This is a genomic window from Bacteroides sp. DH3716P (assembly GCF_025914115.1).
In the GTDB taxonomy this organism is placed as follows: Bacteria; Bacteroidota; Bacteroidia; order Bacteroidales; family Bacteroidaceae; genus Bacteroides; species Bacteroides ovatus.
On record NZ_CP083673.1, the window covers coordinates 4,683,079 to 4,740,749 of the forward strand.

The 57,671-nt window shown below is 42.3% G+C and carries 47 protein-coding genes and 1 pseudogene (1 of these 48 running past the window's edge); 24 read left to right on the forward strand and 24 right to left on the reverse strand.

What is annotated here, in order from left to right:
• The first annotated feature begins 287 nt into the window (after positions 1-287).
• Genes KQP79_RS17580 through KQP79_RS17590 form a run of 3 tightly spaced genes read left to right on the forward strand, consistent with a single transcriptional unit; the run spans position 288 to position 2,450 of the window.
• The gene (locus tag KQP79_RS17580) at positions 288-896 is read left to right on the forward strand and encodes a TetR/AcrR family transcriptional regulator (RefSeq protein WP_004310582.1); all 609 of its coding nucleotides are present in this window, start codon (positions 288-290) and stop codon (positions 894-896) included.
• Positions 893-1,582, forward strand: coding sequence for a hypothetical protein (locus KQP79_RS17585; protein ID WP_080558409.1), 690 nt, complete (start codon positions 893-895; stop codon positions 1,580-1,582). Before KQP79_RS17580 ends, KQP79_RS17585 begins: the two co-directional genes overlap by 4 nt.
• 49 nt (positions 1,583-1,631) lie before the next feature.
• Positions 1,632-2,450, forward strand: coding sequence for a 4Fe-4S dicluster domain-containing protein (locus tag KQP79_RS17590; RefSeq protein WP_004310580.1), 819 nt, complete (start codon positions 1,632-1,634; stop codon positions 2,448-2,450).
• Positions 2,451-2,588: 138 nt separating this feature from the next.
• Here the strand turns inward: KQP79_RS17590 and KQP79_RS17595 are convergent, their stop codons facing one another.
• Positions 2,589-3,296: a TIGR02757 family protein gene (locus KQP79_RS17595; protein WP_032856055.1), complete on the reverse strand. Its 708-nt coding sequence runs from the start codon at positions 3,294-3,296 to the stop codon at positions 2,589-2,591.
• A gap of 42 nt (positions 3,297-3,338) precedes the next feature.
• Complete coding sequence (locus KQP79_RS17600; protein ID WP_061448183.1) at positions 3,339-4,631, reverse strand: MATE family efflux transporter; 1,293 nt, start codon at positions 4,629-4,631, stop codon at positions 3,339-3,341.
• Positions 4,632-5,070: 439 nt separating this feature from the next.
• Here KQP79_RS17600 and KQP79_RS17605 point away from each other — a divergent pair, with 439 nt between their 5' ends.
• Both KQP79_RS17605 and proC read left to right on the forward strand, forming a co-directional pair.
• Positions 5,071-6,384, forward strand: a complete 1,314-nt coding sequence (locus tag KQP79_RS17605; RefSeq protein WP_055235825.1) for an aspartokinase — start codon at positions 5,071-5,073, stop codon at positions 6,382-6,384.
• Positions 6,385-6,437: 53 nt separating this feature from the next.
• Complete coding sequence (gene proC / locus KQP79_RS17610; protein ID WP_055235824.1) at positions 6,438-7,253, forward strand: pyrroline-5-carboxylate reductase; 816 nt, start codon at positions 6,438-6,440, stop codon at positions 7,251-7,253.
• A 92-nt stretch (positions 7,254-7,345) separates the two neighbouring features.
• On the opposite strand, the gene KQP79_RS17615 is transcribed toward proC, so the two are convergent.
• On the reverse strand, positions 7,346-8,686 hold the full coding sequence (locus KQP79_RS17615; RefSeq protein WP_055235823.1) for a sigma-54-dependent transcriptional regulator: 1,341 nt from the start codon (positions 8,684-8,686) through the stop codon (positions 7,346-7,348).
• A gap of 130 nt (positions 8,687-8,816) precedes the next feature.
• On the opposite strand from KQP79_RS17615, the gene KQP79_RS17620 reads away from it, so the two are divergent.
• The 4 genes from KQP79_RS17620 to KQP79_RS17635 all read left to right on the forward strand — a co-directional run bounded on the left by KQP79_RS17620 (position 8,817) and on the right by KQP79_RS17635 (position 13,229).
• Positions 8,817-11,342 carry an FAD-dependent oxidoreductase gene (locus KQP79_RS17620; RefSeq protein ID WP_009040192.1) on the forward strand — a complete coding sequence of 842 codons (2,526 nt, stop codon included), beginning with the start codon at positions 8,817-8,819 and terminating at the stop codon, positions 11,340-11,342.
• Between the two features lie 31 nt (positions 11,343-11,373).
• Positions 11,374-11,724: a winged helix DNA-binding protein gene (locus tag KQP79_RS17625; protein WP_004314299.1), complete on the forward strand. Its 351-nt coding sequence runs from the start codon at positions 11,374-11,376 to the stop codon at positions 11,722-11,724.
• A gap of 227 nt (positions 11,725-11,951) precedes the next feature.
• A complete protein-coding gene (locus KQP79_RS17630) occupies positions 11,952-12,587 on the forward strand; it encodes a DUF4136 domain-containing protein (protein WP_004314298.1) in 636 nt (211 codons plus the stop codon).
• Positions 12,588-12,602: 15 nt separating this feature from the next.
• Complete coding sequence (locus tag KQP79_RS17635) at positions 12,603-13,229, forward strand: outer membrane beta-barrel protein (RefSeq protein WP_008019936.1); 627 nt, start codon at positions 12,603-12,605, stop codon at positions 13,227-13,229.
• An 88-nt stretch (positions 13,230-13,317) separates the two neighbouring features.
• Here KQP79_RS17635 and KQP79_RS17640 read toward each other — a convergent pair whose 3' ends face one another.
• From KQP79_RS17640 to KQP79_RS17650, 3 genes are read right to left on the reverse strand one after another with little or no spacing between them, the layout of a single operon-like run.
• The gene (locus KQP79_RS17640) at positions 13,318-16,329 is read right to left on the reverse strand and encodes a glycoside hydrolase family 3 N-terminal domain-containing protein (protein ID WP_008774582.1); all 3,012 of its coding nucleotides are present in this window, start codon (positions 16,327-16,329) and stop codon (positions 13,318-13,320) included.
• A complete protein-coding gene (locus KQP79_RS17645; protein ID WP_004315010.1) occupies positions 16,326-17,165 on the reverse strand; it encodes a bifunctional metallophosphatase/5'-nucleotidase in 840 nt (279 codons plus the stop codon). Before KQP79_RS17645 ends, KQP79_RS17640 begins: the two co-directional genes overlap by 4 nt.
• Positions 17,166-17,190: 25 nt before the next feature.
• Entirely contained in the window at positions 17,191-17,976 is a 786-nt protein-coding gene (locus KQP79_RS17650; protein ID WP_004315009.1) for a 5'-nucleotidase C-terminal domain-containing protein, read from the reverse strand.
• A gap of 155 nt (positions 17,977-18,131) precedes the next feature.
• On the opposite strand from KQP79_RS17650, the gene rplS reads away from it, so the two are divergent.
• Positions 18,132-18,485, forward strand: a complete 354-nt coding sequence (gene rplS / locus KQP79_RS17655) for a 50S ribosomal protein L19 (protein ID WP_004315008.1) — start codon at positions 18,132-18,134, stop codon at positions 18,483-18,485.
• Positions 18,486-18,801: 316 nt separating this feature from the next.
• On the opposite strand, the gene KQP79_RS17660 is transcribed toward rplS, so the two are convergent.
• Positions 18,802-19,782: an ROK family protein gene (locus tag KQP79_RS17660; protein WP_004315007.1), complete on the reverse strand. Its 981-nt coding sequence runs from the start codon at positions 19,780-19,782 to the stop codon at positions 18,802-18,804.
• A 179-nt stretch (positions 19,783-19,961) separates the two neighbouring features.
• On the opposite strand from KQP79_RS17660, the gene KQP79_RS17665 reads away from it, so the two are divergent.
• The 6 genes from KQP79_RS17665 to msrB all read left to right on the forward strand — a co-directional run bounded on the left by KQP79_RS17665 (position 19,962) and on the right by msrB (position 26,855).
• Positions 19,962-20,678, forward strand: coding sequence for an ABC transporter ATP-binding protein (locus KQP79_RS17665; protein ID WP_049701174.1), 717 nt, complete (start codon positions 19,962-19,964; stop codon positions 20,676-20,678).
• A gap of 30 nt (positions 20,679-20,708) precedes the next feature.
• Positions 20,709-21,968 (forward strand): ABC transporter permease, encoded by a 1,260-nt coding sequence (locus KQP79_RS17670; protein ID WP_004311966.1) that lies wholly within the window; start codon positions 20,709-20,711, stop codon positions 21,966-21,968.
• A 4-nt stretch (positions 21,969-21,972) separates the two neighbouring features.
• Positions 21,973-23,214 (forward strand): ABC transporter permease, encoded by a 1,242-nt coding sequence (locus KQP79_RS17675; protein WP_004296204.1) that lies wholly within the window; start codon positions 21,973-21,975, stop codon positions 23,212-23,214.
• Positions 23,215-23,294: 80 nt separating this feature from the next.
• Positions 23,295-24,395 (forward strand): efflux RND transporter periplasmic adaptor subunit, encoded by a 1,101-nt coding sequence (locus KQP79_RS17680; protein ID WP_004296205.1) that lies wholly within the window; start codon positions 23,295-23,297, stop codon positions 24,393-24,395.
• Positions 24,396-24,404: 9 nt separating this feature from the next.
• Positions 24,405-25,742, forward strand: a complete 1,338-nt coding sequence (locus tag KQP79_RS17685; protein ID WP_004296206.1) for a TolC family protein — start codon at positions 24,405-24,407, stop codon at positions 25,740-25,742.
• A gap of 84 nt (positions 25,743-25,826) precedes the next feature.
• Positions 25,827-26,855, forward strand: coding sequence for a peptide-methionine (R)-S-oxide reductase MsrB (gene msrB, locus KQP79_RS17690; protein WP_008649821.1), 1,029 nt, complete (start codon positions 25,827-25,829; stop codon positions 26,853-26,855).
• A gap of 138 nt (positions 26,856-26,993) precedes the next feature.
• On the opposite strand, the gene KQP79_RS17695 is transcribed toward msrB, so the two are convergent.
• Entirely contained in the window at positions 26,994-27,509 is a 516-nt protein-coding gene (locus KQP79_RS17695) for a DUF3836 domain-containing protein (RefSeq protein ID WP_008774587.1), read from the reverse strand.
• Positions 27,510-27,869: 360 nt separating this feature from the next.
• Here KQP79_RS17695 and KQP79_RS17700 point away from each other — a divergent pair, with 360 nt between their 5' ends.
• A complete protein-coding gene (locus tag KQP79_RS17700; protein ID WP_061448184.1) occupies positions 27,870-29,819 on the forward strand; it encodes a transglycosylase domain-containing protein in 1,950 nt (649 codons plus the stop codon).
• A gap of 30 nt (positions 29,820-29,849) precedes the next feature.
• Here KQP79_RS17700 and KQP79_RS17705 read toward each other — a convergent pair whose 3' ends face one another.
• The 4 genes from KQP79_RS17705 to KQP79_RS17720 all read right to left on the reverse strand — a co-directional run bounded on the left by KQP79_RS17705 (position 29,850) and on the right by KQP79_RS17720 (position 33,547).
• Positions 29,850-31,196: a hypothetical protein gene (locus KQP79_RS17705; protein ID WP_032849257.1), complete on the reverse strand. Its 1,347-nt coding sequence runs from the start codon at positions 31,194-31,196 to the stop codon at positions 29,850-29,852.
• 14 nt (positions 31,197-31,210) lie between these two features.
• Positions 31,211-31,894 carry a DUF4476 domain-containing protein gene (locus KQP79_RS17710; RefSeq protein WP_004306992.1) on the reverse strand — a complete coding sequence of 228 codons (684 nt, stop codon included), beginning with the start codon at positions 31,892-31,894 and terminating at the stop codon, positions 31,211-31,213.
• Positions 31,895-31,920: 26 nt separating this feature from the next.
• Positions 31,921-32,592 carry a DUF4476 domain-containing protein gene (locus tag KQP79_RS17715; protein ID WP_008774592.1) on the reverse strand — a complete coding sequence of 224 codons (672 nt, stop codon included), beginning with the start codon at positions 32,590-32,592 and terminating at the stop codon, positions 31,921-31,923.
• 115 nt (positions 32,593-32,707) lie between these two features.
• A complete protein-coding gene (locus tag KQP79_RS17720) occupies positions 32,708-33,547 on the reverse strand; it encodes a S1 RNA-binding domain-containing protein (protein ID WP_004311957.1) in 840 nt (279 codons plus the stop codon).
• 185 nt (positions 33,548-33,732) lie between these two features.
• Here KQP79_RS17720 and KQP79_RS17725 point away from each other — a divergent pair, with 185 nt between their 5' ends.
• A complete protein-coding gene (locus KQP79_RS17725) occupies positions 33,733-34,734 on the forward strand; it encodes a malate dehydrogenase (RefSeq protein ID WP_004296217.1) in 1,002 nt (333 codons plus the stop codon).
• Between the two features lie 289 nt (positions 34,735-35,023).
• Here KQP79_RS17725 and KQP79_RS17730 read toward each other — a convergent pair whose 3' ends face one another.
• The 8 genes from KQP79_RS17730 to rpoN form a co-directional block, all read right to left on the reverse strand.
• Positions 35,024-35,446 carry a Fur family transcriptional regulator gene (locus KQP79_RS17730; RefSeq protein WP_004296218.1) on the reverse strand — a complete coding sequence of 141 codons (423 nt, stop codon included), beginning with the start codon at positions 35,444-35,446 and terminating at the stop codon, positions 35,024-35,026.
• 7 nt (positions 35,447-35,453) lie between these two features.
• Positions 35,454-37,400: a heavy metal translocating P-type ATPase gene (locus KQP79_RS17735; protein WP_004311956.1), complete on the reverse strand. Its 1,947-nt coding sequence runs from the start codon at positions 37,398-37,400 to the stop codon at positions 35,454-35,456.
• A 66-nt stretch (positions 37,401-37,466) separates the two neighbouring features.
• The gene (locus KQP79_RS17740) at positions 37,467-38,102 is read right to left on the reverse strand and encodes a porin family protein (protein WP_004306987.1); all 636 of its coding nucleotides are present in this window, start codon (positions 38,100-38,102) and stop codon (positions 37,467-37,469) included.
• A gap of 1,780 nt (positions 38,103-39,882) precedes the next feature.
• Positions 39,883-41,724: a 4-hydroxy-3-methylbut-2-en-1-yl diphosphate synthase gene (locus KQP79_RS17745; protein WP_008774594.1), complete on the reverse strand. Its 1,842-nt coding sequence runs from the start codon at positions 41,722-41,724 to the stop codon at positions 39,883-39,885.
• Positions 41,724-42,233, reverse strand: coding sequence for a 5-(carboxyamino)imidazole ribonucleotide mutase (purE, locus tag KQP79_RS17750; protein WP_061448185.1), 510 nt, complete (start codon positions 42,231-42,233; stop codon positions 41,724-41,726). Before purE ends, KQP79_RS17745 begins: the two co-directional genes overlap by 1 nt.
• Before the next feature lie 91 nt (positions 42,234-42,324).
• Positions 42,325-42,705: a glycine cleavage system protein GcvH gene (gene gcvH / locus KQP79_RS17755; RefSeq protein ID WP_061448186.1), complete on the reverse strand. Its 381-nt coding sequence runs from the start codon at positions 42,703-42,705 to the stop codon at positions 42,325-42,327.
• Between the two features lie 29 nt (positions 42,706-42,734).
• Positions 42,735-43,406 carry a phosphatase PAP2 family protein gene (locus tag KQP79_RS17760; RefSeq protein WP_004296233.1) on the reverse strand — a complete coding sequence of 224 codons (672 nt, stop codon included), beginning with the start codon at positions 43,404-43,406 and terminating at the stop codon, positions 42,735-42,737.
• Between the two features lie 64 nt (positions 43,407-43,470).
• Entirely contained in the window at positions 43,471-44,958 is a 1,488-nt protein-coding gene (gene rpoN, locus KQP79_RS17765; RefSeq protein ID WP_004296234.1) for an RNA polymerase factor sigma-54, read from the reverse strand.
• Positions 44,959-45,097: 139 nt separating this feature from the next.
• Here rpoN and KQP79_RS17770 point away from each other — a divergent pair, with 139 nt between their 5' ends.
• Together KQP79_RS17770 and KQP79_RS17775 are read left to right on the forward strand one after the other, a co-directional pair.
• Complete coding sequence (locus tag KQP79_RS17770; protein ID WP_004311953.1) at positions 45,098-46,471, forward strand: aminopeptidase P family protein; 1,374 nt, start codon at positions 45,098-45,100, stop codon at positions 46,469-46,471.
• Between the two features lie 218 nt (positions 46,472-46,689).
• On the forward strand, positions 46,690-48,000 hold the full coding sequence (locus KQP79_RS17775; RefSeq protein ID WP_061448190.1) for an acetylxylan esterase: 1,311 nt from the start codon (positions 46,690-46,692) through the stop codon (positions 47,998-48,000).
• A gap of 4 nt (positions 48,001-48,004) precedes the next feature.
• Here KQP79_RS17775 and KQP79_RS17780 read toward each other — a convergent pair whose 3' ends face one another.
• Together KQP79_RS17780 and KQP79_RS17785 are read right to left on the reverse strand one after the other, a co-directional pair.
• A complete protein-coding gene (locus KQP79_RS17780) occupies positions 48,005-48,406 on the reverse strand; it encodes a hypothetical protein (RefSeq protein ID WP_004306977.1) in 402 nt (133 codons plus the stop codon).
• 217 nt (positions 48,407-48,623) lie between these two features.
• Positions 48,624-50,297 (reverse strand): nucleoside kinase, encoded by a 1,674-nt coding sequence (locus KQP79_RS17785; protein ID WP_004296239.1) that lies wholly within the window; start codon positions 50,295-50,297, stop codon positions 48,624-48,626.
• An 82-nt stretch (positions 50,298-50,379) separates the two neighbouring features.
• On the opposite strand from KQP79_RS17785, the gene KQP79_RS17790 reads away from it, so the two are divergent.
• Complete coding sequence (locus KQP79_RS17790) at positions 50,380-52,077, forward strand: Na/Pi cotransporter family protein (protein WP_004296240.1); 1,698 nt, start codon at positions 50,380-50,382, stop codon at positions 52,075-52,077.
• Between the two features lie 89 nt (positions 52,078-52,166).
• Here the strand turns inward: KQP79_RS17790 and KQP79_RS17795 are convergent, their stop codons facing one another.
• Positions 52,167-52,889 carry a hypothetical protein gene (locus KQP79_RS17795; protein WP_022200092.1) on the reverse strand — a complete coding sequence of 241 codons (723 nt, stop codon included), beginning with the start codon at positions 52,887-52,889 and terminating at the stop codon, positions 52,167-52,169.
• A 115-nt stretch (positions 52,890-53,004) separates the two neighbouring features.
• Positions 53,005-53,169 carry a rubredoxin gene (gene rd, locus KQP79_RS17800; RefSeq protein ID WP_004306971.1) on the reverse strand — a complete coding sequence of 55 codons (165 nt, stop codon included), beginning with the start codon at positions 53,167-53,169 and terminating at the stop codon, positions 53,005-53,007.
• Positions 53,170-53,391: 222 nt separating this feature from the next.
• On the opposite strand from rd, the pseudogene KQP79_RS17805 reads away from it, so the two are divergent.
• The 3 genes and pseudogenes from KQP79_RS17805 to KQP79_RS17815 all read left to right on the forward strand — a co-directional run.
• Positions 53,392-54,568: pseudogene (locus KQP79_RS17805) on the forward strand (sensor histidine kinase).
• Between the two features lie 90 nt (positions 54,569-54,658).
• Entirely contained in the window at positions 54,659-57,364 is a 2,706-nt protein-coding gene (locus KQP79_RS17810; protein WP_004311947.1) for a calcium-translocating P-type ATPase, PMCA-type, read from the forward strand.
• Positions 57,354-57,671: the 5' portion of an HAD family hydrolase gene (locus KQP79_RS17815; protein WP_004296245.1), read on the forward strand. 306 nt of this gene lie beyond the right edge of the window; only the first 318 of its 624 coding nucleotides appear in the window; the start codon lies at positions 57,354-57,356; its stop codon lies off the right edge, out of view. The genes KQP79_RS17810 and KQP79_RS17815 overlap by 11 nt, the downstream gene beginning before the upstream one ends.

Here is a 57,671-nt window from a genome sequence, read left to right on the forward strand (position 1 = left end):
CCTGACAGATGGGAAAAGGCTAATGACTAAAAAGGGATCATTAGCCTTTTTATTTTAATACACTATATAGAATCGCGGAGACGCTTACTACGTTTTGTTCGTGAATTGGAACAAGGCAAACAGACTCTTCGAGTAGATAAAGTAAACCAAATACTAAATCAGTTTGGAAGTGAAGTAGGCGTAGTGCAAATAAATATCACTTAAATTTCCTACATTTTTTCCTAATGAAGAATATGTCACCACTTTGAAGTCTACCTTTGTCATCGAACAGTGACAATATTTATATTATGAAATTAAGAAATGCAGAAAAACGGCTGCTAATTGCCGTTAGCCAAATTATTGAAAACGAAGGATTCAGTAAAATCGGAGTCAATAAGATCGCCAAGCAGGCAAAATGCGATAAAGTGTTAATCTACCGTTATTTTGGTGGACTGGAAGGTTTATTAGCTGCTTGGGCTAAAGATAATGATTTCTATACTTTAGCTTATCAGGCTTATTCGGAAAGAGTGACAAAAGCGGAAAGTTCTGAAGATATTATTAAATTGACCCAAACCGTCTTATTGAAACAACTGAACTTCTTACGGACAAACAAGCTAATGCAGGAATTGTTAGCATGGGAGTTATCGGGAAATTCTACATTCAGAAGTATTCAGGATGAACGGGAAAGAAATGGTTTCAAACTTCAGGAGGAACTGGAAAAGAAATTGGGAAAAGAATCGAAAGATGTACGTATGTTCATCACTATATTAATTGCTTCTATAAATTACATTGTCTTAGCCACAAGACAATATCGTATATTCAACGGTATCGATTTTAGTAATCCAGAAGCTTGGGAGTTATGCAAGCAAACTATTTATAAATACATTCGTGCACTTTTTGAAAATATCCTGAAATGAAACGATTTTATCATTTAACGACTATGCCACACAATATTATTGAATGTAATACAATATTATCCTGCTTAGTGATATGCTGTTCTATATTGTATAGCATTTCTTGTAATGCACAGGCCCGGCAGAGACATTTTGAATCTGTTTGTGGAAAAGAAAAGAACATAATAATATGGAATGAGAAAACAGAAAACAACATTATTTTTCTGACTACTTCCCAAAATTCAGAAGTTCATCATTATCGCCTCTCGCCTTTATGCACAACTCTATCCTGGCAGTTGACTGATTCAATAAAACATACGAATCTGACTATTGTCTTATATAATAATAACTACTATTTTAAAGGTACACTCAACAACCAGCCCTATAATAAAACGGTTAAAAGCAAAGGCTATCCGTGGTATCAAAATATAGCTTATTCTGCCGGACAAACAATCAATAAGAATAGTATAAAATACGAGTGTTTTCGTCCTGACAATCTGGAATTATATGTCATGCAGGCAGAACGAAAAGCTACCACTGTATTATTCAACAATCAAAAAACCTATGAAATAAAGGTGAGGCTTACAGGCATCTTATCTCACTTTTGGAGTTGCCTCTACTATTTCAATGCGGCAAATCACCAATTCATAGGTTACAAAGGAGTAAACGGCGGTCCCGGTACTCCTGAAACAATTATCAAAGCTAAATAAATAATACTCAATGATATATTCACGATTTAAATTTAAAAAAAATAGAACAATGAAAGCAATTATTATCTATGTTTCTACTTACCAAAGTAATACGCTCAAAGTTGCCCAAAGAATGGCAAACGAACTATCTGCTTTTTTAGCCACTACCCGGGAAGCAGAAAATATCGACTTATCAGATTATGACTTAATCGGACTCGGTTCAGGAATAAACTTTGCCCAACATCACTGTAAACTTCTCTCATTTGCGAAGTCACATGAATTCAGAAATCGCAACGTCTTCATCTTCTCCACCCGCTGCCGTCCATTCCTTGGAAAGTATCATCAAGCACTCAAAAGGATATTGTCAGATAAAGGTGGAAATCTTATCGGTGAATTTTCCTGTAAAGGTTTTGATAGGACTGGTCCATGGGTAGCAATAAACGGATACAACAAGGCACGCCCTAACGAGAAAGATTTATTTAAAGCGAAATTATTTGCCGATAGTATGAAAAGACGCATACATCCATTAGCCAAATTCTCCAAAATGAAGAAATTTATGATTGATAAGATAGACTATTCCCCTATCTACAAGCATCCCTCTAACGCTAATAAGATTGCCGGCAAAACGACATTATTAAATATTACGACTTGTATTCATTGTATGAAATGCATCAATCTATGTCCAATGCATGTGTTTGAGATAAAGGAATATGATAATTCAAGGATTATTCTTCCCACGGGAGAAAGCAACTGTATCCAATGTCAGACATGTAGCAGGAATTGTCCTACGAATAGTATTTTTATTAATGAGTCGTTCATCAACGGGATACGGATTGCTATTCGGGAAGCAGGCAGTGATAAACTACAGCAGGCATATAGATATTATTAGGATTTACCCCCAGTTCGGAGATCAGTTTTGAAGCTATCTGTCTAAGAATATAGCTTTTTTCAATTATAATCGAAAAAGCCAGAGTAAAAACACGTTTTCTCGATTATAATCGAAAATTTCATTTTATAGGATTATGTATTAAATCTCCCCATTCACCCCTAATCCGAACAAGGCAAAATCGCCCAAACATGGATCATCCGGGAAGACCTCAGCCAATGCTACCGTTATCTGGCGGGCATTTTTCAAAGAAAAGGTTTCTGCATCCGTCAACTTGAAATAATGGGCTACCCGGCAGACATGTGTATCCAAGGGAACAATCAAATCCCTGCGATCAAAACTCTCCCAAATGCCCAAATCGACCGCCGAGTCCCGGCGAATCATCCAACGCAAAAACATATTCAGTTTCTTTTGAGGACTTTTGGCAGAGACTTCAAGAAATGCACATAGCTTTTCCATCGGTATTCCGGGGTATGTCTTCAAGGCTTCTTCCAAACTTTCAAACTGTGTATAAGCAATGTATAATCGCTGGAAATATCCATAGAAATCAGCATGTGACAGCATCCGATAAAAACTACCGGTTGCCCCCGGTGGGAAATCCCCCTCCCACTGACGGGACAATACATACTGATAAGGTGAATCTCCCATTAGCCCGTGCAGCTCTTCCGCCTTCTTCAATATCTGTTTGCGATTGCCAAAACTCATAATTGCTGTCAGCAAACCGCTGACTTCGATATCCTGTTTCAGCGTATAACGATGGGGAAACTGCACCGGATCGCTTTGTATAAAGTCTGCGCGATGATACATCTCCGCACACATTAAAAGTTTATTCTTTATATCTTCAGTCATTTCGAGGAAGTATCAAGTATTGAAAGTACAAAAATACATATTCTAGTCGGATTTCCTCTTTAAGTAAATGATAGATTGTATCCCTAATAAAATAACAAACAAATATTCTGCCGTCATATACACAGTCAGAGAAGCATGAAAACATTCACTTAACAGATACAGATAAATCAAATATACAAGAATGGTGATTAACTGGAAGATAAAGGCGAGCTTCGTCTTTCCTGTACCGGTAACAGCATTGATATAAACATATCCGGGCAGTGCAAAAGCATAATTCAACAGCATAACTATAAAAGGATAGAAAGCTAGTCTCACCAGATTATCGTTATTCGTATAAAATCCGATAACCCATTGGTTACCCCAAAGAGCCATAACTATCAATGGAACCCCCACGGCATAACCCAACCTAAGAACTTTATGGCAAACGGGAAAAAGTTCCTTCCCCTGCCCCGCCCCAATTAGATTGCTGACTAATGAACCAGTAGTGGATGCAAAAGAGTTGACAATCACAAAAAAGACGGTAGAAACACTACGAGTAATATTGGAAATAGCAAGCTCTGTCCTTCCCAGATGCTCGATAGCAACGAAGAACAGAAACCAGGGAGCAACGCTGATAAAAGAGTGAAGCATACTCCATACAGATATCCTCAACAACTTTATTAACACTTTCCCATCATAAACGACCTTCAGCCCATATTTCACTTTATCTACCCTCACCCACATATATAATAGGAGTACGATAAAAGCTCCGAACTCTGCCAAAGAAGAAGCCATCGCCGCCCCGGATATACCCAGATTCAGTTTGAATATCAGCAGATAGTTAAAAGGAATATTGATACAGATAGCCATGATAGCTGCCACGGACAATGCTTTGGTCGTTGTTATCCCTACCAGAAAAGACCGGAAAGCTAAAAAAGGAAATGAGAATAACAAACCGAAGCTACGCCAATCCAGATAATGAATCACTGCCTGATAAATTTCATCCGAAGTTATCAACCGGCGCAAGATCAAGGGAGAAGCCAAATGGAGCAATAGGCAAAGAATGACTGCCATCCCCGACAGGAAATATACTCCCTGAAAAAATGTACGTCCCGTCTCTTTATAATGTTGTTCCCCATTTCTCCGGGCAATCATTACCTGCAGCCCGATGCTGAATCCGAAGCCCAACATATAAACAGCTAAATAATAGATTCCGGCAAGCGCAGAAGCTCCCAGTTCGACTTCTCCCACATGCCCCAGGAAAATAGCGTCGGTAATATTGATTAATTGTTCCATCAGAATGCTCATCATCACAGGAAAGTTGATGAGCCATATTTGCTTATATGTATAATTCATTGCTCAACTTAAAAATAACACGATACGGTATACCACATCATAGCAGCACACAGTTCCGTAAATTTATAAAAATGGATATAAAACTCTTTGCCAGGCGAGTAGTTGCCTGTCGGATAGCTGAATAGCCCTGTTAGAAATGATGCTATTCGTTGAGCGTAGCTATATGCAGAGTTTCATAAATGGATGAATATTGCTGGTTTATCAATCAATTACGCAACAAAGATAAGAAATCTTATTTTCATATCCCAATGTGGTATGGTATTAGCAGATTACTTATAGTAAAGAAATGTATTAAAAACATTGATTGCAACATTAACAGATTGATTTATACAGATATACCATATTCTAAAGCTAAGGAATAATTCTTAAATATCTTTCTCTTTTGAAAAAAGGCATATCATTTTGAAAAGAGTAGTAACCAATAAATAACCAGATAACAATGAAAGTTTGTAAATTCGAGAAAATTAAAGATGAGGATGAAATGAAGCAAGTAATCAATTGTATTCAGAAAGAACATCCTTATGTAGCTGTAGTCCCTATATTGGCACAATTACAGGAGTGGTTACAGGCTATTTCCATCAGTTGGTTTCACGAAGAAGATGAAGCTTCTCATACCACAGTCAATGCCATCGAAGCATATTGCTGTACCCTTGCCAATCATCTCATTACAGATTCGCACTTAAATCAGGAAATTAAAAACCGGATTCTGGAGTGTATAAAGAAAATACATATACTTGTAGAAGACAAAGCAGATTTACTGATTGATAAAATGATAAAAGCGGAAATATACGGATTATCCAGCGATTTATTCACTTATTGCTTACGTCAACAGGGTCTTCGTGCCCAAACATTAGATACCGGCAAACTTATACAGATCAACCTGGAAAGAAAGCCGGATATCCCATATATTCAGGAATCTATCCAACAATACATTGACGAGAACCGGAATGTGGATATTTTTATCGCCCCACTTTCCATTTGCAGGAATGTGTATGGTGAAATAGACTTTATGAGCGAACAACGCAATGATTACTATGCAACAGTGCTTGCCACCTTATTCAAAGCGGACGAAATACTGTTATCCACCCCTATCAACCATATCTACGCAAACCGGAATTGCCTGCGAGAACAACATTCACTAACTTACATAGAAGCCGAACAACTGATTAACAGCGGAGTACACCTGCTCTACGCAGATTGTATCACCCTTGCGGCACGCTCCAATATAGTTATCCGCCTAACCGATATACACGATCTGTCAACAGAACGACTCTATATATCTTCCCATGACACAGGCAACAGTGTCAAGGCCATCCTCTCACAGGATTCGGCTACCTTTGTACGTTTTACCTCATTGAATGTATTGCCCGGATATTTGTTTATGGGTAAGATATTGGAAGTTATCAACAAATATCAAATCAATGTCATCTCAATGGCCTCATCCAATGTATCCATCTCGATGATGCTGACAGCCAGCCGGGACACCCTGCGAATCATTCAAAGGGAACTACATAAATATGCCGAAATGGTTATGGACGAAAATATGTCTGTAATACATATCATCGGCTCCCTTCATTGGGAACGCACACAAGTAGAAAGTCATATTATGGATACTATCAAAGATATCCCCGTATCTCTCATTTCTTATGGAGGAAGCGATCATTGTTTCACACTATCTGTACATACCACAGATAAAAACAGACTGATTAGTTCGCTATCCAGACAATTTTTCGAGAGTCAGTGCGCAGCCTGATTCAAAGCCGGATAAAAAGAGACATCTGAAAGCCAAATAAAAAAAATAAAGAGATGAAAATAGCTATTATAGGAGCCGGACACATAGGGAGTGCAATCGTCACTTGTCTGGCGCAAGGACATCTTTACAATGAGAAAGACATTATTGTCTCCAATCCAAATATCGATAAACTGGAGAGACTGCAAGAACATTTCCCTGCAATACACATAACGACCGATAACCAACAAGCCATATCGGAAGCTGAAGTAATCGTCCTCGCCATCAATCCCTGGAAAGTAGATGAAGTATTGTCCCCTCTACGTTTCTCGCGTACACAAATCCTCGTATCTCTTGTGTCCGGAGTATGTATCTCCCACCTGGCTCATTTAACAGAAGCCGAGATGCCTATCTTTCGGGCAGTTCCCAATATGGCCATTACAGAACGTTCCAGCCTCACTTTGATAGCTTCCCGCGGAACTGATAAAGAATATCAGCAATTAATAAAACAGATATTTGAAGAAGGAGGAAAATGCCTGTTCCTGCAAGAGAAACAACTAGATACCACTTCCGCATTAACCTCCAGCGGAATAGCTTTCGCCTTAAAATATATGCAAGCGGTTATGCAGGCAGGGATTGAGCTAGGAATTCCCGGCAAGGATGCCATGCAAATGGCAGCGTATAGCATGGAAGGAGCGACAGAACTGATTCTGAATCATAACACTCATCCATTGCTGGAAATAGAGAAAGTAACCACTCCGGGCGGAACCACTATAAAAGGATTGAACGAACTGGAGCACAAAGGCTTCACTTCTTCTATTATTCAAGCCATCAAAAGCAGTGCCACAACTTTGATTGACAAAGAGGAAGAAGATGCAGAAAATTTCCGATAGTCCTTATGGTATGGTTTCTCAAGTCCTTTTTGCCTATTTTGAAATGCTATATATCCCAAAGCCAGCATAAAAGGACTTAAGAAAATGTATGCTTAGATTTTATATTCCTCTATCTTCCGGTACAGGGTGGTAAGTCCGATTTTCAACAAGCGGGCAGCTTCCGTTTTATTCCCTTTCGTATATTCCAACACACGCGCAATATGCCTGCGCTCCATTGCAGCCAGTTCAAAACTACCTGTACTATCGTCCGAACATTCATAATGAGTGTTCTGGATTTCCAAAGGAAGGTCGCAGATATCCAGCCGTCCACCTTCGCAAACAATCAGGCTACGCTCAATCACATTTCTCAACTCACGGATATTCCCTTTCCACGGCTGTTGTTCCAGCGCTTCCAAAAAAGCAGGAGTCATCTCATTGATGGCATACGAAAGTTTTTCGGAGAAACTTTTGGCAAAAGCAGTTGCAAGAATTCTGATATCACCGGTACGTTCACGAAGCGAAGGAAGATGCACCTGAAAAACCGAAAGACGATAAAACAAGTCCTCACGGAAATGCCCGGCTTTGATCTCCTCCTGCAAATTCCGGTTGGTAGCAGCGATGATACGCACATTGACTCTTGTCGGCTTGGTATCACCGATCTTTATATATTCTCCTGTTTCAAGGATACGCAGTAACTTTGCCTGCAATTCGAAAGCCATCTCTCCGATTTCATCCAGAAAGATCGTTCCGTTATTGGCCTCTTCAAAAAGCCCTTTCTTATCTTTCAACGCACCGGTAAACGAACCTGCCTTATGTCCGAACATCTCGCTTTCGAGCAGTTCTTTGCTGAAAGACGAACAGTTGACCGCCACAAAATTCTGTTTGCTCCGCTTGCTGTTATAATGTATAGCCTGCGCAAAGACCTCCTTTCCTGTTCCGGTTTCTCCCGTCAGCAATACGGGAACATCTGTCACAGACACCTTCTGCGCCAAAGACACCGACTCTTTCAGCACTTTTGACTCCCCCAGGATAGAATCGAACGAGTACATTTGCCCGACCTTCTTTTCCAGTTTTTCGAGACGGACATTCATTTTTGCTTTCTCTACGGCACGACTAATGAGAGGGATAATCTTGTTATTATCATCTCCTTTCGTTATATAATCAAACGCACCGTTTTTGATAGCCTGCACCCCGTCGGGAATATTGCCGTGAGCAGTAAGAAGAATCACTTCCACATTGGGAGCTATTTTTTTGATATTCAAAACCAGATCCACTCCGTTTCCATCAGGAAGAAAAACATCACATAAAGCTACGTCGGGCGATTGAATTTCCAGTTGTTTGATGGCAGTTTTGCAATCACCTGCCTGACACACTTCATAGCCCTCAAGTTCCAGCATACGAGCTAAAAGGCTGCGAATCTGGACTTCATCGTCAATAATAAGAATTTTATTCATACAAATTGTCTACATTAATATAGAAGAATGAAAAACAGGGTGCGCAAATATAGTTTTTTTATCTGAATCCATGAACATTTCTTCGCCCCTGTTTGTTATTTCCACAGGAAACTATTTACACTATAAACAGATGAAAATAATTATTATTGGGGGAGTTGCAGGAGGAGCCACCACTGCTGCCCGAATCAGACGAGTAGATGAAACAGCAGAAATTATCCTTTTGGAAAAAGGAAAGTATATATCATACGCCAATTGCGGCCTTCCTTATTATATAGGAGGAGTGATAGAGGAACGGGATAAATTGTTCGTGCAAACGCCCGAAGCCTTCTCTACACGCTTCCGTGTAGATGTACGTACAGAAAACGAAGCGATTTTTATTGACCGGAAAAGAAAGACAGTGACCATCCGGCAAAGCAGTGAAGACACTTATGAGGAGAGCTACGATAAATTAGTCATCTCCACCGGAGCTTCCCCGGTGCGTCCTCCTCTTCCGGGAATCGACCTTAGCGGAATCTTCACGTTAAGGAATGTCACCGACACGGATCGGATCAAAGAATATATCAAGAGCCACGCTCCGCGAAAAGCCGTTATCGTAGGAGCCGGATTTATCGGTCTGGAAATGGCGGAAAACTTACATACACAGGGAGCGAAAGTGTCGATTGTGGAAATGGGCAATCAAGTGATGGCTCCTATCGACTTCTCGATGGCATCGCTCGTCCACCAGCACTTGATGGATAAAGGAGTCAATCTTTATCTGGAACAAGCTGTCGCCTCTTTTAGCCGGGAGGGAAAAGGATTGAAAGTAACGTTCAAAAATGGTCAGTCCATTTCTGCCGATATCGTTATCCTGTCGATCGGAGTACGCCCGGAAACCAGTCTGGCACGAGCTGCCGAACTGACTATCGGCCCCGCAGGAGGTATTGCCGTGAATGATTACCTGCAAACGTCTGATGAATCGATTTATGCCATCGGTGACGCAATCGAGTTCCGCCATCCGATCACCGGAAAACCCTGGCTCAACTATCTTGCCGGACCTGCCAACCGTCAGGGACGCATCGTTGCAGACAACGTTCTCGGGGCAAAAATACCTTACGAAGGTTCTATCGGCACTTCAATCGCAAAAGTTTTCGACATGACCGTTGCTTCAACCGGTTTACCCGGCAAGCGCCTGCGCCAGGAAGAGATAGATTATATGTCATCTACCATCCATCCCGCCTCTCATGCCGGCTACTATCCGGATGCCATGCCGATGAGTATCAAAATCACTTTCGACAAAAAGACGGGAAGATTGTACGGCGGGCAAATCGTCGGTTACGACGGAGTGGACAAACGGATTGACGAACTCGCGCTTGTCATCAAACACGAGGGAACGATCTACGACCTGATGAAAGTGGAACAAGCGTATGCTCCTCCGTTCTCTTCGGCCAAAGATCCGGTAGCACTGGCAGGATATGTAGCGGAAGACATCATTACCGGCAAAACCAATCCGGTATATTGGAGAGAGTTGCGGGACATTGAAATGGAAAATAAGTTCCTGCTGGATGTCCGCACCCCGGACGAATATTCTTTAGGCAGCTTACCGGGTGCCGTGAATATTCCGCTGGATGAGCTTCGTGACCGGCTGGCCGAACTGCCGAAAGATAAAATGATTTATACCTTCTGCGCTGTCGGACTACGGGGCTATCTTGCCTACCGGATATTGACTCAACATGAATTTGACAAGGTGCGTAATCTCTCGGGAGGACTGAAGACTTATCGAGCCGCCACTGCTCCGATTATCATACGCGAAGAAAATGGAAATGAAATAGACGAATCACCCGAACAACAGGGAGGTAGTCCCCAAGTTGGGCAACCTGCGGTTGCTAAGGTTTCGGATACCACGGTTACTGCCACGGCTGCCGTCACCGCCGATGCCCTTGCAACCCCCGCTAAAACAGTTCGGGTAGACGCCTGCGGGTTACAATGTCCCGGCCCGATTTTGAAAATGAAAAAAACAATGGATACACTGGCTTCAGGCGAACGGGTGGAAATCACCTCAACCGATCCGGGATTTCCGCGTGACGCCGCCGCATGGTGCAGTTCAACGGGCAATCAACTGATTTCGAAAGACAGCTCCGGAGGAAAATCTGTTGTTGTCATAGAAAAAGGAGAACCAAAATCGTGCAATATTGTTACTTCATGTGAGGGCAAAGGAAAAACCTTTATCATGTTTAGTGATGATTTGGATAAAGCTTTGGCCACTTTTGTACTAGCAAACGGCGCAGCAGCTACGGGGCAGAAAGTCACCATCTTCTTTACGTTCTGGGGACTGAACGTCATCAAGAAGTTGCACAAACCGGAAACCGAAAAGGATATTTTCGGAAAAATGTTTGGCATGATGCTGCCTTCCAGCTCTAAAAAGCTGAAACTTTCTAAGATGAGTATGGGCGGAATAGGCGGAAAAATGATGCGGTATATCATGAACAAAAAAGGGATTGATTCACTGGAATCCCTGCGCCAGCAAGCGCTGGAAAACGGTGTGGAATTTATTGCTTGCCAGATGTCAATGGACGTGATGGGAGTCAAACAAGAAGAACTCCTGGACGAGGTGACCATTGGCGGCGTAGCAACGTATATGGAACGGGCGGATAACGCAAACGTTAATCTATTTATTTAAAAAATGAACAAATGAAATATTTAAATAAGGTATGAAAACAATATGTGCAATGCGTGATGTATTCAAAGCAATGGGAAACTTTGAAACAGCATTTGAAAAAATGTACCAGATAACGCTTAATGAAGCAATGATATTGTGTGCCCTTAAAGAGGCTTCGGACAAAGTGACGGCTACCAACCTGTCTAAACAAACCGAACTAAGCCCCTCACACACATCCAAAATGCTGCGGATACTGGAAGAAAAAGGACTAATCGTCCGATCACTCGGAAGTGAAGACCGGAGACAGATGTATTTCCATCTGACTCAATTGGGTAAACAACGGGTAACTGAACTGGAACTTGATAAGGTAGAAATACCGGATCTACTAAAACCTCTGTTTTAATAAACGGATTTTTCAAATAAATATCTGTAAATAATAAACGGTGAGCAAACTCCCTGATAATAGGGCAGAGCGCTCACCGTTTTTCTTTCCGCCGGGCCAAAGAAATATGTTAATTTTCCGGCAAAAGAAATTTCCACGCGAACCTTTTTCCACCTTTCTTGTTGTTTGTATCAAAAGCCCAAGGTACCTGGGCGTGATTTTTATATAACCTAAACATTATAAAAGATATGAAGAAATTAATTCCTATTTTATTGGCGGTCTTTGCACTCGCTTCATGTGAAAAAGACCCGGACATGGGTAAACTGGATGACAATTATCTGGTATACACTAACTACGACAAGAAAGCCGATTTCAAAGTTCCTACATTCTATCTGGCACCACAGATTCTGGTCATCAGTGATAGTAAAGAACCGGAATATCTCGAAGGTGAAGGCGCAGAACAAATTCTGGCAGCTTATACAGACAATATGGAAGCTAGAGGTTACGAAGCAGCAGCTGACCAGGAAAGCGCAGATCTTGGTATCCAAGTGAGCTACATCGCAAGTACTTATTATTTCACCAGCTACACACAACCTGAATGGTGGTGGGGTTATCCCGGATATTGGGGCCCTGGCTACTGGGGTGGCAACTGGGGTGGTGGATGGTACTACCCGTATGCAGTAACTTATAGTTATAGCACCAACTCCTTCCTGACAGAAATGGTGAACTTGAAAGCCGAACAGGGAGACAGTAAAAAACTGCCTGTTGTATGGACAAGTTATCTGACCGGATTTGAAACTGGTTCCAAAGCTATCAACCGTACTCTTGCAGTAGAAGCTGTCAACCAGTCATTTACACAGTCACCTTATCTTACTAACAAATAAACAACTACAACTGTTATGAAAACAAGAAAAAATATATACTTCAAGGTAGTAGCCTTGGCGGCTATTGCCATCGCCTTCGCCATGCCGGCTAAGGCACAGCTATCGGACAATGGATATGCAAATATCGACTGGCAGTTCAACGCTCCGCTAAGTAACAATTTTGCTGATAAAGCAAGCGGTTGGGGTATGAACTTCGAAGGTGGTTATTTCGTGACTCCTAACATCGGTTTGGGTCTTTTCCTCAACTATCACAGCAACCACGAATATGTAGGTCGCGAAACCTTCCAAATGGGCGCCGGTGAAGTGACTACCGATCAGCAACATACCATTTTCCAATTGCCTTTCGGTGCTGCTGCACGTTACCAGTGGAATCGCGGTGGAGCCTTTCAACCATACGTCAGTGCTAAATTAGGTGCTGAATATGCTAAAATCCGCTCTAATTTCAGCATGCTGGAAGCAAGAGAAAACAGTTGGGGATTCTATGCTTCTCCTGAAGTAGGTATCAATGTATTCCCATGGGTTTACGGACCGGGTTTGCACTTTGCTTTGTACTACAGCTATGGTACCAACAAGGCTGACGTACTGCATTACAGTGTAGATGGATTGAGCAACTTCGGCTTCCGCCTGGGTGTATCCTTCTAAGACTGGCTGACAACTATCAGAATATTACGTTAATAATAAAAAAGGTAAAAGGTAGCTTTTAATATAGGCACCTTTTACCTTTCTTTTTTTATTTTTTCTTCATCGCATCATAAATAGCTCCCTGTATTCGCTCACGAATGTGCAGTTGGTTCAGTTTGCGATTTGTTACATCCGGATAAATCCGGTTGCTAAGGAATACATAAACCAGTTCATTGACCGGATCTACCCATGCACATGTACCGGTAAAGCCGGTATGACCGTACACTTCGGCAGGTGCAGCAGGAGCACAATTTCCTTTCTTCGGATCATCAGCATCCGGTTTGTCAAAGCCCAAGCCACGCCGGCTGATCTTTGAAGTTTCCGTAGTAAACAACTGACAGGTTTCTTTGCTTAGATAGCGTTGACCATCTATTTCTCCTCCATTCAGCAACATCTGATAAACGCGGGCTACATCACGGGCAGTAGAGAAAAGTCCGGCATTTCCGGCCAATCCGCCAAAGAAAGCGGAAGCCTCATCATGCACAAATCCCTGCAAAGTCTCTTTACGCAAGAAACGGTCTTTGTTGGAAGGGACAATTTCCGATTTGGCAAAACGGCGTAAAGGCAGGTAACCTGTATGTTCCAACCCCATCGGCTCATAAAACTCACGTTGCAAATAGGCTTCCATAGGCATACCGGCCAGTTGTTCCACCAACATTCCCAAGAGTATAAATCCGACATCACTATATACATAGCGCTTCTGCTTTAACGGAGCTTCTGCAATTTTCTCTTCTATCACCTTTCGGAAAGAACGGTTTAACCACAAACTGTCACAGATCTGAACAGTATAATCACCGGTCTTGACCGGAGAAATATATTCACTCTTGAATTTGAATTTCGGATTCGCCCACGTAGTCGTACCAATCTGTACCGGATGGTGGATATCTTTACGTGCGCTGAACAATCTTCCATCATAGCTATCCTTGTCAATAGCTTCCTGATAAAAAGGAATCCAGGAAGGTAAACCGGACTGATGATACAGAATTTCCTGAATCGTTATATCTTTCTTATCAGTACGTTGCAAAAACGGCAAATGATCCGAAATTTTATCTGTCAGATTAAAACGTCCCTTATCGTAGAGTTTCATAATGGCAAGCAAGGTGCCCGTCGTTTTTGAAAGGGAAGCCAGATCGTAGATATTCGTAGATTCGACACGAGGACTTCCTTTACCCGTATAAGTACCGAAAGCCTTGTCGAACATAATATGACCGTTTTTCAGCACCACCACCTGGCAACCGGGATAGGCTCCCTGATGAATACCATCCAATGCAATGGAATCAATCCGTTTTAGATGAGCAGAGGAAAGCCCGTATTCTTCCGGAACGAAATGCAACGGCGTTTTAGGGGTAATAGTCACTCCTGCTCCCGTTGGAAACAGTTCTCCCAGACTTGCCGACAACTGTCCGTCTGCAGATGCCTTGGCAAATAGCACATCTGCCACCTGGCGCTGCACGTCACTACTATAGCTATGTCCCAGCACCACCGCCGAAGCATGAGCCACCGCGCGCTGAATCTGCAACATCATCTTCCCGGGAGTAAAAAACAGATAAATGGCCGGGCTTTCGGGAACAAACTTAGCAAAGAAAGGCTGATAAGGAGCCAGCCGCTGTTCACTGACGGCTACAATAATCCGTTTATAGGTAGACAAAGAATCACGCAACCGCTGATTTTCCTCTTTCGTCTGATTGGCACGAAGGGAAAAACGAGCCAAAGACGTATAGCGGGAAAGTTGTTTCGCCAACGCATCAGTTTCTCCGGGATCTCCTACCTCGAGCAATGCAATCGTCTGCTCTTTGTCTGTATGCAAGGGGAGAATATGATTCTTGTTGTTCAGAACTGTTATTGCCGCTAAATTCAACCGGCGAACCAAATCACGCGTTTGCGGACTGTTAATCCGTTGTTCCAGACCGGATAATTGTACATACGACTTTTTCTTCAGTCCCAACACATATTTATAAGTCAAGACCTTACGACATTTGCTTTCAATATCTTCGCGGGTCAACTCTCCTTTTTCAATGGCTTCCAGTACGGCCGGTATCTCTTCCTTCAAGTTTCGGGGAGACAATACCATGTCATTACCAGCTTTCAAAGCCTGCAAACTGACATTTCCATTTCCCGCCACTCCTTTCATGGCAAGCGCATCTGTAAATATGAGTCCTTTGAACGCCAGTTCATCTGTCAGCAAATCGTATACGACATTGCGGGACAAGGAAGACGGAAGTCCACCAATCGGTTCTATCACCGGAACTTGCAAATGTCCTACCATCATACCGCCCAATCCGGCACGGATGGCTTCTTTAAAAGGATAAAGTTCCACACTGTCCAGACGCTCACGAGTGAAAGGAAGTACCGGAAGCGCCTTATGCGAATCAACATCGGTATCTCCATGTCCGGGAAAATGTTTACACACAGATAAAACCCCTCCACTTTCCAAACCGGAAGCATAAGCGATAACCTTATCAGCCACCTGTATCGGATCTTCTCCAAAAGAACGGGTATTGATTACGGGATTTTCAGGATTTATATTCACGTCCGCCACCGGAGCAAAGTTGACCTGTACTCCAATCTGTCGGCATTGACGAGCAACTTCACGCCCGTATTCATAGAGCAGCTTGTTGTCACGGATACATCCCAATACCATATTCCGTGGAAAAACAGGCATACCACGCAAACGCATGGCCAGTCCCCATTCTCCATCAAAGGTAATCATCAAAGGGACTTTTGCCTGCCGTTGCGCCCGGTTTGTCAGTTCAACCTGATTTTGCATCTTCCCACCGGAAAAGAGAAGTCCGCCCACTTTATAGGTGTCGATTACTTCGCGCAACAGTTCCAGATTTCGTTTGGTATCTACCGGGGCAATGGTATAGATGAACAACTGCCCTACCTTTTCTTTAAAGGAAAGCTTATCCATAACCGAATCAACCCAGTGCCGGCAGTCTTTGTCCTGAAGGGCTTTATACACCAGCAGAGGTTCAACGGTTGTAGCATTCTGCGCCGGACTTGAAACCGTGCCGGCCGCAATAAGGAATAAAAGCGTTACTATTGAGGGGATTATCTTCATTTATGTTTCAAAGTCAAATCGAGACGGCCTACACGAACACCATTTTTTCCCGTGTGCATAACAGGCACCTCTTTTCCGTCCATATTCAAGTATGTTTTGGGGCCTTTCATAAATGTATGAGAGTGCCCGCCCAGAATCACGTCGATATTGCGTGTTCCGGCAACCAGATGTTCATCCATTTGAATGCCCAGATGAGACAGGCATACTACCAAATCACAACCTTCTTCGTCTTTCAACAAAGCAGCTATTTCGTTGGATACGCGGACAGGATCTTCATAAACGACTCCTTCGCATTTATTAGCCTGAATCATCCCTTCCGGTTGGGTTCCAAGACCAAACACACCAATTCTCAAACCATATTTCTCAAGAACGACGTAGGGTTTAACTATATCTTTCAATACCGTAGCATCCAGATTATAGTTGGCACAAACGACCGGGAAATTAGCCATCTTGAAAATACGTTCCATATTATCCACATCAAAATCAAACTCATGGTTACCGATAGTCATAGCGTCATAACCCATTTCATTCATTAGTTTAACTTCCACTTCTCCGCGGAACATATTATAATAAGGTGTCCCTTGAGAAATATCTCCGCAGTCGAAAAGCAGCACATTCTTATGCTCCTTGCGGAACTGTTCGAGAAAAGCAGCCCGGCGAAGAAAACCACCTTTATTATAGTATTCGTCCCCCTTCTGATTGACAGGTTCGATACGACTATGCACATCGCTTGTTTGTAAAATAATCACTTCTTTGGTATCCTTATCCTGCGCAAAGATTGAGAAAGTAAAGCTCAATGCAAGACATAACAGGAATAATATCTGAAATCTTTTCATATTCAATATTTTTAGATTCTCCTTTTTATTTTATGGTAATACGTCCATCCAGTTTAGAGGTAATCGCTTTGCCTTCGGCAGTCTGTTTGCGTACATAATCAAGAAATAGTCCGCGTAAGGTTGCGTCTTCGGGGCATACTCTCTTTTCCGCCTGCAGGAAAGCATCCATCCGTCCGTTTCCATCTGCCAGATAGTCGATAGTAGCCACCGTGTAGAGCTGGTCATCCTTTAGTGGTTTTTCACCGACAAAGGCGTTCAGCAACTTTCCATCTTTGGTGATTTCAAGACGGATACCGCTCACTCCTTCTCCGTGTAGAGATGCAATCGCTTCAAAAAGACGTCTCAAGTCTGTTCCTTTCATAGTCAGTACGCAAAGAGAATTCTCAAAAGGAAGAATTTCAAACACATCGCCTACCGTAATATCTCCTTCGGGCAAGATATTACGCAAGCCGCCCATATTTACCAATCCCATATCAGCAGGTTTCCCCAACACCTGAACAGCCGCTTGCTGCAAAACACCTGCAACAAGGTTGGAAAGTAAACTTTCGGGACCTCCTTTGTCCATTTTCATCGCACTGGTGCCGATGACTTCATACATCATCGCATCCACCTTTTCCTTATAAGGCTTTAAGATTTCGGCAGCTTTCGCGTTGGGATGGGTATCCCAAACAGAATCAATCGTTATCATGCTGCCCTCTACTTTAGTTACTTCGTACTGAGCCGTAGTCTCGCGTGCGGTCCGGCAGGAAGTAAACAGGAAGCCTCCTGCCAACGCTGCCACCATCAGATACTTTGCATAAGTCTGTTTCATGTTCGCTATTTTTAGATATGCTACAAATATACAAAAACATTTGGCTATCTGGCAAATAATTCGTTACTTTGCACCGCTTTCGCGCAATCGCTGTCAAGAGAAGAGATACTTGGTATGTTGCGTTGTAACGATGAAACAATTTAATAATAACAACAATGGATTTAATTAAAATTGCAGAAGAAGCATTCGCTACCGGAAAACAGCACCCGAGCTTCAAAGCAGGAGACACTGTAACAGTAGCATATCGTATTATCGAGGGTAACAAAGAACGTGTACAGCTGTACCGTGGTGTTGTTATCAAAATCGCCGGTCACGGAGACAAAAAACGTTTTACTGTACGTAAAATGTCAGGAACTATAGGCGTAGAAAGAATTTTCCCAATCGAATCACCGGCTATCGATAGCATCGAAGTGAACAAGGTAGGTAAAGTTCGTCGCGCTAAATTGTACTACCTGCGCGCTCTTACTGGTAAGAAAGCTAGAATCAAAGAAAAAAGAGCTAACGGCTAAGCCGAACTTTTCGATTCGAAATAAAAAAGGGAACTTCATAATGAATGAAGTTCCCTTTTTTATTGCTACCATTCTCGCAAAGCTATTATCTGGGAAGTACATTTTCTCAACTATACTCACACCTGTGAGAAAAAATACTCATACCTATGAGAATATATTCCCATTAGTATGAGTATTATTTCTCATACTAGTGAGAATAAACCCTTTTCTGAATAGGCTGTAGATGCCTTGTAGATGGCGGAAAGGAATAATAAAACAAAGCCCCGAAAGTCATAGACTCCCGAGGCTTCATCACCTTTATTATAATAATGATATATTATTCTTTCAAATCTTTCAGTTCCCAAGCCAATGCACTGGCACCCAGTACAGCAGCATCAGAATCCTTCAATTCGGAAACGAGCAATTTCGTCTTACCTTTATAGATATTCAGGATATTATCATCAATGGCCTTCTGAATCGGTTTCATGATATAGTCACCGGACTTAGCCAAGCCACCGAACAATACAATGGCTTCAGGGCTGGAGAATGCAATAGCATCCGCCAAAGCTTCACCCAAGATATTACCTGTAAATTCGAAGATCTCCTGTGCCAATTTATCTCCTTGTACAGCTGCGTCATATACATCTTTTGAAGTAATGTTTTCTGCAGGAATGTTACGAAGCAAGCTGGCATCCGTACGAGCGGCAAGGAATTCGCGAGCTGTGCGAGCTACACCGGTAGCCGAACAGTAAGTTTCCAGACATCCCTTACGTCCACAACCGCAAAGACGACCATCGCGACGAGCGATCACGTGTCCTAATTCGCCTGCAAAACCGTCATGTCCATATACCATCTGGCCGTTGATAACAATACCACTACCCACACCGGTACCCAGTGTAATCATGATAAAGTCTTTCATACCACGGGCAGCGCCATAAGTCATTTCACCGATAGCAGCAGCATTTGCATCGTTTGTCAAAGCAGTGGGGATACCCAGTCTTTCTTCAAACATGGCAGCCAACGGAAGAATTCCTTTCCAAGGCAAGTTTGGAGCAAATTCAATCGTTCCCGTGTAATAGTTACCATTCGGAGCACCGATACCGATACCTCTGATTTTATCAACGCCACCATTAGCAATAATCAATGGAAGCAGGCTTTTACACACTTCATCAGCGTATTCTTCTACTGTAGGATAACCAGATGTTTTGATTGAACTGCTGGCAATAATAGTTCCGCGTGCGTCTACAATTCCAAAGACGGTATTCGTTCCGCCTATGTCAATACCTACTACGTAGGGCTTTTCCATGTTTGAATTCATGATACTTTTATTTAAAAGGGTTAGTTAATCATTAAGTTTACTGCACACAAATTACGTAAAGAAGATTGAGTCTACAAAATGTTTTTCAAAAAAAGTTCAACCTCTTTGCAACTTTTCGTATCTTGCAGCCGTCTAATAGTAGAAAATTATTAGAAAACAGAATCTAAATAAAGAAAATTGTGATACAACTAACAAACGTCAACAAGACCTACAACAACGGAGCGCCTCTCCATGTACTTAAAGGTATCAATCTCAATATCGAACAGGGAGAATTTGTTTCCATCATGGGAGCATCCGGGTCTGGGAAATCAACTTTACTCAATATATTGGGAATTCTCGACAACTACGACACCGGAGAGTATTATCTGAATAACGTACTCATCAAGAACTTAAGCGAAACCAAAGCTGCCGAATACCGGAATCGCATGATCGGATTTATCTTCCAGTCATTTAACCTGATTTCCTTTAAAGATGCCGTAGAGAATGTAGCACTTCCTTTATTTTATCAAGGGATAAGCCGCAAGAAGCGAAATGCACTTGCCTTGGAATATCTCGACCGTCTGGGTTTAAAAGACTGGGCACATCACATGCCCAACGAAATGAGTGGCGGTCAGAAACAACGTGTGGCAATCGCACGGGCTTTAATCACCCAACCGCAAATCATTCTGGCAGATGAGCCTACAGGAGCTTTGGACAGTAAAACTTCCGTGGAAGTGATGCAAATTCTGAAAGATCTTCATAAGCTGGGAATGACGATTGTAGTTGTCACCCACGAAAGCGGAGTTGCCAACCAAACAGACAAGATTATACACATCAAGGACGGGGTTATCGAACGCATTGAAGATAATATCGACCACGATGCCTCTCCGTTCGGCAAAGACGGTATCATGAAATAATCTAAAATCCACCACTATACAAACATTATCATGATTGACATCTGGCAAGAAATATATAGTACCATCAAACGCAACAAGCTAAGGACTTTTCTCACAGGATTTGCCGTGGCATGGGGAATCTTTATGCTTATCGTCCTACTAGGTGCAGGCAACGGACTGATCCACGCATTCGAGCAATCGGCTTCCGAACGTGCCATGAACTCCATCAAGATTTTTCCGGGATGGACCAGTAAATCATACGACGGACTGAAAGAAGGAAGACGGGTGCAACTGGACAATAAAGACATGGATGCTACCAGTCATTATTTCCCGAATCATGTCATCAAGGCCGGAGCAACCGTGTGGCAGGGAGGCGTTAATCTTAGTTTCGGACAAGAATACGTCAGCCTGAACCTTTCCGGCGTATATCCCAATCATACAGAGGTAGAAGTCGTGAAGCTTTTCGAAGGACGTTTTATCAATGAAATCGATATCAAGGAACGCCGGAAAGTTATTGTGCTTCATAAGAAAACAGCAGAAATCCTTTTTAACAAGACTCATACCGAGCCAATCGGACAGTTTGTCAACGCCGGAAATGTGGTTTATCAGGTAGTAGGTCTTTATAATGATAAAGGAAATAGCGGAGACAGCGATGCCTACATTCCTTTTACCACTCTGCAAACGATTTATAATAAAGGAGACAAACTGAATAACCTGGTCATGACTACCAAAAATCTGGAAACAGTAGAGGCCAATGAGGCTTTTGAAGCCCATTACCGCAAAGTATTGGGAGCCAACCATCGGTTTGACCCAACGGACCACAGTGCTATCTGGATATGGAACCGGTTTACCAACTATCTGCAACAGCAGAAAGGTTCGGGCATGCTGCGTATCGCCATCTGGGTAATCGGCATCTTTACGTTACTTAGCGGAATCGTTGGAGTTTCCAACATCATGCTGATTACCGTCAAAGAACGTACCCGCGAGTTTGGTATTCGTAAGGCTTTGGGAGCCAAACCGCTTTCCATTCTCTGGTTGATTATCGTAGAGAGCGTCACCATCACCACCATATTCGGATATATCGGCATGGTAGCCGGTATCGGAGTGACCGAATGGATGAACAGCGCTTTCGGCAATCAGACCATGGACACCGGAATGTGGACGGAAACCGTTTTCCTGAATCCGACAGTAGATATAAGAATCGCCATACAGGCTACACTCACATTAATAATAGCTGGTACGTTAGCCGGATTATTCCCTGCCCGAAAAGCAGTTAGCATCCGACCGATCGAAGCACTTAGAGCAGATTAAGACTATGAGAATAGACATGGATACCTGTGAGGAAATCCTCATTACCATTACAAGAAATAAAACGAGAAGCCTGCTGACTGCATTCGGTGTTTTCTGGGGAATCTTTATGCTCGTAGCCCTTATCGGCGGCGGGCAAGGATTGGAGGACATGATGAAAAAGAACTTTGAAGGATTTGCCACCAATTCTGGTTTCCTTGTCTCGCAAAGAACGGGCGAGGCTTACAAAGGCTTCCGCAAAGGGAGATGGTGGAATCTGGAATCTACCGACATTGACCGTCTTCGCTCCCAAGTGAAAGAGGTGGAGATCATTACTCCGTCCGTAGCCCGTTGGGGTTCCAAAGCCGTATACGAAGATAAGAAATATGATTGTAGCGTGAAAGGATTGTATCCGGATTATCTCCACATTGAATCACAGGAAATGGCATACGGCAGGTTCATCAATGAGGTGGATATAAAGGAAGCACGCAAAGTATGTGTCATCGGAAAACGAATTTATGAAAGTCTTTTCAAACCGGGAGAAGACCCGTGTGGCAAATATGTAAGAGTAGATGGCATTTATTATCAAGTGATTGGCATGTCTTCTTCCGAAGGGGACATGAATATACAGGGACGGGCTTCGGAGGCCGTCACTCTTCCTTTCACTACGATGCAGCAAACATATAATCTGGGAGGACGAATTGATGTGATCTGTTTCACTGCGAAGCATGGAGTCAAAGTGTCTGAAATACAACCCAAAATGGAACAGGTCATTAAAGCCGCACATTATATCTCCCCGGATGACAAACAGGCTGTTATGTGCCTGAATGCCGAAGCTATGTTCTCTATGGTCGATAACCTGTTTACCGGTATCAACATACTTGTTTGGATGGTAGGATTGGGAACTTTGCTGGCAGGTGCCATCGGAGTATCCAATATTATGATGGTGACCGTTAAAGAACGTACCACTGAAATCGGTATCCGCCGGGCGATCGGTGCACGACCGAAAGATATTCTGCAACAAATTCTATCAGAGAGTATGGTACTTACCACCATTGCAGGAATGTGTGGAATATCCTTTGCCGTCATGGTGTTGCAACTTGTAGAGATGGGAGCCAACGCTGACGGAGGGGACACCCGTTTTCAAGTTACTTTCGGACTGGCAATCGGTACTTGTGCCCTTCTAATCGCACTGGGAATGTTGGCAGGTCTGGCACCTGCTTACCGGGCCATGGCTATCAAACCGATTGAGGCGATTCGGGATGAATAAGGAAGTGGAACAGTTATCTGGATATGTGAGGAGTTTAGTTTCAATCATCAATCGTAAATAATAAAATTATAAATAAAATCATGAAAAAGTATCTGAAAATCACATTATTGGTAGTCATTGCTATCATTCTTGTCGGAACATTCGTATTCCTTTATCAGAAATCCAAGCCTAAGGTAATCACTTACGAAACAGTTAGACCGGAAATGACTGACCTCCAAAAAACTACAGTAGCTACCGGAAAGGTGGAACCGAGAGACGAAATTTTAATCAAACCGCAAATTTCGGGTATTATCGACGAAGTATATAAAGAAGCCGGACAAGCTGTAAGAAAAGGGGAAGTTATTGCCAAAGTAAAAGTAATCCCTGAACTCGGACAACTGAATTCTGCAGAAAGCCGTGTGCGCCTGGCAGAAATTAATGCAACCCAGGCAGAAACGGATTTCGCCCGTGTGAAGAAGTTGTATGACGGTCAGTTAATTAGCCGGGAGGAATACGAGAAAAGTGAAGTGGCTTTGAAACAGGCTCGCGAAGAGAGACAGACGGCCAAAGACAATCTGGAAATCGTAAAAGAAGGAATTACCAAAAACAGTGCCTCTTTCAGTAGCACGATGATTCGCTCTACCATTGACGGGTTAATCCTGGACGTACCTGTAAAAGCTGGTAATTCGGTGATTATGAGTAATACGTTCAATGATGGAACCACGATTGCTACGGTAGCCAACATGAACGATATGATTTTCCGCGGTAATATTGATGAAACAGAAGTGGGACGTATCCACGAACAAATGCCAATCAAGCTGACCATCGGAGCTTTACAAAATCTGACTTTCAATGCCATTCTGGAATATATCTCTCCGAAAGGGGTGGAAACCAATGGAGCCAACCAGTTTGAAATCAAGGCTGCGATTACCATTCCGGATTCTGTTCAGATTCGTTCCGGATATTCGGCTAATGCGGAAATCGTATTACAAAAAGCCAATCAGGTATTGGCAGTGCCCGAAAGCACTGTTGAATTTAGTGGTGACTCTACATTTGTGTACATCATGACAGATTCAGTGCCCGAACAAAAGTTCCAGCGTACACAGGTGACTGCCGGTATGAGTGATGGAATCAAGATAGAAATCAAGAAAGGGGTAACCGTTCAGGACAAAATACGTGGTGCAGAGAAAAAAGATAAATAATTGAATCCGATGAAAATAATTCGTAAAACCATATCAGCCCTTCTGCTTGCCGGAGTCGGAATCACCTCCATTCAGGCACAGAACAACTCTTCGCAAGCGTGGACGCTGCGGCAATGTATCGACTATGCCATTGAACATAATATAGAAATCCGTCAATCGGCCAATAATGTCGAAGCAGGCAAAGTGAGTGTAAACACTACTAAATGGGCACGCCTTCCGAATCTGAGCGGTAGTGCCAGCCAAAACTGGAGTTGGGGTCGTACCGCTTCTCCGATAGACAACTCGTATAGTGACATCAACAGCGCCAATACCAGTTTCAGCTTGGGAACAAACGTACCTATATTTACCGGTTTGCAATTGTCCAACCAATATTCACTTGCCAAACTGGATTTAAAAGCTGCTATAGAAGATTTGAATAAAGCCAGAGAGGATATTGCAATCAATGTCACTTCGGCTTATTTACAGGTTTTATTCAATCAAGAATTAAGTAAGATTGCTCATAATCAGGTCGATTTAAGCAAAGACCAGTTAAAACGTATTCAAGGTCTTCAGGGAGTGGGTAAGGCATCCTCTTCTGAAGTGGCCGAAGCACAAGCCCGTGTTGCACAGGATGAAATGACTGCTGTACAATCAGACAATACGTACAAACTGTCCTTACTGGATCTCACCCAACTCTTGGAATTACCCACGCCTGAAGGATTTGTACTCGAAAGCCCTAAGGAAGAATTAGAGTTCGAATCTCTCACTCCGCCGGATGACATATATACACAGGCGCTTACTTACAAACCAAGCATTAAGGCTGCAGAATATCGTTTACAAGGTAGTCTTAATAGTATTCGTATTGCCCAAAGTGCGTTTTATCCACAACTCTCTTTCAGTGCCGGTCTGGGAAGTAATTATTATACGGTTAGCGGAAGATCAGAGAGCAGCTTCGGCAGTCAGATGAAAAACAATCTGAATAAATATATAGGATTTAATTTGAGCGTGCCAATCTTCAACCGTTTTGCCACAAGAAACCGGGTACGCACCGCTCGTTTGCAACAAATAGATTTATCCTTGAAGTTGGATAACAGTAAAAAAATACTCTATAAAGAAATTCAGCAAGCCTGGTACAATGCTCTGGCAGCAGAAAGTAAATACAACTCCAGTGAAGTGGCAGTAAAAGCCAACGAAGAATCTTTCCGCCTGATGAGTGAGAAGTTCAATAACGGCAAGGCTACCTTTGTGGAATACAATGAAGCCAAACTTAATCTGACGAAAGCTCTTTCGGATAAGTTGCAGGCAAAATATGACTACCTGTTCCGGACTAAAATTCTGGATTTCTACAAAGGACAGGTCATTGAATGAAAAAAAATAAAGTTGAGTTTAGTATAGTAGTTCCTTAAAACATATCCGTTGGTTCATTCGTTATTATAGAAAGAACTAACGGATATGAAGTATTTTATCGTCCTAGTGATTGTAATGATTAGTAATACATTTTTAGGAGTTGCTAAACCAATGAAGAATCAAGCAGAAATCTATTTTGCGGGAGGATGTTTCTGGGGGACAGAACATTTCCTGAAACAAATTCGAGGAGTAGAAAATACTCAGGTAGGGTATGCCAACAGTAATGTTGCCAATCCGAGTTATGAACAGGTCTGTTCAGGAAAAACCAATGCTGCCGAAACAGTAAAGGTGGTTTATGATCCGAAAACGGTAGATTTGAATTTACTGCTCGATCTATATTTCAAGACAATCGATCCTACCAGCCTCAACCAGCAAGGTAATGACCGGGGAACGCAGTATAGAACCGGAATTTATTATGTAGATAAAGAAGATCTCCCTGTCATCAAGCAGGCGATTCAACTATTATCCGCGCAATATAAAACTCCTATCGTCCTAGAAGTAAAGCCATTGACAAATTTCTATCCGGCAGAGACTTACCACCAGGACTATCTGGATAAAAATCCGGGTGGATACTGCCATATCAATCCCGCTTTATTCGAAATGGCACGCAAAGCGAATGCGCCGAAAGCTAAAGCGTATCAAAAAGCGGATGATGCAACCCTTCGTAAGGAATTGTCGGCGGAACAATATGCCGTAACCCAAAAGAATGCCACTGAACCTGCTTTCCACAATAAATACTGGAATGAGCATCGTCCCGGCATTTATGTGGATATTACTACCGGAGAACCTCTGTTTGTCTCTACCGACAAGTTTGATTCAGGTTGCGGGTGGCCAAGCTTTTCCCAACCGATTCAAAAAGATCTAATCGCAGAAAAGAAAGATACTTCGCACGGCATGATACGTACGGAAGTACGCAGTAAAACCGGAGATGCTCATTTGGGACACGTATTCACAGATGGGCCGAAAGAGAAAGGTGGATTACGCTATTGCATCAATAGCGCTTCACTTCGTTTTATCCCGAAAGATAAAATGAAAGAGGAAGGTTATGGAGAATATCTACCACTCGTTAAATAGATATTGAAGAGTTACAAAAGCTAATCGTAACTGTTCATTAGAAAAACAGAACGGTGGATTATCCCATAAGGAAATCCACCATTTTTAATGTAGTTAAATTAAAAGAGAGAGAAGGAGTTTCACAACTCCGATTTATTTTTATCTGCTGGCAGTCAGCAGAGTTGCTTCATTAGTTGCCGGAGTAGATACATTCATAGCCCAGCTAGCAGCGGATTCTTCAATCCATTTATCATTCCATTTATAGTTCATATAAGCAACCGGCATATTAGCGTCGTTCAGTTCATAAACGCTCTTTTCAACAGATGCGTCGTAAGCTCTGTGAGAGTCATTCCAGCGTGCATATACCAAAGTGATTTCATTAGATGAATAAGTATAATCAATTTTAAAGTACGGTATCCATTTTTCAGTAGAAGCATCCCATTTGAAAGCTTCTTTGGAGGACATTCTCTTCTGATCGTCATAGGTAAAATCATATTTCATGTGGCGATAGAGAGAACCATCGAGTCTGTAAATCACTTTCGATACTACAAGTTCATCTACTTTTTCTTCATTAGTAATGAAGTTATTACCCTGTGCCTTCACTGTTGTATTAGCGATTCCTGCAAATACCATAGCAACTAAAACGATCATTCTGAATAATACTGTAGTCTTCATAATTGTATATTTTTTATTTGTTCAACATTCTGTTTTTGTTCTTCTGTTTATTAGACGGATCAAGCGTCTCAAACGGTTGCAACCTTCTGAAGTTTTTTTCATTTTTCTTCGTTGTCCGCTTGCGACTATAGAGATGCAACGAGCGTGCCAAAACGATAACTAGCTAATAATCAAGGAAATCATAAAACAGAACGGTGTACGAAAACGAACAGTTGTACGCTTAAAAGCGAACAACTAACCATTTTTTTCGCATTTTCTTCTTTCTACTGATGAATATAACTCTAAAAATGGGAAAATACTCCGCTTGTTGCCCGAATTATTATCTACCTTTGCAGCGATTATCATATCAAGAAAAAGAAGATGGAAACGTCCAACAAAAAAAGAATTATCATTCTATCGGCTATCGGTATCTTGCTTACCGGCCTTATTTGTCTCTTTGCATTCCGCAATGTCATTTTATGCCATATCGTTGACAAACGAACTACACGTGCCGAACAAACATACGGTCTACAAATTCATTATCAGGAGTTACGAATGAAAGGCTGCAATGAAGTGGCTTTACAAGGACTTTATATTGTTCCCAACCAACGCGATACCCTCCTGACATTACAATCCGTCAATGTAAAACTAAGTTTTTGGGAATTGCTAAAAGGAGAAATCGAAGTACGGAATGTGCTTATGAATGGCCTGGCAATCAACTTCATCAAGTATGATAGCATAGCTAACTACGATTTCCTGTTCTTTAAACGGCAACAAGAAGCAGAACCCCAACCTGTCATAGAAAGTGACTATGCCAACCGTATTGACCGGATATTAAACCTCATTTACGGTTTCCTGCCTGAAAACGGGCAACTCAGGCAAATCAATATAACCGAACGTAAAGATAGTAATTTCGTTGCAGTCAACATTCCTTCTTTTATTATTGAGAACAATCATTTCCAATCAACCATTCAGATAAAAGAAGATACACTGCCTCAACAACTATGGGAAGCCACCGGCGAACTAAACAGAAGAGACTATACATTAAAAGCATCTGTCTTTGCCCCGGAAAAAAGAAAAATCTCACTACCTTATATTACCCGCCGTTTTGGAGCAGAAGTCACTTTCGACACCCTATCTTATAATATGACTAAAGATAAGCGTGCATCCAATCAACTGCTCCTCAAAGGAAAAGCGAGAGTGAACGGACTTGACGTATTTCATAAAGCCCTCTCTCCTGAAGTAATTCATCTCGATCGTGGACAACTCTGTTACGAGATGAACATTAGCGGGCACTCACTCGAACTGGATAGCACGACCATCGTTGATTTCAACAAACTCCAGTTTCATCCTTATTTGCGAGCCGAGAAAGAGAAAGGAAACTGGCATTTCACTGCTGCGGTCAACAAATCCTGGTTTCCGGCAGATGATCTGTTCAGCTCTCTCCCCAAAGGATTATTCAGCAATCTGGAAGGCATAAAAACAAGTGGCGAGTTGGCCTATCATTTTCTATTAGATATTGATTTTGCACAACTAGATAGTCTCAAACTGGAATCCGGACTGAAAGAGAAAGACTTCCGCATCACAAGCTATGGAGCCACTTCACTCTCCAAAATGTCCGGCGAGTTCATTTATACAGCTTATGAGAATGGAATACCGGTGCGGACTTTTCCTATTGGTCCCTCGTGCAAACACTTTACACCATTGGATAGCATTTCACCCATCCTAAGAATGTCCGTTATGCAAAGTGAAGATGGAGCATTCTTTTACCATCGCGGTTTCCTGCCCGATGCCCTACGGGAAGCATTGATTTACGACCTGCAAGTGAAACGCTTTGCACGTGGAGGAAGCACGATCACCATGCAACTCGTAAAGAATGTATTCCTGAACCGTAATAAGAACTTTGCACGTAAATTGGAAGAGGCATTGATTGTATGGCTAATAGAAAATGAAAGATTAACTTCTAAAGAACGCATGTACGAAGTATATCTGAACATTGTTGAATGGGGACCGCTCGTTTATGGTATTCAGGAAGCTTCTGCTTATTATTTCAATAAACGCCCTTCACAACTGAACACGGAAGAAAGTATTTTCCTGGCTTCCATTATCCCGAAGCCCAAGCATTTCCGCAGCTCTTTTGCTGAAGGCGGACAGTTAAAGGAGAATATGGAAGGCTATTATAAGTTGATAGCCAAGCGGCTTGCACAGAAAGGAGTAATAAGTGAAATCGAGGCGGATAGTATCCGCCCCGATATCCAAGTTACGGGCGCTGCCCGGAATAGTCTAGCCGGTGAAAACCCGGAGTCTAGTTCTCCTTCCGCTGAGGAGTAATGAGATTGATATAAATAATAAAGGAATAGGTTATCTTCTTGAACTGCTGCTGTTTCTTTCAGAGGAACGGGAAGAACTTTGAGTGCTATTGCTTCTCGTACTTCCGGAAGAAGAGCGTCTTTCTGTTTGTCCACTAGAAACATTGCTCCGGGTAGAGCTACCGCCGCTTCGAGTAGAGCTCGAGCTACCGCTACTCCGGTTAGAAGTGGTACTGCTGCTACGACTAGTAGTACTACCGCTACTGCGACTGGAGCTACTACGACTGGAACTACCGCGACTGGAACCGGAAGAGCTATTATTTCTCTCGGAACTGTTATTTCTATTATAGGAACCACTATCGTTTCGTTTACTTGAACTTTCTCTCGAACTGCTACTTGTTTTTCCACTTTCACGATTGGAGGAACTGGAACCAGTTGAACTTCCGCTTGTTGGTCTGCGATTAGAGCTTGAAGAACCGGAACCTGTTTCCGGACGACGACCAGAATTACGATCACTTTCTACTCTATTCGTATTCCCATTTTTATCAGGAGCAACATTGTTACCAGGTCTCCCACTTCCGGACGGTGTAGATGGTCTGACAGAAGTCGAAGGCCGATCTCCTCCAGATTCCGGACGGGGACGTGTTGACGTACCAGGTCTTGTTGTCGTTCCGGGACGAGTAGAAGTATCAGGACGAGTAGAGGTACTTGGGCGAGACGTACCAGGACGCGTTGTCGATGAACCCGGACGGGAAGAATTACCCGGACGTGTCGGTGCATTATGCGGACGAGTGGAAGTATTCGGACGGAACCGGACAGAACCGAAATCCGAACGACGATAAGAGTGGAATACTCGCTGATCTCTCACCCGATGCGGTGCAGAATAATGGTTGAAATTAGTATATCTGCCCCGATAATAACTCACATGGTGAAAGTGTGGACGATAATGTGCTCCACAATAAGTACGGTAATGGTAAGGCACACCAAAATAAAACAAACTGCGATTCGGGTAATTAACATAAACCCTGAAACTCCATTTCCCTCCGGTTACATAGATTGGCCGATAGAAATACTCGGCACCGAGGAACCGGCGATACTGTGCATCACTCAATACCCAGCGAAGATCGTCGTTACGGATATCCAACGCTTCATAATAATCATCCAATGCCCATTCGTAACCACGTGCTACGTAATCCATGATATTACGGACAGAATAAATAAAGTCGTAATTAATTTCATACGCATCATTATATTGCTGTGTACTCAAGCTCAATTCATATGCCATCTTATCGGTAAGAAAACGCGTCTCCTTACGTACCTTGCTAGTGCTCATTCCAGCCATTACGGTCATATTGGCAGTCAGACCGACAGCAAAGAGTAAAAACAGTATTCGTTTCATAATTCAATCTCCTATCATTTATTATTCTGATGATATTCCTCAATAAACTTACGCATCTCATCTTTATATGCATTAGAAAATAAAATATCGATCACCTTATTAAAATTTCTTTTATCCCTTACATAAGGATACAGCTTCTTCATCATCTCCACCTGGTCAGGAGTATACGAAATCTCCTTCACTATTTTCACACATTGATTTGAAGTGACATCATACGTTCTCAACATCCGATCGACAAGCTTCTTCTGGTCTTCATTCATAACCGTTATTTTGAGCTTATTGATAAATTCATCAAACTCCGGATCAGTCATCAAACGAGCTTCTTCCACTTGTTCATGATTAGGAAAGACTTCAACGGTAGTGTTCACAGCAGGCGGTACTACAACGGAATGCATCGGTGCAGGTCTGCCATAACCTTTGAACGTATCCATACTAACCACCTCTCTATTTACAAACTGAACGATTATCGTCACAGGTTCCGAAGTAAGTACAGGCGTACCGTTATCACGATGGAATTCCCATTCTTCCATATCACCGTCAAAACGCCGGAAATCAGGTTTTCCTAAAACGGACTCTACCTGCGATTGAGTCATTCCCTGATATATACCCATCATCTGTTTGGTAGATACATAGCTGGTAAAACAGCCACTGACCAATATTCCCAATGCCAAACACAGCATAATATGTATCTTTTTCATAACCGTATCGTTTTTAGTTAATAGTATCAACGTTTACCGTACCCTATGATAAAATCCTTCATCTTTTCCTTACTGGAGCCAAATGTCAGGGTATTAATCACCGTAAAGAAAGCTTCCTTATCTACAATCCGGGGATACATGATCTTCATAATCTCCATCCGGTCATCATCGAATGTATATAGTTTGGTCAGTTGGAGACATTGGGCAGATGTGAAATCAGAACCAGCCAATGCAGCATTGAGCAACTTCATACGGTCATCTTTAAAAGGCTCATTCTTCATCTCTTTATAAAACGTTTGGAAGAGCTGATCGTTCATCACCCTGTTGTAACCATATCCCGGACGATGTTCTCCCTGTTCGGGACGGCTGGGTCTTTCCGGGCGCATGTTATCACGTCCGTCTACCCATATTTCTGTCACTCCTCTCCCATCAAAATAAACGAGATCTTTATATAATTTTTCTCCTTTCCATACTCGCTCTCCCGCACGGGTAAAGCGGGTGGCAAACACTTCAACAGTATAATGTCCGGGATTTAAATTGGCTATAAAGCAGGTAGTAGTAGGTAAACATATCTGGTTCCCTCCCAGGTAAACAAGAATCGGAGTATTCCCGCCATCGATACGGATTCCGTTAACAGACTGCGCTTGTAAGGAGAGGGCAGCGAACAGGATGCAGAAACTTATTATAATCTTACGCATAGCTTATCTAGTTTTTATTATTTATATCTTTAATCTGATAGCACAAAAATAGGGTGAGGAAACTCCCCACCCCAATGATTCTCTCTATTCGTATGTAGGGAAATCCCTATTCTGTTTAGGAATCCGCCAAAGCAATGCCATCCTCATGCAAGGTAATCAGACGTTTCTTATACAAGTCGCCCACTCCTTTCTTAAAGGTTTTCTTGCTAACACCAAACGTGTCATAAATATCTTCCGCAGGACTTTTATCATTCAAGTTGATCCGTCCTCCATGCGCTTTGATATAGTCGAGCAGCGTTTTCGAAAAATCGTCAATCTTTTCAAAACCGGGTTTCTGAAGAATCAGGTCTACCTTACCATCTTCACGCACCTGTTTCACAAAAGCTTTCATCTCCATTCCTGTTTCCAACGGACAGAATATTTCATTTTCATACAGCAAACCGCTATACTTATTATCTATAATCGCTTTAAAGCCCAAATCCGTCTTCTGCCAGATAAGGATATTCACTTCTGCTTCCGGAGTATATTCCGGCTTTTCTTTCAACAGATAACGTTCCACCTTTGCTGAAGCCACAATACGATAACTCTCTTCATCCAAATGCGCATGGACCACATATTTCCGCCCAACCTGCATTTTCATCTTCTGCTCACTGAACGGAACGAACAGGTCTTTCATCAATCCCCAGTTCAGGAAAGCTCCGTATTGATTCACCCAGGAGACTTCCAGACAGGCAAACTGACCTACCTGCACCAACGGAGTCAGCGTCGTAGCAATCAGTCTTTCATCCATATCCAGATAAAGAAACACGTTCAAAAAATCTCCTATCTTACAGTCTTCGGGCACATAGCGGGTAGGCAACAAAATCTCACCTTCTTCCCCACCATCGAGATATACGCCGAAATCTACTTCTTTCACGACTTCAAGCTGATTGAACTTTCCTAATTCGATGCTCATATTCTTATCTATTTATTGTAATAAGACACAAAGATAATCTATTTTGAATAGATCTCTCAAACAGTCAGCCATAACTTTTCGTTATCGGGCAAAACTATTTGCAATGAACAATCTGCTTTCTAATATGTTAACTTTGTAGCGACAAAAAGAAAAAGTAAATTATTCACCTTTAAACATATAAACTTATGGAATTTCTAACCAACGAGAAACTTACGATTGTAGGAGCTGCCGGAATGATCGGCTCCAATATGGCACAAACAGCCATGATGATGAGACTCACTCCGAATATTTGCCTGTATGATCCATTTGCCCCGGCTCTGGAAGGAGTAGCTGAAGAATTGTATCACTGCGGTTTTGAAGGTGTCAACCTTACATTTACTTCCGATATCAAAGAAGCGCTGACAGGAGCTTCTTACATTGTCTCTTCCGGTGGAGCTGCCCGTAAAGCAGGTATGACCCGCGAAGATTTGCTGAAGGGAAATGCAGAAATTGCCGCTCAATTCGGTAAAGATGTTCATCAATATTGCCCAAACGTAAAACATATCGTTGTGATCTTTAATCCTGCAGACATCACCGGATTGATTACTTTGTTGTATTCAGGTTTGAAACCCTCTCAAGTTTCTACACTGGCTGCCTTGGACAGCACCCGTCTGCAAAACGAACTGGTGAAATTCTTCCATATCCCGGCTTCCGACATTCAGAATTGCCGTACGTATGGTGGTCATGGCGAACAAATGGCTGTATTCGCATCTACAACCAAAATAAAAGGAGAGCCTTTGACCGATTTCATCGGCACTACCCGTCTTCCATTGGCAGATTGGGAAGCACTGAAAGTACGTGTCATCCAGGGTGGTAAGCATATTATCGACCTGCGCGGTCGTTCTTCTTTCCAAAGCCCGGCTTATCTTTCTATCGAAATGATTGCCGCTGCTATGGGTGGACAACCTTTCCGCTGGCCTGCCGGAACGTATGTTTCTAACAGTAAGTTCGACCATATCATGATGGCGATGGAAACTTCAATAACTAAAGACGGCGTCACTTATAAAGAAGTAGCCGGAACTCCTGCCGAACAGGAAGAATTGGAAAAAAGCTACGAGCATTTATGCAAACTTCGTGATGAAGTGATTGAAATGGGGATCATCCCAGCTATTAAAGACTGGCACGCATTGAATCCCAATATTGACTAATCAAACAATATTAGCAAAAAGCCGAAAAAGAGAAAATACATCTCTTTTTCGGCTTTTATTCCAATTACTTACATATCACATATACCCCCCACTTAGTCTATAAATCTTTCAAGACTCCAATTCAAATGACTATGCAAAGTTGGGGATAATTCGTCAATTAAAAAAATAGACAAAATGGGGAAAGTACCTAAACTGAAGTTACAGGTACTCAAAGTGCGAAATATAGTGATTATCCTATCCAAATTAGTGAATGGAATAAAACTGCGCATCGAAGTTTATAAAATATCTGTCATTTTTGAGAAGTACATTCGGAACAAACTCCTTTTAGTACATAGTTTATACTATGCAAAGTAAATCCTTTAGGCAAATCAATCACCGGGATATGTGTACCTTCCAGGCAGAATGTACGATGACATTTCTCACAATAAAAATGCGAATGTAAATCCTGTACCACACAATTGCAGGAGTTGTCGCAAACGGCATACTTCAACGAGCCGCTCCCATCGTCTATGCTATGTATGAGGTGATGAGACAAGAAGAGAGCGATGGTACGGGATATAGTCGATTTATCGACTGTATCGAGCAGTGTTTCCAAATCGAGCAATGACACCGCACGCTCTGCCTGCATCATCGCTTTTATCACCAGAAGCCTTATGGCAGTTGGCTTGATACCTCTTCTATCCAACTTATCCAAATAAATATCTTCTTCCATCTTTCTCCTATTTTATCATTTTCTGTATTCTGACAGCATTCATAATGGCAAGTAGCGCAACACCCACATCTGCAAAGACAGCTTCCCAAAGAGTAGCAATTCCACCGGCTCCCAAAATCAATACAAGTAATTTCACTCCAAATGCCAGTGATACATTCTGCCAAATAATTCTTCGTGTCAGTTTTCCTACTTTGATAGCTTCGGCTACCTTCGACGGCTGGTCTGTCTGTATCACGACATCGGCTGTTTCAATAGCCGCATCACTACCCAGTCCTCCCATAGCAATGCCAACATGACTTAGAGCGAGCACCGGTGCATCGTTCATTCCATCACCGACAAATGCGATCCGGTTTGCCTCATCCTGCCGCAGCTCTTCCAGATGATTCACTTTTCCTTCCGGCAACAGGTCACCATAAGCTTTCGATATACCGAGCTTTTCTGCAAAGTTAGTAACAATACTCTGTTTATCACCGGATAGTATCTGGATGTTTTCAATATTTAAAGCTTTTAAATTGTCAATAGCTACCTTTGCGTCCTCTTTCAGGGCATCAGCCAGCAGCAGATAACCTGCATAACGGTTTCCAACAGCACAGACCACGATGGTATCCGTTATTTCCAGCAGTTCTTTTGGATAGGATATATCAAACTTAGACAGTAACCGGCAATTACCGACCAGAACCATAGCCCCGTCTATCGTTGCTTCCAAACCATAGCCGGCAAATTCTTTTGTACCGGTAACAGCTACACATTCAATGTTTTGTTCTTTCGCATAATTCACAACAGCCTTGGCAATCGGATGAGTACTATCACTTTCTACCGAAGCAACCAGTTTCACTAATTCTTCTTCCGAAACCTCGCCTGCACTTTTACAGGCCTGTACTTCAAAGGTTCCTTTTGTCAGGGTTCCAGTTTTATCGAATACCACTGTATTGATCTTAGTGATAGCATCCAGATAATTACCACCCTTGAATAAAATTCCCAACCGGGATGCCGCTCCAATTCCCCCAAAGTAGCCCAACGGAATACTAACCACCAACGCACAGGGACACGAAATCACCAGAAAGACCAAAGCTCTGTATAGCCAATCATTAAATGCAAATACAAATGGAGGATTAATAAGTGAATAAACAAATGGACACAAAACAATTAACACTGCAAGCGCTATAACAATAGGTGTATAAATGCGCGCAAACTTACGAATAAACAATTCAGCCGGAGCCTTACGTTCGGAAGCATTCTGAACAAGCTCCAATATTCGGGCAAGTGCACTCTTATCAAAAGGTCTCGTTACCTCGAGCCGGATAACCTTATCGGTTACAATCATTCCGGCAAGTACTTCTTCACCTTTCCGAATATTACGAGGAACGCTTTCACCTGTTAATGCGGCTGTATTGAAGGCAGCCACTTCATTCTGCATAGTTCCATCCAATGGCACCCGTTCGCCTGCCTTTATTTCTATGATTTCACCGACTTTTATCTTTTTAGGGCTTTCAATAACAAGATTGCCTTCCCGGAGCACTAATGCTTTCTCGGGTCTTACATCCAATAAGGCTCCAATATTACGTTTGGCTTTATCTACCGCTTTATCCTGAAACAGTTCTCCTACTGTATAGAATAACATCACGGCTACTCCTTCCGGATATTCACCAATATAGAAAGCTCCCAAAGTAGCTATAATCATTAGAGTGAACTCACTGAAATAGTCTTTTTCCCTGATACTTTCCCAGGCTTCTTTCATCACTGGAATTCCTACCGGAAGATAGGCCACGATATACCATATCAAGGCAACAGATCCTTCACGGAAGAATGCTAAATCGAGAGCATTCATAATTATTCCACTTGTCAGAAGCAGGAGAGAGAATATCACTTTCCCATATTCATGGAATACCGAAACCTTTGCATCAACCTTTTTTTCTGCTGCGCATGAATGAGCGCCACAACTACAATGTCCCATAACTTTCATCATTTAGTTGATGCAAAGGTAGCAAATGATTTATGCAACAAAGTTGCAAAACCGGTTTTAGAACATATATCCCAACGAGATCATCAGGTTTCTGTTCTTCATTCCTACTTCTTTGATTACCTCAACAAGTCCGAAATCATAGCTTATGGCAACTTGATATTTCTTACTGAACTCAACCCCGGCTTTTAGTCCAAGACCGAAGTCGAATCGTTTTAGACCATCGTCTCCAAATATATCTTCGGACATCGAGTTACCTCCTAATTCCGCAATATCTGCAATATCACCGTCCACTTTCAATTTTGCTTTTCCAAACAGCCCAACAGCCATATAAGGACCTACACTACCAAATAATGAAAAATCATCATTGACGGCATATTTATACCCGACACGTACCGGCACTTCCAGATAGTATGGATTAAATTTTATGCTCGCAAGTGATCCTCCATCAATTTTAGCACCTTTCAATGTAAGCAATGCAGCGAAGTCCATATAGGCACCACTACCATTCGCATCCTGCGACAATCCCAACTCTGCTTTAACACCTGCGTGAAAACCTATCCTGCTATCAAAACCTGTAATGGTGTATTTACTAACATTCATACCTGCCATCACACCCCATTTCAGATTGTCTTGAGCATTGATACTCACCGCACTTATCGCTACCAAAGCGAATAATAATAAGGCCTTTTTCATACGAATAAATAATTTAATTATTGTTTAGAAATTATGTGAGGCAAAAATAACAATAATTCGCATAACTCCGAGAGATTTAGTAAAAATATAAAAAATAAACGATATGAATCTTATGAGGTATAGTCATAGCAAAAGAACCGGACTATTTCAAACGATTTTACGAGATATAGAACAAAAACACTCTGTACAGAGAAAAAACAAAGAATGAAAGACTGTATAACTTAATTAATTGTTATCTTTGCACAATCAGTCGTAGCACGACTGTATTGTTTGTTTTAAGAAAAAAAGCGTTTAGCTGATTTCTGTGCCAGTGAAAAGTCCAAATAAAATCAACGCACATGAAACAGATAAATGCTCCTTGCAATATGCGGGGAGTGTTTCCTGTTTGTGCGTTAGGGCTTGGACTCCCTCACTGGCGGATAGGCAAATGCTCTCCGCTTTTTTTGTGCCTATAAATTTGCAATAGATACAAACGACAAATTAGTAATAATCACAAAGGCAAGTCAATTCGGGTGGAGCGGCCCCCGAACGACTACAGAGTCGAAAACGTAACATTTAGATGTTACTACTTGCCTTTGAAAATATAAGAAACAGAGGCTAGCTACACCTGCAAGGGGAACAAATGGATTCATCCAGGAGTTCCCCTCTATTTTTGTGAAGATGTGTACTATTGGAAAGACAGATATTAGATCTACATATAAATTTGATGATTCTTATTGTCAACCAAAGCTTTTCCCAAATAGTATAATGATTATCATCGGTTTACATGCTGACAATAAGCCATGACAATAGGCTGACAATAAAAAATTATAACTTCTATTGTCAGCCTGTTCTTTAATCCCTTTGGAGCAAGATTATAAGATTCGTTCCAATGTGTCGATATACTCTGACTTAATTCCCAGCTTGATCCATGTTATAAACTACTGAAGACTATCATTGTTTACAGTAACAATATCATCGGCATAAGGAACACATACGCTTTATAAAATGAATACGCCCTTATTAAATGAATGCTACATAGCCGGTATCTTTCACTTACCAAGCAGGTATTGTTCCATTAAAGTGTCGGTGTTGTTAACTCCCCACGGCCGTGACGAGATCTTCCCACGGCCGTGGTAGGAATTCGTCACGGCTGTGGGAAGAAGTTACCACGGCCGTGGAGAACTAAAGATACCGGTGCTTTAGTGGAACAATACTGATACCCTAGAGGAACTATACTGGCGTGTTAGCGGAACTATATAGGTATATTAATGAAAAGATATCACTTTGGAAAGCTGTTATAAAAATGCGGCATTACTTCGAAACATGTTCATAAAGCTTTTGTTTATCAGGTTATTAAAAGGATCATAAGAGATAAAAATAAGGCTGACAGTAAAAGTAGATATATTTTATTATCAGCCTATTATCAGCATCTATTGTCAGGTGATATAGTATTGATATTCACATACTTAAATACCATTCTGACAGTTTGACAATAAAACAGGTACAAATCAATAGAAACGATCATAAAGTTTTTAATAGGGAAGAAGAACTAAAGGAATTAAAACGAATTCAGCAATCGGCATTTGAGTCGAAGAAGGAAAAATTTGTTGATAGAAGAATTTGGAAAAATTATGGAACCTACTTTTCTATTTTAAGCGCAATTGCGGAGGTAAAAATACAGCAACACCAGGAGAAAAAAACGTAGGTGACTATCTGAAACAGTACTTAGTCAGGCACGGATTACAGATTTTCTATGAGCTTAGTACCCCATCACCTGTATTCCGTGCCCAATATAATATCATTGTTGGTTTTCTTCCCGGTCTGTCCGGATAAACTCCAGAAGTCGTTCTACCGCTTCTTCTTCAGGAATATTTTTCTCTACGCACACCTTGCCTTTATAGAGACTGATTTTCCCCCGTCCTGCTCCTACATAGCCGTAGTCTGCATCTGCCATCTCACCGGGACCATTTACGATGCATCCCATGATGCCGATCTTCAGCCCTTTCAAATGTGAAGTGGCTGCCTTGATACGGGCAATAGTCTTTTCCAAGTCGTAAAGTGTACGGCCGCAACCGGGACAAGATATATATTCTGTTTTGGAGGTGCGGGTACGTCCGGCCTGCAAGATTCCGAAAGCAGTAGCATCAACGACGGCATGGCTCAAGTTACCCTGATTGAACAGGAAGATGCCATCACAAAGACCGTCAAAAATCAAGGCTCCCATATCGGCTGCGGACTTTATCTGCAAATTCTCCGCATCATCTTCCGAATAATGCTGGAAGAAGACAACCGGATTTTGTAAACCTTCCGTCATTAGTTGATGTACCAATGCACGGTGCTCACCCAAACGGTTCGGATGATTGCTTTGGGAAACAATCACTACCTCCGGATGATGTTTCAGACAGGCTATCACTTCATCCGTTTGTGCCATGTAGGGCATAAACAGGAATTTAAGTTCTGCATTGCATTCTCCCATTAAAGGCAGCTGTGCATGATTGAATGCAGGCCAGGTTCCGTCTTCTCCCTGCCATACATCCGCATCAAGAATATATTCTACTCCGTCTTCCCGTTGATCGGGCAAGGTTCTTCCGGCGTAAATATAGTCCGGTGTGAATTGCGGGTTTACCTCTGTCTTCCCGTCCATGCGGTCGGCAATAACCACAGGTACATGTTCACCTCCGATATTACGGACGGCTTTTGTCTTGCGACGTTCGGGAGACAGATAATTGAATTCCGGTGCTTCCAATCCCGGGATATAAGGATGATCCTGCCTCAACAGAACATAATCCACCAGTTTACGAGCCACCGGGATTTCAGCTTCAGGAGCTTCGCTCAAAGATACCCGAATAGTATCTCCCAATCCGTCACTCAACAGCGCACCGATGCCAAGGGCGGACTTGATACGTCCGTCTTCTCCATCTCCGGCTTCTGTCACCCCGAGGTGTAATGGGAAAGCCATCCCTTCTTTTTCCATGACGTCTACCAACAGGCGGACAGTTTTTACCATGACCACCGTATTAGAAGCCTTGATGGAAATCACCACATCCGTGAAGTTTTCCTCTACACAGATACGGAGAAACTCCATGCAGGACTCTACCATTCCTGCGGGGGTATCGCCATAACGGGACATGATACGATCGGACAGAGAGCCATGATTTACTCCAATCCGGATAGCCGTGTGATTCTCTTTACAGATATTCAGGAACGGGACAAACCGGTCATGGATTTTCTGTATTTCCTGCGCATACTCCTCGTCTGTATATTCCAGTTTTTTAAAAGTACGCGCAGCATCTACATAATTTCCCGGATTGATTCGCACCTTTTCTGCGTATTGAGCAGCCACGTCTGCCACTTTCGGATTGAAATGCACATCGGCAACCAACGGAACCATATATCCCTGGCTACGCAGTCCGATATTAATGTTCATCAAGTTTTCGGCTTCTTTGATGCCCTGGGTTGTGAGGCGGACATACTCTCCACCTGCATCAACAATACGTTTCGCCTGTTCCACACAAGCCTGTGTATCCTGCGTAGACGTGTTTGTCATCGACTGGACACGAATAGAATTGGGGCCGCCCAACGGCACAGCCCCAATATTTACTTCTGTGGTTTCTCTTCGAAAATAATTGAATAGATCCATTAGTTCGTTTTATATTCAAACTTCACTTCTTTCAGTTCTTCGTTTGCTTTTACGATTTTCTTTTTCAGTCCTTCCTTGTAAGCAGCAAAAGCTTCTGCCAGTTTCTCATCGCTCAATGCCAGCATCTGGATGGCAAGGATAGCGGCATTCATCGCTCCGTTGATGGCAACCGTTGCTACAGGAATGCCCGAAGGCATCTGAATGATAGAATAAAGTGCGTCCACACCATCGAGCACGGAACCTTTTACAGGTACTCCGATTACCGGCAATGTAGTGTTAGCCGCAATTACACCGGGAAGGGCGGCAGCCATTCCGGCAGCAGCGATAATTACTTTAATGCCACGGTTGTGGGCATTCTTCGCAAACTCTTCCACAGCTTCGGGCGTGCGGTGAGCAGAAAGAGCGTTCATTTCGAACGGTACATGCATATCATTCAGCAGCTGTGCAGCCTTCTCCATAACAGGAAGGTCGGACGTGCTGCCCATGATAATACTTACAATTGGAGTCATAGAATAAAAATTAAAAGCCTCTTCACAGCCCTTTCACGAAGAGAGGGGGTTCAGCTACATTCAACTTATATTAGTTATATTTCTGTTTGCACTATCCGTTTACCACGGCTTTATACGCTTCGGCATCCAGTAGATCTTCCACCGCTTTTACATCCGCCGGCTTCACTTTAATCAACCAACCTTCGCCATAGGGAGCTTTATTTACCAGTTCCGGGTTTTCTTCCAATGCTTCATTTTGTTCGAGCACCTCACCTGCTATCGGCAGGAAAAGGTCGGAAATAGTTTTCACTACTTCAATCGTTCCGAAAGTTTCACCGGCTTCCAACGTTTCACCAACAGTCGGGATATCTACGAACACAATGTCGCCCAATTGTTCCTGTGCATAATCGGTGATACCAACGTATGCAATGTCTCCGTCAACGCGAATCCATTCGTGTTCGTTCGTGTACTTCAAATTCTGTGGAAAGTTCATAATGATTAGTTTTTAGGATTTATACTGTTTTAAAATAAAAATACTCGAAATAAGATGTTACTCACCGGATGAAGTACCAAAAGGGCACATATCAGACCGACAGCAAAACCGGAAAGCACTTCACCCAGCGTGTGATGTCCCAGAACAATGCGTGCAGAGCCCAATATACCGGCAATCAAAATAAACAGGCATAGCCATCCGACCGGATTGTAACCGAACAAGGCACTGAAAGAAATCAAGCCTCCGATCACCCCGCCCATTCCTGCCATGTGTTCGCTCAACTTCCATTTCAGGTTTACTGCAATGCAAATGATAGACACTACCAGGGAAGCAAGAATGATACCAGTCATATACCACGGGATATTCAACCTACGCATCATCAGCAGGCAGAACACATACGAGATGATGGTCAGCAGAATAGGTACATAACGCTTCTTACGTTCACTCAACTCCTGACGGGCAAACCCATTGATTTTACGAAACAAGAAAATTGTAATAGTAGGTGTCAGTATGGTGAAGCAGTAAACGATTCCCAACACTATCAACTTATATTGTATCGGCATGATACGAAGATAAGAAAACAGGAATAACACCAGAAACGATAAAAACGGAATAGAAAATGGAGTAAAGACCATCGAAGTGACTCTCGCCACCTGCAACATCGTCTTATCCGCTATGATATGTTCTCTCTCTCTGTCCACTCTTCTTTGATTACTAGTTACTAATTACAAATTACAATTCTCATTCTTCATTGTTAATTATCCATTATTTTCGCAGTCTCGCCACGGGGATATTCAGTTGTTGACGGTATTTGGCTACTGTCCTGCGGGCAATGGGATAACCTTTCTCCTTTAATATATCCGCCAATTCATCATCGGTCAGGGGTTTCTTCTTGTCCTCGCCTTCAATACACTCTTTCAGGATTTTACGAATCTCACGGACAGACATCTCTTCGCCATCTTCTGTGGTATATCCGTCGCTGAAAAAGTATTTGAGCGGATAGATACCGTAATTCGTCTGTACATATTTACTGTTACTCACACGGGAGATTGTCGAAATATCCAATCCCGTACGTTCCGCCACGTCTTTCAGAATCATAGGTTTCAATAGCGATTCATCTCCTTCCAAGAAGAAAGGACGTTGCAGGTCGATAATCGCCTGCATGGTAACCATCAAGGTATTCTGACGCTGACGGACAGCATCGATAAATCCTTGTGCCGCATCCATTTTCTGTTTCAGAAACATCATCGCTTCTTTAGATTCCTTAGACTGGTTAGCCCTGTTTTTTGTATGCTCCTCCACCATTTCCGTGAAGTCACGACTCATACGGAGTTCGGGAACATTGCGGTTATTGAGACTTACATTGATGGTTCCGTCATCATACGTTTCCACAATAAAGTCAGGAACTATTTGTTGGAGATTTCTGCCAATTGCTTCTCCTAAAGAAGCACCCGGACGTGGATTCAGTTTGGTTATTTCAGTAATGGTTTCCTGGAAAGTCTCTTCATCAATATCCAGTTTCTTTATAATCTTCTCCCAATGTTTACGGGTGAATTCTTCGTAACATTCTCTGATAATCCTTTCTTCCAGATTCAAGATAGGACTGGGAGTTTTCTCTTCTTCTTTTTTCCGGCGAATCTGTATCAACAGACATTCCTGAAGACTACGCGCACCGATACCTGCTGGATCGAAGTCCTGTAAGATGTTCAATGCTTCTTCCAGTTCTTCCTCGGTCGATTCGATACCGGCATAAATCGCCAGTTCGTCGCAGATACTTTCCAAAGATTTGCGAAGCAATCCGTCATCATCCAATGAACCGATCAGGTATTCCACCAAGTCACACTGGTGCTCTGTCAGGTTGCGTTCACGCAACTGTTCTTTCAGGATTTCATAAAAAGAGGTGGAGTCGGAAAATGGAATATCCTCCGCTTGTTCATCTTTCGAACGGTTGTTCTCTTGCAATTTATAATCGGGAATATCGTCTTCTGTCAGATAGTCACTCAAAGAATCATAGTCATTGGCATCGCTATCCATGCCATCCTCTGCATTCTCGGTATCGGAATATTCATTATCCGTAGCATTCTCTTCTTTACCTTCTTCAAGTGCCGGATTTTCAAGCAGTTCAGCATGGATACGGTCTTCCAACTCTACTGCGGGAAGCTCCAACAGTTTCACGACCAGAATCTGCTGGGGCGAGAGCGTCTGTACCTGCTGTTGCGCCTGAGATTGTATTTGACGGGAACCTTGTGCCATATTCGTTTTTGCTTTCTACTGTTTCTCGCTACAAAAGTAACTTTTTAACGAGAGATTACACAGATTAGGGAGATAATTTTTAATCCTATAACACAAAATTCGTTATCTTTGTTGCACGAACTTAAAAACTAGGACAAATATGTTTGCCAAAGAAACGTATATGCAGCGGAGAGCCCTGCTAAAAAAGAACTTAGGCTCCGGAGTGTTGTTATTTCTCGGAAATGACGAGTGCGGACTGAATTACGAAGATAACACATTCCGTTATCGTCAGGATTCCACTTTCCTTTATTATTTCGGACTTTCATGTGCCGGACTTTCGGCTATTATCGATATAGATGAAGACAAAGAAATTATCTTTGGTGATGAGTTGTCTATCGACGCAATCGTATGGATGGGATCACAGCCGACGTTGCACGAAAAATGCGAACGTGTAGGCGTAAAAAATCTGATGCCGTCTGCTGACATTGTAAGCGACCTCCATCAGTGTGTACAGAAAGGGAAAGCAATTCACTATCTGCCTCCTTACCGCCCTGAACATAAACTGAAACTGATGGACTGGCTGGGTATTCCTCCCGCACATCAGGAAGGTTCTGTTCCATTCATCCGTGCCGTGATCGCTCAACGCAACTATAAATCTGCAGAAGAAATCGTAGAAATAGAAAAGGCTTGCGATGTAACTGCCGATATGCATATTACAGCTATGAAAGTACTTCGTCCGGGTATGTACGAATATGAAGTGGTAGCTGAAATGAACCGGGTGGCCGAATCTAATAACTGCCAGCTATCATTCGCTACAATTGCCACTATCAACGGGCAGACTCTGCACAATCATTATCACGGAAATAAAGTGAAGCCGGGTGATTTGTTCTTAATCGATGCCGGTGCAGAAGTAGAGTCAGGTTATGCGGGTGATATGTCGTCTACCATTCCTGCCGATAAGAAGTTCACCACCCGTCAGCGTGAAGTATACGAGATTCAGAACGCCATGCATCTGGAATCCGTAAAGGCTCTCCGTCCGGGTATTCCTTATATGGACGTATACGAACTGTCAGCCCGCGTCATGGTGGACGGTATGAAGACGCTCGGATTGATGAAAGGAAATACCGAGGATGCTGTACGCGAAGGTGCCCATGCGTTGTTCTATCCGCACGGACTAGGTCACATGATGGGATTGGATGTACATGATATGGAGAATCTGGGAGAGATATGGGTAGGTTACAACGGTCAACCGAAGAGCACACAGTTCGGTCGCAAATCGCAACGCCTCGCTATTCCATTGGAACCGGGTTTTGTACACACGGTAGAACCGGGTATTTATTTTATTCCGGAACTGATCGACATGTGGAAAGCAGAAAAGAAATTTACCGATTTTATCAACTACGAGATAGTGGAGACTTATAAGGACTTCGGTGGTATCCGCAATGAGGAAGATTATCTGATTACAGAAACCGGTGCCCGCCGATTAGGCAAGAAGATTCCTTTGACACCGGAAGAGGTGGAAGCTTTAAGATAAAAAGCCTCATCAAAATAAAAGAAGAACCTTTCTTCTATTCAAAATCAATAGCGGAAGCTTTTCATCCGGATGAAAAACTTCCGCTATTTTTGTCAAAGTACCAAATAGTCCATCTAAAATCACATTTTTTCTACCCTTCTTTTCCCGAATCTTGCGTAATATTGCAACAGAATTAAAATAATTCACTTTTTAATGATATAAAAACAATGAATAACACCATGAAGAGACTACTTTTATCTGTATGGCTATTGTCACTTTCCTTACTGTCCGCCGTAGCTGAAAACTATCCTTATAAAAGCGATGTGCTTTGGGTCACCGTACCCAATCATGCCGACTGGCTTTATAAAACCGGAGAAAAAGCAACTGTAGAAGTACAATTCTATAAATACGGCATCCCCAGGGATAATGTAACCGTCACTTATGAAATTGGCGGTGATATGATGCCTGTTGCCGATACAAAAGGAAGTATAACTTTAAAGAATGGCAGGGGGGTGATTCCTGTGGGCACAATGAAAGAGCCGGGATTCCGCGACTGCCGCCTGAAAGCAACCGTAGATGGAAAGACCTATTCACATCATATCAAAGTAGGATTTTCACCGGAGAAACTTCGCCCATATACAACCATGCCTTCCGATTTCAAGGAATTTTGGGAAAAGGCTAAAGCGGAACAAAAGGAGTTTCCCCTAACGTATACCAAAGAACATGTCGAAAAATATTCCACTGATAAAATAGACTGTTATCTCGTAAAATTGCAACTGAACAAACGTGGACAATGCGTCTACGGATATTTATTCTATCCGAAAAAAGAAGGAAAGTTCCCGGTTGTCTTATGCCCTCCGGGAGCAGGAATCAAAACCATCAAAGAACCTCTACGCCATAAATATTATGCGGAACAAGGATGCATCCGTTTTGAATTCGAGATACACGGCCTCAACCCGGAAATGAGTGAAGAAGAATTCAAAGAAATCAGCAACGCTTTCAATGGCAGAGAAAACGGCTACCTGACCAATGGGCTCGACAGTCGTGATAATTATTATATGAAACGGGTATATCTGGCCTGTGTGCGTGGCATCGACTTTTTAACATCCCTACCGGAATGGGATGGCAAAAATGTAATTGCACAAGGAGGTAGCCAGGGAGGCGCCCTGGCGTTGATCGCTGCCGGACTGGATGAACGGGTGACAGCCTGTGTCGCCAATCATCCAGCATTAAGCGATATGGCAGGCTATAAAGCCGGACGTGCCGGTGGCTATCCTCATTTCTTTAGAAATTCGGTGGATATGGATACCCCCGAAAAAATAAAGACAATGGCCTATTATGATGTAGTGAACTTTGCTAAATTGATAAAAGCAGACACCTATATAACATGGGGATTCAATGATGACACCTGTCCTCCGACAACCAGCTACATCGTATACAATGTACTAAACTGTCCGAAAGAAGCACTGATTACTCCCATTAATGAGCATTGGACTTCCAACGATACCGAGTATGGACATCTGCTTTGGATAAAGAAGCATTTAAAGTGAAGTTTTAATCATTCCATCTGGATGCGGGCAATTCTTTTTTCCCGTAACCTTTTTTCCAGGCATACGCTTTCCTCTTCCTGAGATAAAGCGTATCGCCGCAATGTTTCATCGCCTCCCAATTAAAGATAGAATGGTGACAGATGATCTTTTCAAACCAATAAAGTATGTGATAAGTCACGAATGGTAACACCATCCACCACCATGAAAACAGTAACGATAAAATAAGTGCTGGTATCAGGGTTAAAGAAAAACATTCCCAATACTGTCTGGCATGAATTCGGAGTTCCATATCTTCCCAGACTTCCAGATATTTATAGCGGGTAAAGAAAAACCAGCCTAACATAAAATAGTGCTTCTTCCCTTTTCCTAAGAACCACTTTGCTAAAAGACTATTATAAAAAATCATATTCACATTTTTTTTGTTGCATGTAGTCCCTTCTTAACAGCAAAAGTAATTAAAGGTTCAATATTTTAAAGTTTTGCATAACAACCATAACATTCTTTCCCTAAATATCACTCAAATATTGTTTATTTTTGTGTTCCCTTGCTTCACTACAACAAAAGGTTTATTTGTATTTTCTGCAAAGGAAACACAATTCACGAATATATCCTAATTTTTCTGCTTAATATTTAAAGCTGCTTCCTCCTAAAAATTCACGCAACAAAGAAGTAGGCGGAATTTCTTTATCCTGTACCGGAACAAAATATTTGATAAACTTCAACAATCGGTAGGCTTCACAATATTCAGGACAGTTACGCGGAACACCCATCAGAATAGGCTCAGCGTGTAAACGAAGTACGGCAAACTCAAAAAGTAGCGCTGAATTAAACATGACATCAGCATTTTCCTGATAAGGGAATATCCATTTGTCTTCACCGGCACGTACACTAGGCCAGCGTGATATGGTTTCACGTGCAGAATATCCCCGATAATTAAAGTCGCGGATGATGCGACGCAACAAACGGTTGTCAGTAGTTGGAATCCAGTTATGGTCATCCAACGAAATAGTAGTCAATGCTGAAACATAAATCTTGAATTTCCGTTCGGCTGGTATATGCGGTGTCAGTTCCGGATTTAAGGCATGAATACCTTCCAGAATCAGAATTGTATTATCTTCTATTTTCAGTTTATCACCTTTATATTCCTTTTTGCCAAGAGAGAAATTAAAACGTGGCAATTCCACCTCCTCGCCACGAAGAAGCGCCTGCAGCTGTTGATTAAACAATTCCAGATCGAGCGCATAAAGTGATTCATAATCATAGTTTCCGTTTTCATCCAAAGGGGTTTCTTCACGGTCTACGAAATAATTATCCAAAGAGATCGGGAATGGCTTCAAGCCATTTGTCATCAGCTGAATAGAAAGCCGTTTGCTGAATGTTGTCTTTCCCGAAGAAGACGGGCCGGCAATCAATACCAGTTTTACCCGGTTACCGTTCTCGCCACGATGGAAGATAGTATCGGCTATCTGCGCTATCTTTTTCTCCTGCAATGCTTCCGCCACATTAATCAAGTCAGTGGCATGTCCTTCTTCACAGGCAAGATTAAAATCTCCGGCATTATTAAGCCCCATGATATAACTCCAATTCAGATATTCCTTAAAAACATCCAGCATCTTCTCCTGCTTCACAACTTCTTCGAGCATACTTGGGTTTTCACGACTCGGAATCCGGAGTAGCAACCCATCATAATACTTCACGATATCGAACAATTTAAGATATCCGGTGCTGGGAAGCAGATTACCATAATAATAATCAATTGTATCACCCAATGTATAATAATAGGTATAAAGAGAACCGGAAGTTTCAAGTAATCTCACTTTATCATTCATCCCCCGCTCGCTGAAAACCCGTACCGCTTCCGCCGTATGACATTCAATGCGGTGATAAGGAATATTTTCCGCAATGATCTCCTGCATCCGTTGCTTGATACGCGTCACATCTTCGAGTTCAATGGGGCGTCCAATCCGCAAATTGCAGAAATAACCTTTTGAAACAGGATGTTCCACAAACAATTTTCCCTCGGGAAAGAGTTCCGTGACAGCCTTAAACAAGACAAAACAAAGCGAACGGACATAAGTACGCATACCGGACTGATCTCTCACATCCAGAAACTCTACATCCTTATTATTATATACTCTGAAATTAAGTCCCTCGGAGCGATTATTGACCTTGGCACTCACTACTTGATAAGGAAAATTAAGATTAAAACCGTAATAAATATCCAAAAGTGAGCTTCCGATAGGGAATTCTTTGGAATTATTGTTATTTTTGCAACATATTTGTAACATCTGTTTCATCGAGTTCGTTAAAAGGTGAATAATTTGGGACTAATATACTTATAATCAGATTGAGAACAAATAACCATTAAAAATATTATAGATGGAATATTCTTTTTATGATTTTTTAAAGCTCATAGGCTCATTGGGACTCTTCCTCTACGGAATGAAAATCATGAGCGAGGGCTTACAAAAGGTCGCGGGTGATAGATTGCGAAGTATTCTAACGGCAATGACCACCAACCGGGTAACGGGAGTTCTAACAGGAGTGTTGATTACAGCCCTTATCCAGTCTTCTTCAGCAACGACGGTGATGGTCGTTAGTTTCGTGAATGCCGGGTTACTTACACTTGCCGAATCCATCAGCGTTATTATGGGTGCCAACATCGGTACTACTGTAACTGCTTGGATCATTTCAATTTTCGGATTTAAGGTCGATATGGCTGCTTTCGCTCTTCCCCTCTTAGCCATTGCCCTCCCGCTCATCTTTTCTGGAAAAAGCAACCGCAAGTCCATCGGTGAATTCATTTTTGGTTTTTCTTTCCTTTTCATGGGGCTCTCTTATCTGAAAGCAAACGCCCCCGACCTGAATGCCAATCCGGAAATGCTTGCCTTCGTACAGAACTACACGGATATGGGATTCTTTTCCATTATTCTGTTCTTGCTCATCGGTACAATATTGACCATGATTGTGCAAGCCTCTGCAGCTACCATGGCAATCACATTAATTATGTGTGCCAACGGCTGGATCAGCCTGGAACTGGGAGCAGCACTCGTATTGGGAGAAAACATCGGAACGACTATCACGGCCAATCTTGCCGCACTTACAGCCAACACACAGGCTAAGCGGGCAGCATTGGCCCATTTTGTTTTTAACGTGTTTGGGGTCATTTGGGTATTGATTGTCTTCCATCCTTTCATGGATCTAGTAAACTGGGTAGTAGACACCTTCTTTCAAAGCAGTAATCCAGAGGTTGCTATTTCCTACAAGCTATCTGCTTTCCACTCTATCTTCAATATCTGTAACGTATGTATCTTGATATGGGCTGTAAAACTGATTGAACGTACCGTATGCGCTTTAATCCACCCCAAAGAAGAGGACGAAGAACCTCGCCTGCGGTTTATCACTGGTGGTATGCTTTCCACTGCTGAACTTTCCATCCTTCAGGCACGTAAGGAAATCCATCTTTTCGCAGAACGTACCCACCGGATGTTTGGCATGGTGCAGGATCTGTTGCATACGGAAAAGGATGACGATTTCAATAAGCTGTTCAGCCGGATAGAGAAATATGAAAATATCAGCGACAATATGGAACTTGAAATAGCCAACTACCTGAATCAGGTATCCGAAGGCCGTTTGAGTTCTGAAAGTAAGTTACAGATACGCGCCATGTTGCGTGAAGTGACAGAAATTGAAAGTATTGGCGACAGCTGCTATAATCTGGCACGTACCATCAACCGGAAACGTCAGACTAATCAAGACTTTACCGAGAAACAATATGAGCATATTCATTTCATGATGAAGCTGACTAACGATGCACTTGCCCAAATGATTGTGGTAGTAGAAAAACCGGAGCATCAGAGCATTGACATCAACAAATCCTTCAACATTGAAAACGAAATTAATAATTATCGTAATCAACTGAAGAATCAGAATATTCTGGATGTGAACAACAAAGAATATGATTATCAGATGGGAGTTTACTACATGGATATTATCGCCGAGTGCGAGAAACTTGGCGACTACGTAGTGAATGTAGTAGAAGCCAGCAGTGATGTGAAAGAGAAAAGAGCTTCTTAACAGATAAAATAAAGAATAAAAAAGGAGAATCAGTAGTATCAATACATACCTGATTCTCCTTTTTATATCTAATAGTATCTTTTATAAAATCAATTATATACGTATGATTCAGCCAAACGCCAGAACAATGTAGATTCCGGAACAGTAGTTGTACGAAGCACTTTTGCAGTCCCGCCTTCTGAGGCCGGATTTATATTGGCAAAAATATTCCATCCCTTATTAAAAGAGCAGTTACTATAATAGTATGATTTGTCACTGCCTGTCAATGTAAAAGAACGGTCGGCATACTGATAACTCACCAATGTAGCTTTTCCGGCAGAAGACCCTTTACCCGACCAGTTGGAAATAGCAATTCGCCCCACCCTTTTATTTCCATTAAAAACAAAGAAATCTCCTAACGTCGCCACAAGAGCGTCCGCATCATCTGAGGTTCCGGTCCAGTAACCACCCATACCATTACGCCGGTCTACTGTCTGAAGCTTTTCCGAAGGAAAACTAGTGGGAAGTGTCATTACTATTTGCCCGTTCTCATAAGGAAAGCTAAGAGTCTCAATCACTTGCCAATCAACACCCGTCACTTTCACCTCAACCCGGTCAAATGTGAAGTCCGCAGGTATATTCTGTATATCTTTTACTACAAGCGTGCTATAATCCGGAACATCCAGAGCAGGAGGTTGCTCTTCATTCTCATCGTCGCTACAACCAGCCATCAAAAGGCTGAATATCAATAATACAAAGATTACAGGGTATGATAGATACCTTAGATCGGTTATGACGGTTGCTCTATTATACATAACTTCCGATTTTTGCATCAAAGATATCACATTTATAATCAGCAGAATAATTTCCAACCATAAAAATAAAAAATGACCGGGTATATATTTATACACCCAGTCATTCTCCTCTTAATAATTCTCTCTCTTGGTTTTATCCTTCGTACGGTTCAAAGTCTTCTTTTCCGACTCCACATAATGGACAAGTCCAATCATCAGGAATATCTTCAAATGCTGTTCCTGGTTCAATTCCACTTTCCGGATCTCCTTGTTCGGGGTCGTAAATATATTCACAGACCGTGCAAATGTACTTTTTCATAACGTTCGTATTTTTAATTGGTTTTCTAAATAATATAACACAAATAGCAAGATATTTGTTCAACACTATTTTTAAACTAAAGAAAAAAACTATCTTTGTAGTCATATTATCAAGCTAAAACAACAATATTATACTATGCTTATAGCACTATTGTCTACCTTAATAGTTTTATGCGCAGTCCTACTAATCAGTTTTTTATTGGAACGTAGGAAATGTCTGCGGATGCAACAACGATTGTTCCGTGAATCCAGAAAGTTGGAACGCACCAGCCATATTGCCGGCGCCATCTTGAAAAATGTGCATGCCTTTATCCTATTAATAGACAATGATTTCAAGGTACTGAAGACTAACTATTACCAAAAAACCGGAACCAGAAAAGGAACAGAAGAGAAAAGAGTGGGCGACTTGTTGCAATGTCGCAATGCATTGGCAGCCGAAGGAGGTTGCGGCACACATAGTTTCTGCGGCTCTTGCCCGATACGTACCGCCATACGACAAGCCTTCGAACAGAGACGAAACTTCACGGATCTTGAAGCCACTTTATCCATAGTTACATCTGATAATACTACCGTGGAATGTGATGCAGTAATATCCGGTTCTTACTTCCTTCTGAATGAAGAAGAGAACATGGTAATCACCGTACACGATGTTACCCGCCGAAAACAAGCTGAAAAGGAGTTACGGCTAGCCAAAGAAAAAGCAGAAAAAGCCGATATTTCAAAATCTGCCTTTTTAGCCAACATGAGCCATGAAATCCGTACCCCTCTCAATGCTATTACCGGATTTGCAGAGGTATTAGGCAGTGCAACTACAGAAGAGGAAAAGGCCCAATATCAAGAAATCATAAAAATGAATGCCGACCTCCTGATGCAACTGGTCAACGACATTCTCGATATGTCAAAAATCGAAGCCGGAACATTGGAATTTGTGCAGACAACAGTTGACTGTCAATCAGTTACTTTCAGATTTACAACAACTTTTTCAAATGAGAGTCGATGACGCCGGAGGAAATATACAAATTATAGCGGAATCATCCCGTTCTTCCTGCATGATTCAAACAGATCGGAACCGGGTGGCACAAGTGCTTTCAAACTTTGCCGGCAACGCCATTAAGTTCACCCATAAAGGTAGCATCCGCCTCGGCTATGAAACTAGAGATACCGAGCTTTACTTTTATGTCAAGGATACCGGAACCGGAATTCCAGCAGAGAAATTACCGGATGTATTCGAGCGTTTCGTGAAACTGAATAAAGATAAAAAAGGAGCCGGACTGGGACTTTCCATATCTCAAACTATTGTCGCCAAACTTGGCGGTCAAATCGGAGCGGATTCCGTAGAAGGTGAAGGCTCTACATTCTGGTTTACAATTCCTTATCGGTCATGTGGTAAACCACGCTAACAAATTCGACTTCATAAAAAGTTTTAATTAAACATTCTATCACAATTTTATGTTGTATTTTTGCGGTTCAAACTAAACGCATGTATCTGCATGAGTACAAATAAAAATGACTATTATCATTTAGGACTTACTGATGACGAAGTCCTACAAAGCAGGGAGAAAAATGGTATTAACCTGTTAACGCCCCCCAAGCGTCCTTCTCTCTGGAAACTTTATCTGGAAAAATTTGAAGACCCGGTTGTCCGTGTATTATTAGTAGCAGCCGCTTTCTCATTAATTATCTCCATCATCGAAAACGAATATGCCGAAACAATCGGAATCATAGCCGCTATCTTATTGGCTACCGGAATCGGTTTCTTCTTCGAATATGATGCCAGTAAGAAGTTCGATCTGCTGAATGCAGTCAATGAAGAAACTCTGGTAAAAGTGGTCCGAAACGGACGCGTACAGGAAATCCCTCGTAAAGACATAGTGGTAGGTGATATCGTCATTCTGGAAACAGGTGAAGAAATTCCCGCTGATGGAGAGTTGCTGGAAGCTATTTCTCTGCAAGTGAACGAATCCAATCTGACGGGAGAGCCTGTTATTAATAAAACTACTGTAGAAGCTGATTTTGATGAAGAAGCGACTTATGCCTCCAATCTGGTGATGCGTGGCACTACAGTGGTGGATGGACATGGTACCATGCGCGTGCTGCATGTGGGAGATGCTACTGAAATCGGAAAAGTAGCCCGGCAGAGTACAGAGGATAACCTCGAACCCACCCCGCTGAACATACAGCTCACCAAACTCGCAAATCTAATCGGAAAGATAGGTTTCACCGTTGCCGGTCTGGCTTTCCTTATTTTCTTCGTGAAGGATGTAGTGCTATATTTTGATTTCGGTTCGCTGAACGGATGGCATGAGTGGCTTCCGGTTTTCGAACGGACACTGAAATATTTTATGATGGCAGTTACGCTGATTGTAGTAGCTGTGCCTGAAGGATTGCCAATGAGTGTCACGCTTAGTCTGGCATTGAACATGCGTCGTATGCTTTCCACCAACAATCTGGTGCGGAAAATGCATGCTTGCGAAACAATGGGAGCCATCACCGTGATTTGTACGGATAAAACCGGTACACTGACTCAAAATCTGATGCAAGTGCACGAACCCAATTTCTATGGTATAAAAAATGGCAGTGACTTGTCTGATGACGATATTAGCGCACTTATCGCAGAAGGAATCAGCGCCAATTCAACAGCTTTCCTTGAAGAATCAACCAATGGAGAAAAACCCAAAGGCGTAGGAAATCCAACCGAAGTGGCTTTATTACTCTGGCTAAACAAACAGGGAAGAGATTACCTGCAACTCCGCGAACAAGCTCATGTTCTCGATCAACTCACCTTCTCTACCGAACGGAAATTCATGGCAACTCTTGTTGAATCTCCATTGATCGGCAAAAAAATACTTTATATAAAAGGAGCTCCTGAAATTGTTTTGGGTAAGTGTAAAGAAGTTGTTCTGGATGGACGGCAAGTGGATGCGGTAGAGTATCGTTCTACAGTGGAAGCACAACTGTTGAACTATCAGAATATGGCTATGCGTACACTTGGATTTGCATTCAAGATTGTCGGAGAAAATGAACCGAACGATTGCACGGAACTAGTTTCAGCCAACGACCTCAATTTCTTGGGAGTAGTTGCCATCTCCGACCCGATTCGTCCGGATGTACCTGCTGCGGTTGCAAAATGTCAGTCTGCAGGTATCGGCATCAAGATCGTGACCGGTGACACTCCGGGAACTGCCACAGAAATCGCACGCCAGATAGGTCTTTGGAACCCTGAAACTGATACGGAACGAAATCGAATCACCGGTGTCGCATTTGCCGAATTGAGCGATGAAGAAGCACTGGACAGAGTGATGGACTTAAAAATCATGTCCCGCGCCCGTCCGACAGACAAACAACGTCTGGTACAACTGCTTCAACAAAAAGGAGCAGTGGTAGCTGTAACCGGAGACGGAACGAATGACGCTCCGGCTTTGAATCATGCCCAAGTAGGTTTATCGATGGGTACAGGTACTTCTGTAGCCAAAGAGGCTAGTGATATTACATTGCTCGACGACTCTTTCAACAGTATCGGAACCGCTGTTATGTGGGGACGTTCACTGTATAAGAATATCCAGCGTTTCATCGTTTTCCAGCTAACGATTAACTTTGTGGCATTGCTTATCGTTCTGCTAGGCTCCGTAATCGGTACGGAACTTCCGCTGACTGTAACACAAATGTTATGGGTGAACCTGATTATGGATACTTTTGCCGCTTTGGCTCTTGCCTCTATTCCACCCAGCGAAACGGTGATGCTTGAGAAACCTCGTCGCAGTACCGATTTTATTATCAGTAAGGCAATGCGGTCTAATATAATAGGTGTGGGCTCTATCTTCCTCATCGTATTGCTCGGAATGATTTATTATTTCGACCACAGTACGCAAGGAATGAATGTACACAACCTGACTATTTTCTTCACCTTCTTTGTCATGCTGCAATTCTGGAATCTGTTCAATGCCCGTGTATTCGGTACTACCGATTCGGCATTCAAGGGACTTTCCAAATCGTATGGGATGGAGCTTATTGTACTGGCTATTCTTGCCGGACAATTCCTCATCGTACAATTCGGTGGAGCCGTATTCCGCACGGAACCGCTCGACTGGCAAACCTGGCTTCTTATTATAGGCGTTTCGTCCACGGTGTTATGGGTTGGAGAACTTGTTCGCCTTGTTCAACGTATTATTCACAAAAAAGACAGAAATGAAAAGTAAAGGAATAAAAAACCTTCTTATTGATTTGGGTGGTGTACTTATCAATCTCGACCGCCAACGTTGCATTGAGCACTTTCAGAAGTTAGGGCTCCAAAACGTGGATGCATTGCTGGATATCCAGAACCAGGACGGACTCCTGATGCAACAGGAAAAAGGATTGATAACACCTGCCGAATTCCGTGACGGAGTTCGTAAAATGATAGGCAAAGCAGTTAGCGACAAACAAATAGATGCAGCCTGGAATAGTTTCCTGGTAGATATACCCACACAAAAACTGGATTTATTATTAAAATTACGTGAGAAATAT

Bases quoted from the DNA above. Each gene is read 5' to 3' on its own strand.
- msrB (WP_008649821.1), top strand. From the start codon at position 25,827: ATGAAGTATTTTATCGTCCTAGTGATTGTAATGATTAGTAATACATTT.
- KQP79_RS17705 (WP_032849257.1), bottom strand. From the start codon at position 31,196: ATGAAACGAATACTGTTTTTACTCTTTGCTGTCGGTCTGACTGCCAAT.
- KQP79_RS17725 (WP_004296217.1), top strand. From the start codon at position 33,733: ATGGAATTTCTAACCAACGAGAAACTTACGATTGTAGGAGCTGCCGGA.
- KQP79_RS17795 (WP_022200092.1), bottom strand. From the start codon at position 52,889: ATGCAAAAATCGGAAGTTATGTATAATAGAGCAACCGTCATAACCGAT.
- proC (WP_055235824.1), top strand. From the start codon at position 6,438: ATGAAAATAGCTATTATAGGAGCCGGACACATAGGGAGTGCAATCGTC.
- KQP79_RS17780 (WP_004306977.1), bottom strand. From the start codon at position 48,406: ATGATTTTTTATAATAGTCTTTTAGCAAAGTGGTTCTTAGGAAAAGGG.
- KQP79_RS17675 (WP_004296204.1), top strand. From the start codon at position 21,973: ATGAGAATAGACATGGATACCTGTGAGGAAATCCTCATTACCATTACA.
- KQP79_RS17810 (WP_004311947.1), top strand. From the start codon at position 54,659: ATGAGTACAAATAAAAATGACTATTATCATTTAGGACTTACTGATGAC.
- KQP79_RS17735 (WP_004311956.1), bottom strand. From the start codon at position 37,400: ATGGGACATTGTAGTTGTGGCGCTCATTCATGCGCAGCAGAAAAAAAG.
- KQP79_RS17620 (WP_009040192.1), top strand. From the start codon at position 8,817: ATGAAAATAATTATTATTGGGGGAGTTGCAGGAGGAGCCACCACTGCT.
- KQP79_RS17590 (WP_004310580.1), top strand. From the start codon at position 1,632: ATGAAAGCAATTATTATCTATGTTTCTACTTACCAAAGTAATACGCTC.
- KQP79_RS17680 (WP_004296205.1), top strand. From the start codon at position 23,295: ATGAAAAAGTATCTGAAAATCACATTATTGGTAGTCATTGCTATCATT.
- KQP79_RS17775 (WP_061448190.1), top strand. From the start codon at position 46,690: ATGAAGAGACTACTTTTATCTGTATGGCTATTGTCACTTTCCTTACTG.
- gcvH (WP_061448186.1), bottom strand. From the start codon at position 42,705: ATGAACTTTCCACAGAATTTGAAGTACACGAACGAACACGAATGGATT.
- KQP79_RS17640 (WP_008774582.1), bottom strand. From the start codon at position 16,329: ATGAAGATAATCCCCTCAATAGTAACGCTTTTATTCCTTATTGCGGCC.
- KQP79_RS17625 (WP_004314299.1), top strand. From the start codon at position 11,374: ATGAAAACAATATGTGCAATGCGTGATGTATTCAAAGCAATGGGAAAC.
- KQP79_RS17720 (WP_004311957.1), bottom strand. From the start codon at position 33,547: ATGAGCATCGAATTAGGAAAGTTCAATCAGCTTGAAGTCGTGAAAGAA.
- rplS (WP_004315008.1), top strand. From the start codon at position 18,132: ATGGATTTAATTAAAATTGCAGAAGAAGCATTCGCTACCGGAAAACAG.
- KQP79_RS17730 (WP_004296218.1), bottom strand. From the start codon at position 35,446: ATGGAAGAAGATATTTATTTGGATAAGTTGGATAGAAGAGGTATCAAG.
- KQP79_RS17745 (WP_008774594.1), bottom strand. From the start codon at position 41,724: ATGGATCTATTCAATTATTTTCGAAGAGAAACCACAGAAGTAAATATT.
- KQP79_RS17715 (WP_008774592.1), bottom strand. From the start codon at position 32,592: ATGCGTAAGATTATAATAAGTTTCTGCATCCTGTTCGCTGCCCTCTCC.
- purE (WP_061448185.1), bottom strand. From the start codon at position 42,233: ATGACTCCAATTGTAAGTATTATCATGGGCAGCACGTCCGACCTTCCT.
- KQP79_RS17605 (WP_055235825.1), top strand. From the start codon at position 5,071: ATGAAAGTTTGTAAATTCGAGAAAATTAAAGATGAGGATGAAATGAAG.
- KQP79_RS17710 (WP_004306992.1), bottom strand. From the start codon at position 31,894: ATGAAAAAGATACATATTATGCTGTGTTTGGCATTGGGAATATTGGTC.
- KQP79_RS17790 (WP_004296240.1), top strand. From the start codon at position 50,380: ATGGAATATTCTTTTTATGATTTTTTAAAGCTCATAGGCTCATTGGGA.
- KQP79_RS17615 (WP_055235823.1), bottom strand. From the start codon at position 8,686: ATGAATAAAATTCTTATTATTGACGATGAAGTCCAGATTCGCAGCCTT.
- KQP79_RS17600 (WP_061448183.1), bottom strand. From the start codon at position 4,631: ATGAATTATACATATAAGCAAATATGGCTCATCAACTTTCCTGTGATG.
- KQP79_RS17580 (WP_004310582.1), top strand. From the start codon at position 288: ATGAAATTAAGAAATGCAGAAAAACGGCTGCTAATTGCCGTTAGCCAA.
- rpoN (WP_004296234.1), bottom strand. From the start codon at position 44,958: ATGGCACAAGGTTCCCGTCAAATACAATCTCAGGCGCAACAGCAGGTA.
- KQP79_RS17630 (WP_004314298.1), top strand. From the start codon at position 11,952: ATGAAGAAATTAATTCCTATTTTATTGGCGGTCTTTGCACTCGCTTCA.
- KQP79_RS17670 (WP_004311966.1), top strand. From the start codon at position 20,709: ATGATTGACATCTGGCAAGAAATATATAGTACCATCAAACGCAACAAG.
- KQP79_RS17695 (WP_008774587.1), bottom strand. From the start codon at position 27,509: ATGAAGACTACAGTATTATTCAGAATGATCGTTTTAGTTGCTATGGTA.
- KQP79_RS17645 (WP_004315010.1), bottom strand. From the start codon at position 17,165: ATGAAAAGATTTCAGATATTATTCCTGTTATGTCTTGCATTGAGCTTT.
- KQP79_RS17595 (WP_032856055.1), bottom strand. From the start codon at position 3,296: ATGACTGAAGATATAAAGAATAAACTTTTAATGTGTGCGGAGATGTAT.
- KQP79_RS17785 (WP_004296239.1), bottom strand. From the start codon at position 50,297: ATGAAACAGATGTTACAAATATGTTGCAAAAATAACAATAATTCCAAA.
- KQP79_RS17740 (WP_004306987.1), bottom strand. From the start codon at position 38,102: ATGAAAAAGGCCTTATTATTATTCGCTTTGGTAGCGATAAGTGCGGTG.
- KQP79_RS17700 (WP_061448184.1), top strand. From the start codon at position 27,870: ATGGAAACGTCCAACAAAAAAAGAATTATCATTCTATCGGCTATCGGT.
- KQP79_RS17650 (WP_004315009.1), bottom strand. From the start codon at position 17,976: ATGAAACAGACTTATGCAAAGTATCTGATGGTGGCAGCGTTGGCAGGA.
- KQP79_RS17635 (WP_008019936.1), top strand. From the start codon at position 12,603: ATGAAAACAAGAAAAAATATATACTTCAAGGTAGTAGCCTTGGCGGCT.
- KQP79_RS17685 (WP_004296206.1), top strand. From the start codon at position 24,405: ATGAAAATAATTCGTAAAACCATATCAGCCCTTCTGCTTGCCGGAGTC.
- KQP79_RS17660 (WP_004315007.1), bottom strand. From the start codon at position 19,782: ATGAATTCAAACATGGAAAAGCCCTACGTAGTAGGTATTGACATAGGC.
- rd (WP_004306971.1), bottom strand. From the start codon at position 53,169: ATGAAAAAGTACATTTGCACGGTCTGTGAATATATTTACGACCCCGAA.
- KQP79_RS17770 (WP_004311953.1), top strand. From the start codon at position 45,098: ATGTTTGCCAAAGAAACGTATATGCAGCGGAGAGCCCTGCTAAAAAAG.
- KQP79_RS17585 (WP_080558409.1), top strand. From the start codon at position 893: ATGAAACGATTTTATCATTTAACGACTATGCCACACAATATTATTGAA.